Annotated in this window: 51 protein-coding genes (2 of these 51 cut by a window edge); 30 read left to right on the top strand and 21 right to left on the bottom strand. The window is 71.0% G+C overall.

Features of this window, described 5'->3' with window-relative positions; genetic code table 11:
• A protein-coding gene (locus ACFYUV_RS14765) for a hypothetical protein (RefSeq protein ID WP_387668921.1) crosses the window boundary here: on the top strand, positions 1-954 show its 3' portion. Its footprint begins 699 nt before the window's first position; the window shows 954 of its 1,653 coding nt (coding positions 700-1,653); the start codon falls outside the window, past its left edge; it ends in the stop codon at positions 952-954.
• 215 nt (positions 955-1,169) lie between these two features.
• Positions 1,170-3,746: a phosphoenolpyruvate carboxylase gene (locus ACFYUV_RS14760; protein WP_387669271.1), complete on the top strand. Its 2,577-nt coding sequence runs from the start codon at positions 1,170-1,172 to the stop codon at positions 3,744-3,746.
• A 50-nt stretch (positions 3,747-3,796) separates the two neighbouring features.
• Here the strand turns inward: ACFYUV_RS14760 and ACFYUV_RS14755 are convergent, their stop codons facing one another.
• Complete coding sequence (locus tag ACFYUV_RS14755) at positions 3,797-4,876, bottom strand: epoxide hydrolase family protein (protein WP_387668919.1); 1,080 nt, start codon at positions 4,874-4,876, stop codon at positions 3,797-3,799.
• 159 nt (positions 4,877-5,035) lie between these two features.
• Here ACFYUV_RS14755 and ACFYUV_RS14750 point away from each other — a divergent pair, with 159 nt between their 5' ends.
• Complete coding sequence (locus ACFYUV_RS14750; RefSeq protein ID WP_387668917.1) at positions 5,036-6,835, top strand: hypothetical protein; 1,800 nt, start codon at positions 5,036-5,038, stop codon at positions 6,833-6,835.
• Between the two features lie 79 nt (positions 6,836-6,914).
• Here ACFYUV_RS14750 and fdhD read toward each other — a convergent pair whose 3' ends face one another.
• Both fdhD and ACFYUV_RS14740 read right to left on the bottom strand, forming a co-directional pair.
• Entirely contained in the window at positions 6,915-7,757 is an 843-nt protein-coding gene (fdhD, locus tag ACFYUV_RS14745; RefSeq protein WP_387668915.1) for a formate dehydrogenase accessory sulfurtransferase FdhD, read from the bottom strand.
• Positions 7,754-9,958 (bottom strand): FdhF/YdeP family oxidoreductase, encoded by a 2,205-nt coding sequence (locus ACFYUV_RS14740; protein WP_364325904.1) that lies wholly within the window; start codon positions 9,956-9,958, stop codon positions 7,754-7,756. Before ACFYUV_RS14740 ends, fdhD begins: the two co-directional genes overlap by 4 nt.
• A gap of 85 nt (positions 9,959-10,043) precedes the next feature.
• Between ACFYUV_RS14740 and ACFYUV_RS14735 the strand changes: the two genes are divergently transcribed.
• The 10 genes from ACFYUV_RS14735 (at position 10,044) to ACFYUV_RS14690 (ending at position 17,862) form a co-directional block, all read left to right on the top strand.
• A complete protein-coding gene (locus ACFYUV_RS14735) occupies positions 10,044-10,865 on the top strand; it encodes a biotin--[acetyl-CoA-carboxylase] ligase (protein ID WP_387668912.1) in 822 nt (273 codons plus the stop codon).
• Between the two features lie 45 nt (positions 10,866-10,910).
• Positions 10,911-11,429: a PH domain-containing protein gene (locus ACFYUV_RS14730; protein WP_387668909.1), complete on the top strand. Its 519-nt coding sequence runs from the start codon at positions 10,911-10,913 to the stop codon at positions 11,427-11,429.
• A 21-nt stretch (positions 11,430-11,450) separates the two neighbouring features.
• Positions 11,451-12,431: an adenylate/guanylate cyclase domain-containing protein gene (locus ACFYUV_RS14725; protein ID WP_387668906.1), complete on the top strand. Its 981-nt coding sequence runs from the start codon at positions 11,451-11,453 to the stop codon at positions 12,429-12,431.
• Positions 12,432-12,446: 15 nt separating this feature from the next.
• On the top strand, positions 12,447-13,532 hold the full coding sequence (locus ACFYUV_RS14720; RefSeq protein ID WP_387668904.1) for an S-(hydroxymethyl)mycothiol dehydrogenase: 1,086 nt from the start codon (positions 12,447-12,449) through the stop codon (positions 13,530-13,532).
• Positions 13,532-14,152: an MBL fold metallo-hydrolase gene (locus tag ACFYUV_RS14715; RefSeq protein ID WP_352361821.1), complete on the top strand. Its 621-nt coding sequence runs from the start codon at positions 13,532-13,534 to the stop codon at positions 14,150-14,152. Before ACFYUV_RS14720 ends, ACFYUV_RS14715 begins: the two co-directional genes overlap by 1 nt.
• Positions 14,153-14,273: 121 nt before the next feature.
• Positions 14,274-14,450 carry a bacterioferritin-associated ferredoxin gene (locus ACFYUV_RS14710; RefSeq protein WP_125632481.1) on the top strand — a complete coding sequence of 59 codons (177 nt, stop codon included), beginning with the start codon at positions 14,274-14,276 and terminating at the stop codon, positions 14,448-14,450.
• A 25-nt stretch (positions 14,451-14,475) separates the two neighbouring features.
• Entirely contained in the window at positions 14,476-14,961 is a 486-nt protein-coding gene (gene bfr / locus ACFYUV_RS14705; protein ID WP_352361818.1) for a bacterioferritin, read from the top strand.
• A gap of 143 nt (positions 14,962-15,104) precedes the next feature.
• Positions 15,105-15,644, top strand: coding sequence for a hypothetical protein (locus ACFYUV_RS14700; RefSeq protein ID WP_357994549.1), 540 nt, complete (start codon positions 15,105-15,107; stop codon positions 15,642-15,644).
• Between the two features lie 267 nt (positions 15,645-15,911).
• A complete protein-coding gene (locus tag ACFYUV_RS14695) occupies positions 15,912-16,580 on the top strand; it encodes a response regulator transcription factor (protein WP_043620820.1) in 669 nt (222 codons plus the stop codon).
• 4 nt (positions 16,581-16,584) lie between these two features.
• The gene (locus ACFYUV_RS14690) at positions 16,585-17,862 is read left to right on the top strand and encodes an ATP-binding protein (protein WP_352361812.1); all 1,278 of its coding nucleotides are present in this window, start codon (positions 16,585-16,587) and stop codon (positions 17,860-17,862) included.
• Here the strand turns inward: ACFYUV_RS14690 and ACFYUV_RS14685 are convergent.
• Positions 17,846-18,322, bottom strand: a complete 477-nt coding sequence (locus ACFYUV_RS14685) for a GtrA family protein (protein ID WP_352321617.1) — start codon at positions 18,320-18,322, stop codon at positions 17,846-17,848. The two genes, ACFYUV_RS14690 and ACFYUV_RS14685, sit on opposite strands and share 17 nt — an antisense overlap.
• 227 nt (positions 18,323-18,549) lie before the next feature.
• Here ACFYUV_RS14685 and ACFYUV_RS14680 point away from each other — a divergent pair, with 227 nt between their 5' ends.
• The 3 genes from ACFYUV_RS14680 (at position 18,550) to purE (ending at position 21,048) form a co-directional block, all read left to right on the top strand.
• Complete coding sequence (locus ACFYUV_RS14680; protein ID WP_387668898.1) at positions 18,550-19,323, top strand: hypothetical protein; 774 nt, start codon at positions 18,550-18,552, stop codon at positions 19,321-19,323.
• A 79-nt stretch (positions 19,324-19,402) separates the two neighbouring features.
• Complete coding sequence (locus tag ACFYUV_RS14675; RefSeq protein WP_387668896.1) at positions 19,403-20,551, top strand: 5-(carboxyamino)imidazole ribonucleotide synthase; 1,149 nt, start codon at positions 19,403-19,405, stop codon at positions 20,549-20,551.
• Positions 20,552-20,571: 20 nt separating this feature from the next.
• Positions 20,572-21,048, top strand: a complete 477-nt coding sequence (purE, locus tag ACFYUV_RS14670; protein ID WP_357702729.1) for a 5-(carboxyamino)imidazole ribonucleotide mutase — start codon at positions 20,572-20,574, stop codon at positions 21,046-21,048.
• Positions 21,049-21,148: 100 nt separating this feature from the next.
• Here purE and ACFYUV_RS14665 read toward each other — a convergent pair whose 3' ends face one another.
• Entirely contained in the window at positions 21,149-22,462 is a 1,314-nt protein-coding gene (locus tag ACFYUV_RS14665; RefSeq protein WP_352361804.1) for a UDP-glucose/GDP-mannose dehydrogenase family protein, read from the bottom strand.
• Positions 22,463-22,585: 123 nt separating this feature from the next.
• On the opposite strand from ACFYUV_RS14665, the gene ACFYUV_RS14660 reads away from it, so the two are divergent.
• A complete protein-coding gene (locus ACFYUV_RS14660) occupies positions 22,586-23,749 on the top strand; it encodes an acyl-CoA dehydrogenase family protein (RefSeq protein ID WP_352361802.1) in 1,164 nt (387 codons plus the stop codon).
• Between the two features lie 331 nt (positions 23,750-24,080).
• Here ACFYUV_RS14660 and ACFYUV_RS14655 read toward each other — a convergent pair whose 3' ends face one another.
• Positions 24,081-24,959 carry a hypothetical protein gene (locus ACFYUV_RS14655; protein WP_387668892.1) on the bottom strand — a complete coding sequence of 293 codons (879 nt, stop codon included), beginning with the start codon at positions 24,957-24,959 and terminating at the stop codon, positions 24,081-24,083.
• Positions 24,960-25,487: 528 nt separating this feature from the next.
• On the bottom strand, positions 25,488-27,674 hold the full coding sequence (locus ACFYUV_RS14650) for an ATP-binding protein (RefSeq protein ID WP_387668890.1): 2,187 nt from the start codon (positions 27,672-27,674) through the stop codon (positions 25,488-25,490).
• Positions 27,675-28,354: 680 nt separating this feature from the next.
• On the opposite strand from ACFYUV_RS14650, the gene ACFYUV_RS14645 reads away from it, so the two are divergent.
• Positions 28,355-29,008: a DNA alkylation repair protein gene (locus ACFYUV_RS14645; protein WP_387669269.1), complete on the top strand. Its 654-nt coding sequence runs from the start codon at positions 28,355-28,357 to the stop codon at positions 29,006-29,008.
• Between the two features lie 80 nt (positions 29,009-29,088).
• On the top strand, positions 29,089-29,715 hold the full coding sequence (locus ACFYUV_RS14640; RefSeq protein ID WP_387668888.1) for a DUF4240 domain-containing protein: 627 nt from the start codon (positions 29,089-29,091) through the stop codon (positions 29,713-29,715).
• On the opposite strand, the gene ACFYUV_RS14635 is transcribed toward ACFYUV_RS14640, so the two are convergent.
• The 3 genes from ACFYUV_RS14635 to ACFYUV_RS14625 form a co-directional block, all read right to left on the bottom strand.
• The gene (locus tag ACFYUV_RS14635) at positions 29,700-30,200 is read right to left on the bottom strand and encodes a GNAT family N-acetyltransferase (RefSeq protein ID WP_387668885.1); all 501 of its coding nucleotides are present in this window, start codon (positions 30,198-30,200) and stop codon (positions 29,700-29,702) included. The genes ACFYUV_RS14640 and ACFYUV_RS14635 overlap by 16 nt on opposite strands.
• Before the next feature lie 63 nt (positions 30,201-30,263).
• Positions 30,264-30,722, bottom strand: a complete 459-nt coding sequence (locus tag ACFYUV_RS14630; protein ID WP_387668883.1) for a hypothetical protein — start codon at positions 30,720-30,722, stop codon at positions 30,264-30,266.
• Positions 30,723-31,084: 362 nt separating this feature from the next.
• Positions 31,085-31,321, bottom strand: a complete 237-nt coding sequence (locus ACFYUV_RS14625; RefSeq protein ID WP_358282576.1) for a hypothetical protein — start codon at positions 31,319-31,321, stop codon at positions 31,085-31,087.
• A 488-nt stretch (positions 31,322-31,809) separates the two neighbouring features.
• On the opposite strand from ACFYUV_RS14625, the gene ACFYUV_RS14620 reads away from it, so the two are divergent.
• On the top strand, positions 31,810-32,457 hold the full coding sequence (locus ACFYUV_RS14620; protein ID WP_387668880.1) for a hypothetical protein: 648 nt from the start codon (positions 31,810-31,812) through the stop codon (positions 32,455-32,457).
• A gap of 133 nt (positions 32,458-32,590) precedes the next feature.
• Here the strand turns inward: ACFYUV_RS14620 and ACFYUV_RS14615 are convergent, their stop codons facing one another.
• The 4 genes from ACFYUV_RS14615 to ACFYUV_RS14600 all read right to left on the bottom strand — a co-directional run bounded on the left by ACFYUV_RS14615 (position 32,591) and on the right by ACFYUV_RS14600 (position 36,388).
• On the bottom strand, positions 32,591-33,283 hold the full coding sequence (locus tag ACFYUV_RS14615; protein ID WP_387668878.1) for a DUF4097 family beta strand repeat-containing protein: 693 nt from the start codon (positions 33,281-33,283) through the stop codon (positions 32,591-32,593).
• 153 nt (positions 33,284-33,436) lie between these two features.
• Entirely contained in the window at positions 33,437-34,276 is an 840-nt protein-coding gene (locus ACFYUV_RS14610) for an LLM class flavin-dependent oxidoreductase (RefSeq protein WP_387668875.1), read from the bottom strand.
• A gap of 287 nt (positions 34,277-34,563) precedes the next feature.
• Positions 34,564-34,911 (bottom strand): STAS domain-containing protein, encoded by a 348-nt coding sequence (locus ACFYUV_RS14605; RefSeq protein WP_352349177.1) that lies wholly within the window; start codon positions 34,909-34,911, stop codon positions 34,564-34,566.
• 34 nt (positions 34,912-34,945) lie between these two features.
• The gene (locus ACFYUV_RS14600) at positions 34,946-36,388 is read right to left on the bottom strand and encodes an LCP family protein (protein ID WP_387668873.1); all 1,443 of its coding nucleotides are present in this window, start codon (positions 36,386-36,388) and stop codon (positions 34,946-34,948) included.
• An 82-nt stretch (positions 36,389-36,470) separates the two neighbouring features.
• Between ACFYUV_RS14600 and ACFYUV_RS14595 the strand changes: the two genes are divergently transcribed.
• The gene (locus ACFYUV_RS14595; protein ID WP_387668871.1) at positions 36,471-37,487 is read left to right on the top strand and encodes a glycosyltransferase family 2 protein; all 1,017 of its coding nucleotides are present in this window, start codon (positions 36,471-36,473) and stop codon (positions 37,485-37,487) included.
• Here the strand turns inward: ACFYUV_RS14595 and ACFYUV_RS14590 are convergent, their stop codons facing one another.
• On the bottom strand, positions 37,488-39,221 hold the full coding sequence (locus ACFYUV_RS14590) for a CDP-glycerol glycerophosphotransferase family protein (RefSeq protein ID WP_387668869.1): 1,734 nt from the start codon (positions 39,219-39,221) through the stop codon (positions 37,488-37,490). It lies immediately after the preceding gene.
• A 69-nt stretch (positions 39,222-39,290) separates the two neighbouring features.
• Positions 39,291-40,025 (bottom strand): 2-C-methyl-D-erythritol 4-phosphate cytidylyltransferase, encoded by a 735-nt coding sequence (locus ACFYUV_RS14585; protein WP_387668867.1) that lies wholly within the window; start codon positions 40,023-40,025, stop codon positions 39,291-39,293.
• Positions 40,026-40,116: 91 nt separating this feature from the next.
• Between ACFYUV_RS14585 and ACFYUV_RS14580 the strand changes: the two genes are divergently transcribed.
• The 6 genes from ACFYUV_RS14580 (at position 40,117) to ACFYUV_RS14555 (ending at position 45,909) form a co-directional block, all read left to right on the top strand.
• Positions 40,117-41,532 (top strand): CDP-alcohol phosphatidyltransferase family protein, encoded by a 1,416-nt coding sequence (locus tag ACFYUV_RS14580; protein WP_387668864.1) that lies wholly within the window; start codon positions 40,117-40,119, stop codon positions 41,530-41,532.
• Between the two features lie 70 nt (positions 41,533-41,602).
• Positions 41,603-42,211, top strand: coding sequence for a DUF5941 domain-containing protein (locus tag ACFYUV_RS14575; RefSeq protein WP_387668862.1), 609 nt, complete (start codon positions 41,603-41,605; stop codon positions 42,209-42,211).
• A 77-nt stretch (positions 42,212-42,288) separates the two neighbouring features.
• Complete coding sequence (locus ACFYUV_RS14570; protein WP_352349191.1) at positions 42,289-43,023, top strand: phosphocholine cytidylyltransferase family protein; 735 nt, start codon at positions 42,289-42,291, stop codon at positions 43,021-43,023.
• Between the two features lie 29 nt (positions 43,024-43,052).
• Positions 43,053-44,093, top strand: coding sequence for an iron-containing alcohol dehydrogenase family protein (locus ACFYUV_RS14565; RefSeq protein ID WP_358283907.1), 1,041 nt, complete (start codon positions 43,053-43,055; stop codon positions 44,091-44,093).
• Positions 44,071-44,838, top strand: coding sequence for a CDP-alcohol phosphatidyltransferase family protein (locus ACFYUV_RS14560; RefSeq protein WP_352321579.1), 768 nt, complete (start codon positions 44,071-44,073; stop codon positions 44,836-44,838). Before ACFYUV_RS14565 ends, ACFYUV_RS14560 begins: the two co-directional genes overlap by 23 nt.
• A gap of 186 nt (positions 44,839-45,024) precedes the next feature.
• Positions 45,025-45,909, top strand: coding sequence for a glycosyltransferase (locus ACFYUV_RS14555; RefSeq protein ID WP_352321577.1), 885 nt, complete (start codon positions 45,025-45,027; stop codon positions 45,907-45,909).
• Here the strand turns inward: ACFYUV_RS14555 and ACFYUV_RS14550 are convergent.
• The 5 genes from ACFYUV_RS14550 to ACFYUV_RS14530 form a co-directional block, all read right to left on the bottom strand.
• Complete coding sequence (locus ACFYUV_RS14550; protein ID WP_387668858.1) at positions 45,906-46,613, bottom strand: acetoacetate decarboxylase family protein; 708 nt, start codon at positions 46,611-46,613, stop codon at positions 45,906-45,908. The genes ACFYUV_RS14555 and ACFYUV_RS14550 overlap by 4 nt on opposite strands.
• 38 nt (positions 46,614-46,651) lie before the next feature.
• A complete protein-coding gene (locus tag ACFYUV_RS14545) occupies positions 46,652-47,614 on the bottom strand; it encodes a glycosyltransferase (RefSeq protein ID WP_387668856.1) in 963 nt (320 codons plus the stop codon).
• Positions 47,615-47,670: 56 nt separating this feature from the next.
• Entirely contained in the window at positions 47,671-48,870 is a 1,200-nt protein-coding gene (locus tag ACFYUV_RS14540) for an acyltransferase family protein (protein ID WP_387668854.1), read from the bottom strand.
• A gap of 172 nt (positions 48,871-49,042) precedes the next feature.
• On the bottom strand, positions 49,043-50,677 hold the full coding sequence (locus ACFYUV_RS14535) for an LCP family protein (RefSeq protein ID WP_387668852.1): 1,635 nt from the start codon (positions 50,675-50,677) through the stop codon (positions 49,043-49,045).
• 143 nt (positions 50,678-50,820) lie between these two features.
• On the bottom strand, positions 50,821-52,326 hold the full coding sequence (locus ACFYUV_RS14530) for a hypothetical protein (RefSeq protein ID WP_387668850.1): 1,506 nt from the start codon (positions 52,324-52,326) through the stop codon (positions 50,821-50,823).
• 65 nt (positions 52,327-52,391) lie between these two features.
• Here ACFYUV_RS14530 and ACFYUV_RS14525 point away from each other — a divergent pair, with 65 nt between their 5' ends.
• The 3 genes in view from ACFYUV_RS14525 to ACFYUV_RS14515 are tightly spaced (at most 58 nt apart) and all read left to right on the top strand, a layout consistent with a single transcriptional unit that may run on beyond the window.
• Entirely contained in the window at positions 52,392-54,419 is a 2,028-nt protein-coding gene (locus ACFYUV_RS14525; RefSeq protein ID WP_387668847.1) for a glycosyltransferase family 39 protein, read from the top strand.
• Between the two features lie 33 nt (positions 54,420-54,452).
• A complete protein-coding gene (locus ACFYUV_RS14520) occupies positions 54,453-55,280 on the top strand; it encodes a hypothetical protein (protein ID WP_387668844.1) in 828 nt (275 codons plus the stop codon).
• A gap of 58 nt (positions 55,281-55,338) precedes the next feature.
• Positions 55,339-56,108, top strand: partial view of a glycosyltransferase family 2 protein gene (locus tag ACFYUV_RS14515; protein WP_358282610.1) — the 5' portion only. 160 nt of this gene lie beyond the right edge of the window; the window shows 770 of its 930 coding nt (coding positions 1-770); the start codon lies at positions 55,339-55,341; its stop codon lies off the right edge, out of view.

Here is a 56,108-nt window from a genome sequence, read left to right as displayed (position 1 = left end):
CACCGGCTGGCCGGCGTCCTGCGCTGGACGCCCCCGGGCATGGCCGCGCACGCCATGGCCGACGGCGGCCTGGTCGGCGTGGCGGAGCTGGCCGCCGTCGCGGTGCTGGTCGTGGTGGTCGCCTGGCTGTGGATCAAGGCGCTCGGCCGGGCCCTGGTCTCGCCGGACGCCTCGACGCAGGCGGCCTCCGTCCGCCGGGAGCGCGGCCTGGCCGACCGGCTCCTGCCCGACGGGCCGCTGGCGGCCGTGGTGACCAAGGAGCTGAAGTACATCAGGCGGGAGCCGAGGTTCCGCGTGGGCTGGTTCTCGTCGGTCGTGGTGACCGTCGTCCTGGCGTTCTCGCTGAACAACAGCACCGGCGGGCAGGCGGGGGCGGTGCTGCCGGTGCTGATCACCGGAATGGGCGCGCTGATGATCTCGTTGCAGTCGGGCAACGCGTTCGGCATCGACGGGCGTTCCCTGTGGATGAACGCCGTGGCCTTCGGCTCGGAGGAGGACCTGCGCCGTGACCTGGCGGGCCGCCACCTGGCCAACATCCTGGTCGCCGCGCCGCTGCTGCTGCTCGTGGCGGTGGTGGCGGCGTTCCTCACCGGCAGCCAGGAGGCCGTCGTGCCGGCGTTCCTGACCGGGCTGGGCGCCCTCGGCGTCGGGCTCGGGGTCGGCTCGGTGACCAGCGTGACGATCCCGTACACGCTGCCCGAGCGGATGAACGCCTTCAGCGGCGCCGCGCCCGGCCAGGGCGGTCAGGCGTTCGCGTCGTCGATCGGGGCGATGCTCGGGATCGCGCTGATGTCGCTGCCGATCGTGCTGCCGCTGGCGTTCGGGCTGATGTGGGTGTCGGTGCTCGCGCCCTTCTACGGCCTGCTGATCGAGGTGCTCGGCAGACGCCTCGCAGGCAAGATCGGCTTCCCCCGCCTCCCGGAGCTGCTGGCGGCGGTGTCCAAGGCGAACTGACTGGCCTCACTCCGTGAGGCCGGCTCGGTCGCCAGATGCCGCCAGCTTCCCCCGCTCTGGTCGCTGCGCTCCCGCCGCTCCTCCAGGTGACGGCGCTCCCTCGCGGTGGTCTAGTCCAATGGGCGAGACCGCCATGCGGTCGCCGAAAGTGAGTCGATACCCTTCGAAGCATGATTGACCAGGGGCTCGAGCGTCGTAGTGCCGCCGTGACCGAGATGCCTGACGAGCTGCGCCACGACGTGCGCATGCTCGGCAAGCTGCTCGGCCAGGTGATCGCCGAACAAGGTGGCGAAGACCTGCTGGCCGACGTCGAACGGTTGCGCAAAGCCGTCATCGCGGCGCGCAGAGGCGAGATTTCCGCCGACGAGATCACCGAAATGGTCGCCGGATGGGAGATCGAGCGGGCGGTCGCGGTCGCCCGCGCGTTCACCTGCTACTTCCACCTGGCGAACCTGGCCGAGGAGCACTACCGGATCCGCACGCTGCGCGAGCGCGACGCCGAGGGGAGGGTGCAGCGGGAGTCGCTGGCGCAGGCCGTCCACGAGCTCGGCGAGGAGCGCGTGAGCGAGCTGTTGCAGGGGCTGGAGCTGCACCCGGTGCTGACCGCGCACCCCACCGAGGCGCGCAGGCGCGCGGTCGTCACCGCCATCCAGCGCATCAGCGGCCAGCTCACCGAGTACAACGCGCCCGGGCGCGGCGCGTCCGAGCGCGCCGAGAGCAGGCGCCGCCTGCTGGAGGAGATCGACCTGCTGTGGCGGACGGCCCAGCTGCGCTCCACCAAGCTCGACCCGCTCGACGAGGTGCGCACCGCCATGGCCGCCTTCGACGAGACGCTGTTCCGCATGGTGCCCCAGGTCTACCGCTCGCTCGACGCGGCGCTCGACGCGGGCACCGGCACCCGTCCGCCGCTGGCCAGGCCCTTCATCCGCTACGGAAGCTGGATCGGCGGCGACCGCGACGGCAACCCCAACGTCACCGCCAAGGTCACCCGGGACACGATCCAGATCCAGTCCGAGCACGTGCTGACCGCCCTGGAGACGGCGTGCACGCGCATCGCCCGCACGCTGACCGCCTCCGCCCAGTTCTCGCCCTGCTCGGCCGAGCTGAAGGGCGCGCTGGCCGCGGCCGTCGACGCGCACCCCGAGCTGGTCTCCGAGCTGGCCACCCGGTCGCCGCGCGAGCCGCACCGCCAGTGGCTGCTGTACGTGGCCGCCCGCATCGCCGCCACCCGCCGCCGCGACCTCGACCTCGCCTACCGGGCGCCCGCCGAGCTGCTGGCCGACCTGCGGCTGGTGCAGGAGTCGCTGGCGGGCAGCGCGCCGCGGCAGGCGTACGGGGAGCTGCAGCACCTCGTCTGGCAGGTCGAGACGTTCGGCTTCCACCTGGCCGAGCTGGAGGTGCGCCAGCACTCCCAGGTGCACGCGGCGGCCCTGGAGGAGATCAGGGCCGGCGGCGAGCTGTCGGAGCGCACCGAGGAGGTGCTGGCCACGATCCGGGTGATCGCCTGGATCCAGGAGCGGTTCGGCGTCACGGCCTGCTCCCGCTACGTGGTCTCCTTCACCCGTTCGGCCGACGACATCGCGGCCGTCTACGAGCTGGCCGGGCACGCCCTGGGCGACCGGGCGCCGGTGCTCGACGTGGTGCCGCTGTTCGAGTCCGGCCAGGACCTGGCGAACTCGCCGCGCGTGCTGAGCGGCATGCTGGAGATCCCGCAGATCCAGGACCGCCTGGCCGCGACCGGCCGGCGCATGGAGATCATGCTCGGCTACTCCGACTCGGCCAAGGAGCTGGGCCCGGCGGCCGCCACCCTCCGCCTCTACGAGGCGCAGGAGGAGCTGACCGTGTGGGCCCATGAGCACGACGTCAAGCTGCGCATGTTCCACGGCCGCGGCGGCGCGCTCGGCCGCGGCGGCGGCCCGGCCAACCGGGCGGTGCTGGCGCAGGCGCCCGGCTCGGTCGCGGGCCGCTTCAAGGTCACCGAGCAGGGCGAGGTCATCTTCGCTCGTTACGGGCACATCGCCATCGCCCGCCGCCATCTGGAGCAGGTCACCAACGCCGTGCTGCTGGCCTCCTCGCCCACGGTCGGCGCCCGTACGGCGGCCGCCGCCGAGCGGTTCCGCGGCCTGGCCCAGCAGGTGGCCACGGCCTCGGAGGAGGCCTACCGGGCGCTCACCGAGGCCCCCGGGTTCCCCGAGTGGTTCGCGCTGGTCAGCCCGCTGGAGGAGATCGGCTCGCTGCGGCTCGGCTCCCGTCCGGCCCGCCGTGGCCTTGGGGCGCCGCGCTCGCTGGACGACCTGCGGGCCATCCCGTGGGTGTTCGCCTGGGCCCAGACCCGGGTCAACCTGCCCGGCTGGTACGGCCTGGGCACCGGCCTGGCCGCCGTCGGCTCCCTCGACGAGCTGCGCGCGGCCTACGCCGAATGGCCGCTGTTCAACGCGATGCTGGACAACGCCGAGATGTCGCTGGCCAAGACCGACCGGTCGATCGCCAAGCGCTACCTGGCGCTCGGCGGCCGCGACGACTTCGCCCGCCAGGTGCTGGAGGAGTACGACCGCACCCGCGAGCTGGTGCTGCGGGTGACCGGCCACACGCGGCTGCTGGAGAACCGCAAGGTGCTCTCGCGGGCCGTGCAGCTGCGCGACCCGTACGTCGACGCGCTGTCGCACCTGCAGCTGCGGGCGCTGCGCGCGATGCGCACCGAGGACCTGTCGGAGCAGGAGCGCGAGCGGCTGTCCACGCTGCTGCTGCTGTCGGTCAACGGCGTGGCCGCCGGCCTGCAGAACACGGGCTGAACACGCGCGGACGGCCCGGCGGAGGGCCGGGCCGTCCGAAGCGCGCGGAATCAGCGCAGGCTGTCGAAGAAGGCCGTGATGTCGGAGGTGAGCGCCTCCGTGGCGGTGTGGGCCGTGTAGTGGCCGCGGGCGGGGGCGGGCAGGGTCTTCCACGAGACGATGCCGTGGTGGTCGCGCTCGGCGAAGCGGCGGATCGACGTGAAGTCGCCCTCGGCCATGGCCAGCGCGGTCGGGGTGGTCGTCGGCTCCTGCGGCTGCTCCATGCGGGCGTTCTCCCAGTAGAGCCGCAGGGCCGAGCCGGCGGTGCCGGTGAACCAGTGGATCGAGGCGTTGAGCAGCACGAAGTCGTCGTCCAGGTCCTCGTCGAAGAGCTGGGCGAGCCAGCCGACGAGCCCGGCGGGGGAGTCGGCGAGGGCGTGCGCGAGCGTCTGCGGCTGCTGCGACTGCAGGACGTTGAACGCGCCCTTCTCCTTCCAGAACCAGTCGAGCACGGCCAGCCCGGCCTGGTCCTCCTCGCTCAGGTCGGCGAACTCGGCCGGGTCGCCGGAGGGGAAGGAGAACAGCTGGGTGACGTGCACGCCGACGACGTGCTCGGCGTCGATCCGGCCCAGCTCGGGGGAGATCATCGAGCCGCCGTCGTTGCCGACGGCGCCGTAGCGCTCGTAGCCGAGGCGGGCCATCAGCTCGGCCCAGGCCCCGGCGATGCGCCGGTTGTTCCAGCCGAGCTCCTTGGTCGGGCCGGAGAAGCCGAAGCCGGGCAGCGACGGGACGACCACGTGGAAGTGGCGCGACAGCGGCTCGATCGCGTCGAGGTACTCGGCGACGGTGCCGGGCCAGCCGTGGGTGAGGATCAGCGGCAGGGCGTCGGGGTTGTCGGAGCGTACGTGGATGAAGTGGATGTTCTGCCCGTCGATCTCCGTGGTGAACTGCGGGTGGGCGTTGAGCCTGGCCTCCTGGGCGCGCCAGTCGAAGCCGGACTGCCAGTGGGCCACCAGGCGCTTGACCCGCTCGACGCCCACGCCCTGGTCGGCGCCCGGGATCTCGTCGGCGAAGCGGGTCAGCGCCAGCCGGGCCCGCAGGTCGTCGAGGTCGGCCTGGGAGATCTCGATGCGGAACGGGCGGATGCTCATGAGGGGTCCTCTCTACCGAAGAAGCGGAACGGTTTGTTCTGTTCCAACTATATCAGAACGGAACGCTTCATTCCACAACTGTCACAAGGCGGTTCCAAGTGACCTCCAAGGATCACTGAGCAGCATGGGGGCTTTGACGAGCCAGAAAGGGACCCCCTCATGAAAAGGACAGCTTTGCTGCTGGGCGCGGTGATGCTCGGCAGCCTGCTGGCCGCTCCTCCGGCCCTGGCCGCCGCCGCCCCGGCGACCTCGGTGACCCGGGTCAGGGCCGTTCCCGCCGGTCAGGCGGGCGAGTGCCCCACGACCGTGGCCTTCTCCGCCACCGTGGCCGCCAAGGGCAAGGGCACCGTGCGGTACCGCTGGGTACGCGGTGACCGCAGCAAGAGCGCCATCAGGAGCTTCCGCGTCAACGGCGCGCGCAAGGTCGTCGTGAGGGACCGCCAGACCTTCGACCGCGACACGACCGGCTGGCAGGCCGTCGAGGTGCTCGGCCGGCGCGGCCTGTCGGCCAAGGCCCGCTTCCGCGTCGCCTGCGCCGGAGCCCCGCAGCGGTACGACGTGGTCAACCCGCTGCCCGCCCAGCCGGACAAGCCGCTTGAGGCGGCCGCGAGCGTGCAGGCGAGCCCGCCCCGCCAGGACGGCCACTGCCCGGCCACCGTGACGTTCACCGCGACCATCCAGGTCTCGCGCACCCCCGCCAAGGTCGGCTACCAGTGGATCGACAGCGCCACGGGCGAGGGCGCGGTGGAGTCGCTGTACTTCGCCGCCGGCGCCCCGCGCAGCAGGCTGGTCACGCTGCCGCTGTCCGTGGGCACCTCCACCGCGGGCTGGAAGTCGGTACGGATCCTCAACGCCGGCGGGCACGACTCCGCGCGGGCGTCGTACGAGGTGACCTGCCGCGCCACGCCGGGCCCCAAGCCCACCACGACGCCCACCAGCACGCCCACCCCGACGCCGACGACCTCCCCGACGCCCACCCCGACCACGACCACGGAGCCCCCGGCGCAGCAGCCGCAGGCGGCGATCAGCGCCCTGACGCCCGGCGACTACGAGGGCTACTGCGACGAGCCCATCGCCTACCAGGCCACCGGCCGCATCACCCTCCCGGCGGGCCCGGCCGCCAGCGTCGGCTACTGGTGGACCCTCGACGGCACCGAGTGGCAGCATCAGACCGTCAGCTTCCCGGCCGGCACCCAGCCCAGGTCGCAGGACGTCACCGCCGCCTGGAGCCTCGACCAGTCGAAGACCGGCTCCCACAAGCTGGCCCTGACCACCCAGCCCGCCGCGGCCCAGGCCGCCGAGCGCACGTTCGCCCTGTCCTGCACGACCGACCCCGACCCGGCCAAGCTGGCCATCCCCTACCTGCTGACGCCCGTCTACCGGGGCGACTGCACCGGCTCCATCGGCATGCGGGCCGACGCCCGGATCACCACCGACCGCCAGGCCGAGGTCCGCTACCGCGTCGTCGTGGACGGCAAGCCCGGCCCGGTCAGGACGCAGGAGGCCAAGCCCGACAGGGCCCAGATGATCGGCGACCTGTTCTACATCTCCCCGAAGGCCAGCGGAAGCGGTGTGATCCGCATCGAAGTGCTGAACCACAACAAGCTGGTCAGGGAGAGGCCGTACACGGTGACCTGCGTGCCGGTGGACCCGTCGCCGGGCACGGTGCGGATCAGCGAGTTCCGGCCGGTCCACTACTTCGGCGACTGCGCCGAGGCCCCGTACGTGACCGCCCACGGCGCCTTCCGCGCCGCGCCGGACACCGAGATCACCTGGCGCTGGGTCATCGACGGCAAGCCCACGGAGCCGGCCACGTACAAGACCAACTCCGGCGGTCTGCTCCAGGTGCAGGCGGCCAACTGGCACCGGGACACGAAGACCTCCGGCGTGGTCCGGCTGGAGGTGCTGAACCACAACAAGCCGGCCGTCGAAGGCACCTATCCGGTGACCTGCGAATAAACCTCACAAGGCACATCCGACCCGGACACCAGCCGCCTTGATCATCCTGACCTAGACCCAGCGCGCGGTCCGCCGCTGACTAGGACGTGACGACGCGCTCCTGCCCGGCGTAGACGTTGCAGCGCTCGCCGCGCAGGAACCCCACCAGCGTCAACCCGAACTCCCTGGCCAGATCGACGGCCAGGGACGAGGGCGCCGACACCGCGCAGACCGCCGGGACGCCGGCCGCCAGCGCCTTCTGCATGATCTCGTAGCTGGCCCTGCCGCTGACCATGAGCACGTGCTCGGCCAGCGGCAACCGGTCCGCCAGCGCCGCCCAGCCGACCAGCTTGTCCACGGCGTTGTGCCGGCCGACGTCCTCGCGCAACGCCAGCAGCGTGCCCGTCGCCGAGAACAGGCCCGCCGCGTGCAGCCCGCCGGTCTTGCCGAACACGCCCTGGGCCGCGCGCAGCGCGCCTGGAAGGCCGTAGAGGACCTCGGAGGTGAGTTCGAGCGAGCCCCTGGGGATCGGCTTGCACCGGCCGTGCAGCGCGTCGAGGCCGGCCGAGCCGCAGACGCCGCACGCGCTGGAGGTGACGAAGTGCCGGTCGAGCGCGGGCAGGTCGGGCACCGGGCCGTGCAGGCGGACGGTGACGGTGTTGTAGCGGGCCTCGGGCGGCAGGTCGTCGTCCGTGCAGTACGCGATGGCCGCGATGTCGTCCGGCCCGGCCAGGCCCTCGCCGCTCAGGAACCCGGCGGCCAGCTCGAAGTCGTGCCCCGGGGTGCGCATGGTGATGGCGACCGTCTTGCGGGTGCCGTCGCCGCCGGTGAGGCGGATCTCCAGCGGCTCCTCCGTGGCCAGGTCGTCGCGCCGGTCGCGGGAGCCGGAGCCGGCCAGCTCCCGGATGCGGACGCGGGTGGTGGGCCCGGGACGCGCCTTCACAGCGGCCGCACGGTGACGAGCGCGTTGTAGTCGGGGATGCGCGCCTGTGGCGAGCGCCGGGCCTCGTCGAGCAGGACGTTCCCCTCCGGCCAGTGGATCTGCAGGTTGCCCGGCATCAGCGGGGCGCGCAGCACCTTGCCCTGGTAGGAGCGCTCGCCCGCGCGCAGCTCGACCGGCGCGCCGTCGGCCAGCCCGAGCCGGTCGGCGTCGTACGGGCTCATCAGCACGGCCTCGCGCGCCGCGCCGTTGAAGCCGTCGAGCCGCTCGTGGACCATGCTGTTGAACTGCTTGCCGCGCCTGGTCGCGACCTTGAACGTGCCGTCGGGGCGCTCAAGGGCGGGCGGCTCGACCACGGAGAAGACGGCCAGCCCGTCGGGCGTCTGGAAACGGCCGTCGGCGAAGAGGTGGCGGCCGCCGTACTGGACGTTGTCCCCGAACTTCCGCAACCCGGAGATGCCCTGGTAGAACGGCACGACCTGCTCGATCTCCGCACGGATCTGCGGAGTGCCGGTGAACCGCACATGGTCGGCTATCTCCGGACGGGTACGGGCGGCCAGCTCGGCGAAGATCTTCCACTCCGGCCACGCCTCGCCCACGCGCGGCCCCTCGACCTCGGGCGAGAAGATGATCCGCCGCTCGGTGGAGGTCTCGGTCACGCCGCCGACCATCTCGTAACGCGTCTGGGCGGGCAGCAGCAGCACGTCGCCCTCGCCCGGCACGAGCATCTGCGAGGACAGCACGATGTCGATGTGCACCCGCAGTCCCAGCCTGGACAGCGCCTCCCGGCAGTAGGCCGGGTCGGGCAGCACCTCCAGGAAGTTGCCGCCGGAGGAGACGAGCGCGTCGAGCTCGCCCCGGTGGGCCGCGTCGATCATGTCGGTCGCGGTCAGCCCGGCCGTGTCGGGCACCTGGAAGCCCCACAGGTCGGTGAACTTGGCGGCGTTGGCGGACGTGATCGGCAGGCCACCGGGGAAGCCGGTCGCGTACGCGCCCATCTCGGCCCCGCCCTGCACCCCGCTGTGCCCTCGGATCGGCATCAGCCCGCACTTGTCGCGCCCGAGGAAGCCGCGCGCGAGCGCCAGGTTGACGATCGCCCGGACGTTGTCCTCCCCGTAGGTGTGCTGGGTGATGCCCATCGACCAGACCAGCACCGCCGAGCGCGCCCGGCCGAGCAGCTCGGCCAGCCGGAACATCTGCTCCTTGGTCGCCCCCGAGAGCGCTTCGAGCTCGGCCCACGACTGGGCCTCGACGGCCTTGCGCGCCTCCTCGAACCCGGACGTGCGCCCGGTCACGAACGCCTTGTCCACCCAGTCGTTCTCGATGAGGTGCTTGAGGACGCCGTTGAGGAAGCCGATGTCGCCGCCGACGTTCACGCCGAAGAACTCGTCGGTGATCTTCGTGCCGAACAGCGCGGACTCGGCGTTGGAGGGCACCCAGTACTTGTCCATGCCCGGCTCGCGGTAGGCGTTGACCATGGCGATCCGGGTGCCGGCCTTCTTGGCGTGGTAGAGGTACTTCATCGCGACCGGCTGGTTGTTCGACGGGTTCGAGCCGATGAAGACGATCAGGTCCGAGCCGATCCAGTCGGTGTAGGAGCAGGTCGTGGCCGCCGCGCCGATGGTCTGCTTGAGGGCGACCGTCGAGGGCGAGTGGCAGATGCGGGCGGCGTTGTCGACGTTGTTCGTGCCGAGCGCCCGCACCGCCTTCTGCGCCGCGTAGTAGTTCTCGTTGGGCACCCCGCGGCTGGTCAGGTACGTGCCGAAGCGCGCGCCGCGCAGCCGTTCTGCCGCCACCCGCAGCGCCTCGTCCCACGTGACGCGGGTGAAGCCGGGCTCGCCGGCCCGCCGCAACATCGGGTACGGCAGCCGCCCAAGCTCCCGCAGCTCCGCGCTCTTGCGCCCGGCCAGCCCCGAGACGTCGCGCAGCAGCGACACGTCGAGCGCGGGCATGGTGTTGAGCGGCAGCAGGCGCAACCTGATGTTGCACAGGTGGATCTCGTCCATCGTCCAGTCGCGCATGCCGTGCGTGCCGAGCGCGCAGCCGTCGCAGGTGCCCTGGTTGAGTATGCGCCAGGCGTAACGCCTGTTGCCCTTGACCGACCTGAACGCCTTCCACAGCTCCAGGTAGTTGTTCGGCTTGCGCAACCCGAGGCCGAAGGGCCGCCACGATGCCCAGTTGCGAGGGTCAGGACGTCTGCTCATCCCCCCATCTTTACCCCTCATGCGGACTTCGAGACCAGCCGGTGCGGTGCGACGACCTCGGCGCGGGTTCGGCCAAGATAGGGGGATGGCCTCCTCGCGCTACTCCGACCTCGACCGTCCGCCGCTCTCGGAGGCCGCGCTCAACCGCGCGCTCGTGCGTCCGGGCGGCCTGTGGACGGGCGTCACCGTCGTCGAGACCACCGGCTCGACCAACGCCGACCTCGCCCTGGCCGCCCAGGCCGGGGCCGAGCAGGGCCGGGTGCTGGTGGCCGAGTCGCAGGTCGCCGGCCGGGGCCGGCTCGACCGCGCCTGGTCGGCGCCGCCGCGGTCGGGGCTGACGTTCTCCGTCCTGCTCAGGCCCACGACGCCGGTTCCGACCCAGGGGTGGCTGCCGCTGCTGTACGGCGTGGCCGCCGCCTCGGCCGTGCGCCGGCTGGCCGAGGTCGACGTGCGCCTGAAGTGGCCCAACGACCTGCTGGTGGGCGAGCGCAAGCTGGCCGGGGTGCTGGCCGAGCGGGTCGACGGCGCCGTCGTCATCGGCATGGGGCTCAACGTCTCGCTGCGCGCGGAGGAGGCCCCGGTCGAGACGGCCACGTCGCTGGCCATCGAGGAGGCGGCCTGCGTCGACCGCGACCCGCTGCTGCGGGCCGTGCTGCGCGAGGTCGAGAGCCACTACCGCGAGTGGCAGGCGGCCGGCGGCGACGCCGAGGCCGCCGGGCTGCGCGCCGCCTACCTCGCCGTCAGCGCCACGGTCGGCCGCGACGTCCGGGTGGAGCTGCCGGGCGAGCAGGTGCTGACCGGGCGGGCCACCGGCATCGACGGGTTCGGCCACCTTCAGGTGGAGTCCGGCGGCGAGCGCTACACGCTGGGCGCCGGAGACGTCGTGCACGTGCGGGCCGCCCGATGAGCAAGGGCGTAGCCGCTCGGCCGGGTTGGTGGCAGCATGTGCGGCATGACCCTTCCCGACCACCATCTGACGCAGGGTGAGCAGCGCGTCCGATCCTTCCATCCCCACTGGAAGCGCCTTGTCGGCCCGTTCTTCGCGCTGATCCTCATCGCCGCGGCAGCGGGTGCGGCCCTCTACTTCTTCCCCACCGCGTGGGGGGAGAGCGTCACCTCCTACGGCAGGATCGCCGTCGTCGTCATCGCCGTGATCCTGCTGACGATCTTCTCGTTCGTGCCCTACCTGCAGTGGAAGAACACCGGGTACGTCCTGACGACCCACCGGTTCACGATCAGCATGGGCGTGCTCAACAAGTCCACCGACGAGATCCCGATGGCCAAGGTCAACACCGTCAGCTCCGACCAGACGTTCCTGGAGCGCATGCTCGGCTGCGGCACGCTGACCGTCGAGTCCGCGGGCGAGCGCGGCCAGATCGTCCTGCGCGACATCCCGCGCATCCAGGACGTGCGCATGGACCTGTTCAAGCTGGTCGAGGACGCGTCCGACGGAGAGATCGACGGCCACTGAGGGTGGCGTAGCCTGCTGATCGTGAACGCCACCCAACCGCCCGGCAGGCCGACCGCCGAGCAGATCGAGCGCACGCTCGTCGGCATGCCGGCCCGCCACACCCGCGCGCAGGTCGCGGCCGGGGCCGGGGTGTCGCAGGAGCTCGCCCAGCGCATCTGGCGGGCGCTCGGCTTCGCCCAGTTCCCCGACGACGCCGTGGCGTTCAGCGACGCCGACGTGGCCGCGCTGCGCCGGGTGCGCAGCCTGATCGACGGCGGCCTGCTCGACGAGCAGACCGTCATCCGTATGGCCCGCGCGCTCGGCCAGACCACCGCCCGGCTGGCGCAGTGGCAGGCCGAGATCGTGATCGGCACGATGGTCCCGGACTCGCGCACCGACGCCGACCTGCACGGCGTCCTCGACACGGCCAAGGCCCTCCTGCCCGACTTCGAGCACCTGCTGGTGCATGTGTGGCGGGCCCAGCTCGCCGCCGCCGGCACCCGCCTGCTGGCCGTCGCCGACGACCAGGACGAGCGGGGGCCGGCCCGCGTGTCGATCGCCGTCGGCTTCGCCGACCTGGTCTCCTTCACCCGGCGTTCGCGCGAGCTGGACGAGCGGGCGCTGGCCTCGCTGGTCGAGGGCTTCGAGTCGCGCGCCGCCGACGTGGTGGCCGCGCACGGCGCGCGGCTGGTCAAGACGCTCGGCGACGAGGTGCTGTTCACCGCGCCCGCCCCGGCCCAGGCCGCGGCGATCGCCCTCGACCTCGCCGACAGCCTGGAGCTGCGCATCGGCATGGCGTACGGGCCGGTCGTGCCCATGATGGGCGACGTGTTCGGCACCACCGTCAACCTGGCCGCCCGGCTCACGGCCATCGCCCGGCCGGGCACGATCCTGGTCGACTCCGAGCTGGCCGAGGGCCTGGCCGGAGCGCCGGACGGGATCGAGGTGCACAAGATCAGGAGGCGGCCGGCAAGAGGGCTCGGCGTGGTCCAGCCCTATGTCTTGCGGAGATCATCCTCCTGACACAAGATGGCTGCCATGCCGTACGAAGTGCAGGGCGTGATCGCCCGCGGTAAGGGCCAGGAAGTTTCGCTGGAGACGGTGGTCGTCCCCGACCCCGGGCCGGGCGAGGCGGTGGTGAACGTGCAGGCCTGCGGGGTCTGCCACACCGACCTGCACTATCGCGAGGGCGGGATCAACGATGACTTCCCCTTCCTGCTCGGCCACGAGGCCGCGGGCACGGTCGAGGCCGTCGGCGACGGGGTCGCCGGGCTGGCGCCCGGCGACTTCGTGATCCTCAACTGGCGCGCGGTGTGCGGCCAGTGCCGCGCCTGCCTGCGCGGCCGGCCGTGGTACTGCTTCGCCACCCACAACGCCACCCAGAAGATGACGCTCAAGGACGGCACCGAGCTGTCGCCCGCGCTCGGCATCGGCGCGTTCCTGGAGAAGACGCTGGTGGCGGCCGGCCAGTGCACCAAGGTGTCGGCCGAGGCGCCGGCCCAGGTCGCGGGCCTGCTGGGCTGCGGCGTGATGGCCGGCATCGGCGCGGCGATCAACACCGGCGGCGTGACGCGCGGCGACAGCGTGGCCGTGATCGGTTGCGGCGGAGTCGGCGACGCGGCGGTCCTCGGGGCGTCGCTGGCGGGGGCGTCCCGGATCATCGCCGTCGACGTGGACGACCGCAAGCTGGAGTGGGCCCGCGGGTTCGGCGCCACGCACACGGTCAACTCGCGGGAGAACGACCCGGTCGAGGCGATCCGCGACCTGACCGGCGGGTTCGGCGCGGACGTGGTGATCGATGCGGTCGGCCGGCCGGAGACGTACGAGCAGGCGTTCTACGCCCGCGACCTGGCCGGCACGGTGGTCCTGGTGGGCGTGCCGACGCCGGAGATGCGGCTGGAGCTGCCGCTGCTCGACGTGTTCGGCCGCGGCGGCGCGCTGAAGTCGTCCTGGTACGGCGACTGCCTGCCCTCGCGGGACTTCCCGATGCTGATCGACCTGTTCCTGCAGAACCGGCTGCCGCTCGACCGGTTCGTCACCGAGACGATCGGGCTCGACCAGGTCGAGGAGGCGTTCGCCAAGATGCACCGCGGCGAGGTGCTGCGCTCGGTGGTGGTGCTCTGATGATCGACCGCGTCATCACCTCCGGCACGTTCTCGCTCGACGGCGGCACCTGGGAGGTCGACAACAACGTCTGGCTGGTCGGCGACGCGCGCGAGGTCGTGATCATCGACGCCGCGCACGACGCGGACGCCATCGCCGCGCGGGCCGGCGGCCGCCGGGTCAAGGCCATCGTGTGCACCCACGCCCACAACGACCACGTCAACGCCGCCGCCCGGCTGGCCGAGCTGACCGGCGCGCCGATCCTGCTGCACCCGGCCGACCAGGTGCTCTGGGAGCAGGTGTACGGGCCGGAGGTGGCCTACACGCCGCTGGCCGACGGCGAGAAGATCACGGTGGGCGGGGTGGCCCTGGAGGTGCTGCACACGCCGGGCCACTCGCCGGGCGCGGTCTGCCTGCACGTGCCGGACGCGGGCGTGCTGTTCAGCGGCGACACGCTGTTCAAGGGCGGGCCGGGGGCGACCGGGCGGTCGTACTCGTCGTTCGACACGATCATCGAGTCGATCGCCGGGCGGCTGCTGTCCCTGCCGCCCGAGACGGTCGTGCACACCGGCCACGGGGACTCCACGTCCATCGGGGCGGAGGCGCCGCACCTGGAGGAGTGGCGGGCGAGGGGCCACTGACCTGCGGGGTCAGGTGAATGTGACGCCTCTAACATAGGCAAGCCTTACCGAAGTGAGCTATCTTAGGTGTGCCTAACCTAAAGGCGTCCCCTTCCTGCTCGCTTGAGAGGCCTGTCCCCGGATGTATGTATGCATTTGTCGTGCTGTGACCGAGAACGAGGTCCACGACTGCATCGCCTCCGGGGCGAAGAGCGCGAAACAGATTCGCGACACCACTGGGGCCGGTGGGGACTGTGCCCGTTGTGTACGGAAGATCTGTGCGATCCTGAAGCAGTCTGAAGAACTGACGACCGCATAGCCGCACCGTGACGAGGGGCCCGTTCATGCAGGGCGACAAGCAGATCATCGAACTCCTCAACGAACAGCTGACCGCCGAGCTCACGGCGATCAACCAGTACTTCCTGCACGCGAAGATGCAGGAGAACTGGGGATACACCAAGCTGGCCAAGCACACGCGCGACGAGTCCTTCGAGGAGATGCGCCACGCCGAACGGCTGACCGACCGCATCCTGTTCCTCGAAGGGCTGCCCAACTACCAGCGCCTCGGCACGCTGCACATCGGCCAGACCGTCGAGGAGCAGCTCAAGGCCGACCTGGAGGTCGAGCTGGCAGTGGTCGAACGGCTGCGCCCGGCGATCCAGCTGATGCGGGAGAAGGGCGACATCACCTCCGCCCGCATCTTCGAGGACATCCTCGAGGACGAGGAGGAGCACATCGACTACCTGGAGACCGAGCTGGGCCTGATGCGCAGCCTGGGCGAGCAGCTCTACCTCGCCCGCTACGCCGAGCCCCAGTCCGTCGACGACTAGAGCCCCCCGTTCTCTCCGGCCCCGCCGCCCGCCCGGGCAGCGGGGCCGTCGTCATTCCCGCCGCCCAGCTCACGGGCCGCCCACGGCGGCCTGACGGATACTGGGGGAGGCGAGCCCAGGACACCTGTGAGGGAGTGGTCTCCATGCTCTATCTCTTCGGCTTCGAGCGCATCGGCGTGGCCGTCGGCGACCTGTACTTCGTCGACCCCGACCCGGGAGAGCACCAGGAGGGCGCCGAGCACGGCGTGCGCCTGGAGATCCGCAGGCTCGCGCCGGGCGAGCTCAAGGGGTCGATCTACTCGGCCCGTCCGATCGTCGTCGATCAGCTCATCTGGCGGGTCGACCTGCTGGAGTCGGTCGACGGCACGCCGGGCAGCTTCGACCGCACGCACCACCACCCGGGCTCCAGCGGCTGGGAGCCCGACCGGCGGGTGTTCGACGAGGAGCTGTCGGCCGAGCCGCTGAAGTGGCTGGGGGAGCGGCTGGCCGACCTCGACGGCGTGCTGCGGCAGTCGGGCGTCGATCCCGCCGAGGTCGGCGCGGACGACGCGGCGAGCCTGCGGGAGACCGCCCCCGAGATCGTCGACACCGTCCGCCGCCTGCTCGACCGGGTGCGCGCCGGCGAGCTCGGCACCGCCCCGGCCGGCGGCCCGGCGGCCTCCGTCCGGTCGAGCTGGCTCTGAACGGCACGTACCAGGCATTCCGGCGCCCGGATCGGGGTATCACGCTCCGGGCGCCGCGCCGGGCGCGACGCGTCCCGCGGATGCGGGCGTACGTGGTGTGATGGGAAAGCCTGGAGCGCTTTGTGTTTTCCCCTCGATAATCGCGGTAATTTAATCACGACTAACCCTTATTTAGCTTCGTTTGCCCAGGTCAATGGATAGGTCAACGACAAGTCAAACCGCGCGCTGTGCCCGGGAAACGATCGCCTAAGGTCCTACGATCGCTTCATGACCTGCGTACTTCTCGCCGAGGATGACACCTCGATCTCCGAGCCACTCGCGCGTGCGCTACGCCGCGAGGGCTATCAGGTAGAGGTGAGCCCCGACGGCCCGCAGGCCCTGGAGAGGGCCCTGTCGGGCGGCATCGACCTCATCGTTCTCGACCTCGGGCTGCCAGAGATGGACGGTCTGGAGGTCGCCCGCCGGATCCGTGCCGAGGGGCACGGCACCCCGGTTCTGATACTCACGGCCCGCGTCGACGAGGTGGACACCGTCGTCGGCCTCGACGCCGGCGCCGACGACTACGTGACCAAGCCGTTCCGGCTGGCCGAGTTGCTCGCCCGGGTGCGCGCGCTGCTGCGGCGCGGCACCTCCGAGACCCCGGTCGTGCAGGGGGTCCGCATCGACGCCGACTCCCGCCGCGCCTGGATGGGGGAGAAGGAGCTGCACCTGACGACCAAGGAGTTCGACCTGCTGCGGGTCCTGGTCCGCGACGCCGGCAAGGTCGTCACCCGGGAGCAGATCATGCGCGAGGTGTGGGACACCAACTGGTGGGGTTCGACCAAGACCCTCGACATGCACATCTCCTGGCTGCGCCGCAAACTCGGCGACGATGCCGCCAAGCCCCGATACATCACGACGGTCCGGGGAGTCGGCTTCCGGTTCGAACGCGAGTAGGCGCATGCGCCGTCGACTGCTCTCCTCCACACTGGTCGTCGCGGTCATCGCGGTCCTGTTGCTGGGGGTCCCCCTGGGCGTCGTGGTCAGCCGTCTGATCGTCGACGAGGCGGCTCAGGAGCTCGGGGCGGAAGCCAAACGTCTCGTGGGCGAGGTCGAGTACGCCCGGGTCCAGGAGACCCCGCTCGACCCGCAACAACTGGAGCAGAAGTACCCGGGCAGGTACATCCAGATCTGGGAACGCGGAACCCCTCTGCGGGTGACCGTCGTCGGCACCGCGCCGGCGTCGGGTCACCTGATGACCGAGGACGCCCAGACCAACACCGGGGTCTACGTCCGGATAAGTCGTGACCGGGATCAGGTCGAGCGCGACGTCCGGGCCAGGCTGCTGCTGATCGTGGCGCTGGCCGTCGCGGCGCTCGCGGTGGCCGTCAGCCTGGCCGTCGTCCAGTCACGCAGGCTGACGCTGCCCCTGCAGGACCTGGCGAAGATCGCCGAGCGGCTGGGGTCGGGCGACGCGCGGCCCAGCAAGCACCGCTACGGCATCCCCGAGCTGGACCGCGTGGCCCAGGTGCTCGACCGCAGCGCCACCCGCATCTCCGACCTGCTCACCCGCGAACGCGAGTTCGCCACCGACGCCTCCCATCAGCTCCGCACGCCCCTGACCGGCCTGACCATGCGCCTGGAGGAGATCGTCGCCGCCTCGAACGAGCCGGAGGTCGTCCGCGAGGAGGGCGAGGCGGCCATCGTGCAGGCCGAGCGCCTGACCGCGGTGATCGACGAGCTGCTCGCGGCGGCCCGCCGCCAGCGCCACGCCCAGGCCGAGCCCGTCGCCATCGACGAGGTGCTCATCCAGCAGATCACCGAGTGGGAGCCGGTCTTCCGCGAGGCGGGCCGCACGCTGCACCTCGACGGCACCCGCGGCCTGAAGGCGATGGCCACCACCGGCGGCTTCGGCCAGGTGATCGCCTCGCTGCTGGAGAACTCCCTGCGCCACGGCGGCGGCACGGTCACCGTCACCAGCACCTGCGGCGACAACTACATCGTGATCGAGGTCGCCGACGAGGGCCCCGGCATCGCCGACGAGATCGCACCCAAGATCTTCGAACGGAACGTCAGCGGCGGCGGTGGCACCGGCCTCGGGCTCACCCTCGCCCGCGCGCTGGCCGCCGCGGACGGCGGACGGCTGGAACTGGTGCGCCGCCGGCCGGCGACGTTCGCCATCTTCCTGCGCCCGGCCGAGGAGGACAGCAGGAACCGCGTGGTCAGCGGTCCTGCCTGATCTCCGGCAGCTCCACCGGGATCGGCTCGGTGGCCTCCAGGAACACCCACTTCTTGTACGACCAGTAGCGGAACAGCGTGCCGAGGCCGACGCCGGCGAAGTTGGCGATGTTCAGGCTCAGGCCGTCGTGCAGGTGGAGGGTGTACTTGGTGAAGCCGATCACCAGCAGGCCGAACAGCAGGGCGACGCCGTTGAGCAGGAAGAACAGGAAGTATTCGCGGCCGAGGCCGCTCTGCTCGCGGTGGCGGAAGGTCCAGAAGCGGTTGCCCAGGTAGGCGAAGGTCGCCGAGAGCGTGGTGGCGAGCACCTTGGAGGTGAGGGGGCCCCACTCGAAGCCGAGCAGGAAGAGGTTGTAGACACCCGTGTCGAGCAGAAAGGCGACGGCCCCGATGCTCCCGAATTTGGCCAGTTCGTGAACCAGGGACTCGAACCGCTGGTAGAGGCGCTTGGCAAACTCCACGTCCGCGCTCGGTCCTTTCCCTCGTCGAGACTGACCACCTCAGCGTACCGGCGATGTCGTACGGCCGGTGTCAGAGGGCCGAACATACCCCGCAAAGACCACTTCTAGAAATATCGCCTTATGGGCGGCATTTCTGAAAGATCGGCATTACGCTGCCGTTCAGATCGCGGGCCCGCCCGCGACGTCGGACCTGCCGCTCCAGACGGCCGCCCTCCCGGGAGCCACCTGTGCCGCTTCGACTGCTCGCGTTGGTCCTGGCCCTGCTCGCCGCGGGCTGTGGCGCGACCGGCGGCGCCCCGGTGCTCCAGGAGGACCGCACGCCTGCCCCGGCAGCCGCGCCACGGGTCGACCCGGCGACCGCCGAGCAGGCGTTCTCGCTGCTCCGGCAGCTCGACGGGGCCCGGCAGCGGCGGGACTGCGCCGCCGTACGGGAGCTGACCACGTGGGCGGAGCGGACGCTGGACGGCCGTGCCTGCGAGGCGACCCGGAACGGCCGTCCAGCCCGTCCAGCCGACCCCGTCTACGTGCTGCCCGACGCGGGCGACTGGTTCGCCGCGCTGGCCCGCGAGCCGTCGCCCGCGTACTACCTGTTCTTCCTGGAGGACGGCCGCTGGCGGCTGGGCGCGGGGCCGGTCCCGGTGCCCGGCGAGCCGGCGCGGGAGGCCGCCGAGGCGCCGTCGTCGCTGGTCAGACAGGCACGGCTGGTGCCGCAGCGGCATCTGACGTACCTCACCGACCCGGCCGGGGTGGCGGGCGTGCGCTTCCCGGCGGGGGATCCGCTGCGCGGGCTGCTCAAGGACGTCACCGCGAACCGCGCCGACGTCGAGCTGTTCGGCACGCGCACCCTCGCGATCCCGGTGGCCGCCGGTTCCGTCCTGGTGTTCGACGCCCTGCGGCTCACGTACCAGGAAGGGCGCACGGATCTGGTGGTGATGGCCAGCCTGGTCGGCACGGGCAACCGGATCAGGACGCTCGGGCTGCGCCGGGGACGCGCCGGTTGACGACGGCGGGGTGCCGCGGCGGGAGGGCGTGAGTTGACAACGGCGAGGTAGTCGTTCCGTCCCGGTAAGCTCACCTCACGTGAGTTCCTACAGTCCCATCGGGCCGGTCGTCGGCATCGTCGGCGCCGGTCAGCTCGCCCGGATGACGCAGTCGCCGGCCATCGCGCTCGGGGTCGAGCTGCGGGTGCTGGCCGCCGCCCCCGGGGAGAGCGCCGCACGAGTGATCGTCGACACCCAGGTCGGAGACTACCGCGACCTGGCCGACCTGCGGGCGTTCGCCCAGGGCTGCGACGCGATCACGTTCGACCACGAGCACGTGCCGACCGAGCACATCAGGGCCCTGATCGCCGACGGCCACGCCGTGCACCCGGGCGCCGACGCGCTCGTGCACGCCCAGGACAAGGCCGTCATGCGCGAACGGCTGACCGCCGTCGGCGTGCCCTGCCCCGCCTGGGCCCGGGTCGCCTCGGCGGCGGACGTCGCGGCGTTCGCCGACGAGCACGGCTGGCCGGTCGTGCTGAAGTCGGTGCGCGGCGGCTACGACGGGCGCGGCGTGTGGGTCTGCCGCACCCCCGACGACGTGGCCGAGGCGTTCGCCACCGGCGTCGAGCTGATGGCCGAGGCGTTCGTGCCGTTCGAGCGCGAGCTCGCGGTGCTGGTGGCCCGCTCGCCCCACGGGCAGGGCGTCAGCTACCCGGTCGTGGAGACCGTGCAGCAGGACGGCATCTGCGTCGAGGTGATCGCCCCCGCCCCCGGCATGGACCCCGAGGAGGCCGCCGTCGCCCAGCGCATCGGCCTGAAGATCGCCCACGAGCTGGGCGTGACCGGGCTGCTGGCGGTGGAGCTGTTCCAGACCGCCGACGGCCTCGTGGTGAACGAACTGGCCATGCGCCCCCACAACAGCGGCCACTGGACGATCGAGGGTTCCACCACGTCCCAGTTCGAGCAGCACCTGCGGGCCGTGCTCGACCTGCCGCTCGGTTCGCCCGCGATGACCGCCCCGGTCGTCGTCATGGCCAACCTGCTGGGCGGCGACGACCCCGACCTGTTCAAGCGCTACGAGCACGTGCTGGCCCACGACCCCGGCATCAAGCTGCACTTCTACGGCAAGGAAGTGCGTCCGGGCCGCAAGATCGGCCACGTCACGGCCCTGGGCGCCGACCTCGACAAGGTGCGCGCCCGCGCCCGCCACGCCGCCGTCTACCTCATGACCGGGGAGTACACGTGACAGAGCGAATCGGCATCGTCATGGGGTCGGACTCCGACTGGCCCGTGATGAAGGCCGCGGCCGAGGCCGTGGCGGAGTTCGGGGTGCCGTTCGAGGCCGACGTCGTCTCGGCCCACCGCATGCCGGTCGAGATGATCGAGTACGGCCGGCAGGCGGCCTCGCGCGGCATCCGGGTGATCATCGCGGGGGCCGGCGGGGCGGCGCACCTGCCCGGCATGCTGGCCTCGGTGACGCCGCTGCCGGTGATCGGGGTGCCGGTGCCGCTGAAGTACCTCGACGGGATGGACTCCCTGCTGTCGATCGTCCAGATGCCGGCCGGGGTGCCGGTGGCCACGGTGGCGGTCGGGGGCGCGCGCAACGCGGGGCTGCTGGCCGTCCGCATCCTCGGGGCGTCCGACGCCGGGCTGCGTGAGCGCATGGAGGAGTTCCAGGGGCGTCTCAAGGAGCAGGCGTACGCCAAGGGTGAGAAGCTGCGCGCCGAGGCCGCGGAGCTCTGAGCAGGCAACTCAGGGCCGTCCAGGGGCAGACCGGACTTTCCGGGCGCCCGGTTCCCCGTGGTGAGGGGTCCCGGGCGTTCGGAGAGGTGCCTCGGCGGGGTTACGGGCGGCCGAGCGCCCGGTAGTGCCAGCCGGCCGAGCGCCACACCTCGGAGTTGAGCGCGTTGCGGCCGTCGACGATGCGCCGGGTCGCGACCACCGCGCCCAGCTCCTCCGGATCGAGCTCCAGGAACTCTTTCCACTCCGTCAGCAGCAGCACCACGTGCGCCCCGCGGACCGCCTCGACGGCCGACTCGCCGTAGTTCAGCTCCGGGTGAGCCTTACGAGCGTTGTCGAGCGCGATCGGGTCGTAGACGGTGACCTGTCCGCCCTGGTGGCCGATCGTCACGGCGACGTCCAGGGCGGGGGAGTCGCGAATGTCGTCCGAGTTCGGCTTGAAGGCCGCGCCCAGCACGCCGACCGTGCACCCGTGGAACGAGCCGCCCGCCAGCTCCCTGGCCAGGTCGACCATGCGGGCGCGGCGGCGCATGTTGATCGCGTCGACCTCGCGCAGGAACGTCAGCGCCTGGTCGGCCCCCAGCTCGCCGGCCCGTGCCATGAAGGCCCTGATGTCCTTGGGCAGGCAGCCGCCGCCGAAGCCGAGCCCGGCGTTGAGGAAGCGCCCGCCGATGCGGTCGTCGTACGAGAGCGCCTCGGACAGCTGCTTGACGTCGGCGTGCGCGGCCTCGCAGACCTCGGCCATGGCGTTGATGAAGGAGATCTTGGTGGCGAGGAAGGCGTTGGCCGCCGTCTTGACCAGCTCCGACGTCGCGAAGTCGGTCACCACGAACGGGACGTCCCCGAGCGGCGCGTACACGTCGCGCAGCACCTTCTCGGCCCGCTCCGAGCGCACGCCGAGCACGATGCGGTCGGGGTGGAGGGTGTCCTCCACCGCGAAGCCCTCGCGCAGGAACTCCGGGTTCCACGCCAGCTCGACGCCGACGCCGGCCGGCGACAGGCGGGCGAGCTTGTCGGCCATGCGCTCGGCGGTGCCGACCGGCACGGTGGACTTGCCGACGACCAGGCACTCGCGGTCGAGAAGCGGCGCGAGCGACTCGATGGCGCTGTCCATGTACGACACGTCCGCGGCGTACTCGCCCTTCTTCTGCGGTGTGCCGACGCAGACGAAGTGCACGTCGCCGAAGGCGGCGACCTCCTCGTAGGAGCTGGTGAAGCGAAGGCGTCCGGAGTCGAGCCCACGGCGGAGCACGGGTTCCAGCCCGGGCTCGTGGATGGGGAGCTCACCGTTGTTCAGCCGGCGGATCTTGTCCGCGTCAATGTCGAGGCCAAGGACTTCGAATCCGAGATCCGCCATGCAGGACGCATGCGTGATGCCCAGGTATCCGGTCCCGATCACCGTGAGGCGATATGGCACGAGCGAGCTCCTTTCGATCGCCAGGCATGCTACCGGCCTTCGCTACCTCCTTCGTGCCACCTGCGTCTGTTCGCAAACCGTACTAGCTGGTAACAAAGTGCTCGGACGTCCTAGTATCTAGGCATGAGCTTCCCTCTCTATGCGCCCGCCGAAGAGCACGACATGCTCAGGGAGACGGTCCGCGCCCTGGCCGACGAGAAGATCGCGCCGCAGGCCGCGGCCGCCGACGAGTCCGAAGAGTTCCCCTGGGACGTCTACAAGGCGCTCGTCGCCGCCGACCTGCACGCCGTGCACGTTCCCGAGGAGTACGGGGGCGCCGGGGCGGACGCGCTGGCCGCGGTGATCGTCATCGAGGAGGTCGCGCGGGCCTGCGCGTCGTCCTCGCTCATCCCCGCCGTGAACAAGCTGGGCACCGTGCCGCTGCTGCTCTCGGCGTCCGAGGAGCTCAAGCAGCGTTACCTGGCGCCGGTCGCGAGGGGCGAGGCCATGTTCTCGTACGCGCTGTCCGAGCCGGAGGCGGGCTCCGACGCCGCCGCCATGAAGACCCGCGCGGTTCTCGACGGCGACCACTACGTGCTCAACGGCACCAAGATGTGGATCACCAACGCCGGCGTCTCCGAGTACTACACGCTGATGGCCGTGACGGACCCGTCCGCCGGCGCCCGGGGCATCTCCGCCTTCGTGGTGGAGAAGTCCGACGAAGGCGTCTCCTTCGGGCCGAAGGAGAAGAAACTCGGCATCAAGGCCTCGCCGACCCGCCAGGTGATCCTGGAGAACGTCCGCATCCCGGCGTCCCGCATGATCGGCGAGCCCGGCACCGGCTTCAAGACGGCCCTCGCCACCCTCGACCACACCCGCGTCACCATCGCCGCCCAGGCGCTGGGCATCGCCCAGGGCGCCCTCGACTACGCGATCGGCTACGTCAAGGAACGCAAGCAGTTCGGCCGCCCGATCGGCGACTTCCAGGGGCTGCAGTTCATGATCGCCGACATGGCGATGAAGCTGGAGGCGGCCAGGCAGCTGACGTACCGCGCGGCCGCAAAGAGCGAGCTGGCGATGCACGGCCGGCCGCAGAAGGACCTGACGTTCCTGTCGAGCGCCGCCAAGTGCGCCGCCTCGGACGCCGCCATGGAGATCACCACGGACGCGGTCCAGCTCTTGGGTGGGTACGGGTACACGAAGGACTTCCCGGTGGAACGCATGATGCGCGACGCCAAGATCACCCAGATCTACGAGGGCACCAACCAGATCCAGCGCATGGTGATGGCCCGCCAGCTCCTCAAGTAGCCCCTGACGTGCGAGAACCCCGCCTGCCGGTCGGCTGAGGCGGGGTTCGCCGTCCTGTGGTCGTGAGCCTGACGCTCACTGTTCCGGGAGAGCTTCGCGCGGACGGAACGGGCACGGTCGTGGGAGTCGGGCATTCTCGTGGCGTGCCCGCAGAGGGGGCGGCGTGCCGAGGTGTTCCGCGGGCTGCTCGACCGAGGTGCCTTCATGCAGCATGACGTACGCGTGTAGGGGATGACGATCGGTTCCTCCGCCAACGCTAAGGGGCGGAACCTCATGAGCCGATCAGCTGCACTCGGCGGGCGCCCCAGCGGCCTGAGCGATATCGGCGCTTTCAGTTGGACGGCTGCGGGGTCGGGTCGTAGATGCTGAGGCCCGAAAGTCCTGCGTCGTCGACGCGCCATTCGCCGCGCTCTTCGACCAGGTCGACTCTCATCTCCCCTCCCTGTTCGAACTCGTACTCGACGATGACCCTGCCCGTGGGCGCGTCGTCCACGATGCGTATCCGCTCTTCGCCCGCGAAGGCGGTCCGTACCATCGTGGTCAGGAGTGCCGGGCTCCCTTCCTCCTTGTCCCACTTCAGGTTCGCCTGGAGGAGCGCGTAGGCGAAGTTGATGCCGCAGGTATTCGGGTCGTCCTCTCTCTTCAGCTTTCGCGACGCCTCCGCCGTGAGCATGTCGCAGGCCTTGTTCAGATCGCCGGCGGTGATGGCGCCGGCGAACTCCGAAGCTCGATTCTCGGCCTGCGAGGACGAGCCGCCGAATCCGCCGCTGGAATACAGGTAGATTCCACCGCCGGCCAGCAGGATTATTGTGATGCCCACGATCCAGAAGCTGCCGATCTTGGTGGTGCTCTTCTTCGTCGTCTCCGTGATGTCGCGTCCGGCGAACTTGTTACCTTTTCCCTTGACGCTTCCGACGGTGACGCCGTGGTGGATCGATGGCGCCGACTCCCGGGCCACAGCGTTGAGCGCCCGGCGCAGTGCGCGCTCGAAATCGGGATCCTGCTCCACCTCGATTGCCAGCTCTTCCGCGGTGCGGTTGCGGAGCTCGGGGTTTTCCGGGTTTTTCAGCAGTTCCTGGAACGCCTCGCTCTGAGAGAGCTTGGTGCGGACGAGCCCGGCAACCGCCTGGGCGGCGACAGTGCCGGCCGCGCTACGCGCCACCTCCGTCACCGCAGTCATGGCGTATTCCACAATATTCGTGATATCCATATGCGTCCCTTTGTTTACTTCGAAAAACCTGCTCGCCTGGTGACAGGTGGTTTCGCGGGCTCATATCGCGTCCGGCTCGATCACGCGTCTGCAGCGTCGTGTCACCTGGCGTGGTTCACCCCGGCCTGGGCCGGCGCCCCCGGGATGGCATGCGGATCAGAGGGGACGCCCGGCGAGGCCTGTGCGGCCCGCCGTGTCACCGCAGCGGCCAGGCACTCATTCCCGCGCCGCCGGAATCGCGCGATTCGTCCCCCTCCACTTGACGGATTCGGCGCCTCCTCGCGCGGTGCCTGAGTGCGTCGCCCGGCCCGACCGCCATGGCGCCCCCCTTGTTCACGACGTGGCCGGACGGGGTCGATGGTTGAAGGACCGCCGTGCCGGGCGACGTCGGCCCTGATGTGCGGCTCCCTCCGCCACGCGTTCTCCCGCGAGATTCCTCAATTCTGGAAGCTCGCGGCGGCCTGGGACCGGCTTTGCGACGAGGCAGCGGATTCCCTGCGGAATTGCGGAATCGAACGGACGGTCCGCCTACGCCCGGTCGTCGCTCAGCGTGGCCAGCACGTTCGTGAGGCCCAGGCACTCGCCGTTGCGGTACTCCTTCTGGAAGGACGCGTCACCGAGCATCCGTTGGATCCGGCTGATGTTGCGGTCCCGGTCGTGCATCAGGTGCGACATACCCCGCATCTGCGGAGCCCCGGCCGGTTTCCATGCGCTGTGCGCGGCCCCGAGCAGCAGCGCCGCCACGCGGGGCTCCCCGCGCTGGGCCAGGACGCCGGCGAGTGTCTCGCTCACCGTGGCGGCTCCGAGCCGGTCACCGAGCCGCTGCTTGAAGTTCAGGCTGCGCCACAGCAGGGCGGTGGCCTCCTCGAGCCGGCCGGCCTCCGCGCACTCGATGGCGAGCGTCCAGCGCAGGTAGGAGCGGTGCCAGGTCTCCCCGCACGCCTCGGAAAGCTCCAGCGCCTGCCGGAAGAAGCCACGGGCGTCCTCCCGGGCGCCGCGAAGCGACGAGGCTATCCCGAGCTGCGCCAACGCCTGCTGACCAATCAGCTGGCCGGGCCGGTGCCCCTCGATCCGCAGAGCTGCCGACGAGTGCTTCTCGATCTGCTCGATGTCGCCAAGAATCAGGGCGAACAACCCCCGCAGCTGGTGGAGGGCCGCGCGAATGCCGGCCCATCCGTCGCCTTCGCGGACGACGACCGGCTCGATGCGACCGAGCACGCGGTCGGCAGCGCCGTGGTCGCCGTGCAACAGCAGGACGAACGCGGTGCACCACTGCACCCGGCACCAGGCGAGGGCCAGGTCGGCACGGGGCGGCTGGGGGTAACGCCTGGCCAGCCGGCGCATCCAGTGGGCGCCTTCGCCGACTTTCCCGCCGGCCACCCAGTACAGCCACAGGGCGTAGGCGCCCTCCAGGAGGGTGTCGAGCGGCTCGTCCTCGGCCGGTACGTGAGTGAGGGCCTGCCGGAGGTTGGCGTTCTCTTCCGTGAGCCGTACGAGCCACTCTGCCTGTCGTGGTGTGGCGTACTCCTCCTCCGCGAGTCGTGCCAGCCCGAGATAGTGGTCCTGATGGCGGCGCTGGGCCTCGTGCTCCCGTCCGGAGGAGGCCGACCGCTCCTGTCCGTAGAGCCGGACCGTCTCCAGCAGGTGCAGCCGGGTCCGTCCCTGGGTCTCGACCCGCCGGAGCAGGGATTTGTCGACGAGCCCGGCGATAGCCTCGAACGCGGTGTGCGAGCCGGGACTTCCGTCGGCGCAGAGGGCTTCGGCATCAGCCAGGGACACGCCGCCCGCGGTTGCGGACAGTTGTTCCCACGCCGTTCGTTCGGCTGACGAGCACAGCTCGTAGCTCCAGTCGAAGACCGCCGATAGCGTCCTATGCCGCGGATGCGCCGTACGTTCGGCGCCCGCCGAGCCGAGCAGGAGGAAACGCTGGTCGAGCCGTTCGAGCAGGTCCTTGGCAGAAAGAGTGCGCAGGCGGCGTGCGGCGAGTTCCAGCGCCAGCGGCAGCCCGTCCAGCAGCCGGCACACGTCGACCACAGCGGCGCGGTTCTCCGCGGTCAGACGGAAGCCTGGCAGGACGGCCCGGGCACGCCCCAGGAAAAGGTCAACGGCTGCTGAGCCCGCGCCGGTTTCCGCCGGCAGCGGGAGTGGACCGATCGCCAGCACACATTCCCCGGTTACATCCAGCGGTTGCCGGCTGGTGGCAAGGACGCGTAAGTCGGGTACGGCGCGCAACAGCGATCGGGTCACGGCGGCGGTCGCATCGAGCAGGTGCTCGCAGTTGTCCAGCACCAGTAGGACCCGTCGACCGCCGAGCGCCGCCGCCATGGCCTCCAACGGCTCCTGCCCGGCGTTGGGCTGGACGCCGACGACGGAGGCGATGGCACTGCTGACCATCGTCTGCTCAGTGAGCTCGGCCAGTTCCACGAGCCACACTCCGTCAGGGAACCAGCCTGCCGCCTCGTCCGCCAGGCGCAACGCCACGCTGGTCTTGCCAACGCCGCCGACTCCAGTCAGGGTCACCAGGCGAGACGTCAGCAGCAGCCTGGCGCCCTGAGCGAGTTCCCGCCCTCTGCCCACCAACCCTGTCAGCGCCGATGGCAGGTTGCCGGGTGTGTCCCGGGGGCGAGCAGCCAGGCCGGGCGCCTCGTGCGGCGCCCTGGGCTCAGCCAAGGCCGACGCTTCGCGCCACCGGACCGCCCAGAGGTCGAGGAGCACTGGCAGGCTCCAGTCCCTCGCACTCTCCTGCGCCCGGTGGGGGTGGTCCCGCGCGAAGGCTGCGCATGCCTGAATGAACGCCTCGACGGCGTCCCATGACGGCCGGACGCGTCCGGAGGCGGCGTTCCTCAACGACGTCTCGGAGTACGGCGAGCCCAACCGCCTGGTCTCCCGGGCCAGTATCGCGTAGCTGGGCACACCGGCCTGGTCTCGTAGATCACGCAATGCCTGGGCGAAGCACCCGAGAACGCTGTCGGGATCGGTAACCGGCGCCGACCGACGCCCGGGACGAGCCATCTGACTCATGCCGCCTCCGCCATGACGGTCATTGCGAGCAGTCAAGTCTAACCAGTGGGCGGTGAAGATCATTCAGAATGGCTGAACCCCGGCTGGGGCCGCCGGCTCCGCCGCCGCTGCTGACCCGATCCGGATGCCTGTCGAGCAGCTCGAGGACTGTGGGTCAGGCGCCGTCACATGCGGCGCCGGCCAGTTTCGTCGCGTCCTGTGATCAGCCGGTCGTTACAGGTCCAGCGCAGAGTGATGCCATTCCAGGTCGAAGCCTGGTCCTGTTCCATGCAGCCTCTGTCCGTCCGGTCACGGAGACACACCAAGGTACGTCACAACGCGTTTAGGCTGGAGCTGCTTCTGAGGAGGTGGCCGGGGTGACGTTGACCGAGGTGATGGCCGAGCTGGCCGCGCTGGAGGATCCAAAGGCGCGCGAGGTGAACGAGAGACACGGCGACGATCACGGCGTGAACCTCGGCAAGCTGCGCGCCCTGGCCAAGCGGCTGAAGACGCAGCAGGAACTCGCGCGCGGGCTCTGGGAGACGGGCGACACCGCGGCGAGGTTGCTGGCGACGCTGGTCTGCCGTCCGAAGGCGTACGAGCGGGACGAGCTGGACACGATGGTGCGCCAGGCGCGTACGCCCAAGGTGCGCGACTGGCTCGTGAACTACGTGGTGAAGAAGAGTCGGTACGCCGAAGAGCTGCGGGTGGCCTGGTCGGCCGATCCCGATCCCCTGGTCGCGAGCGCCGGGTGGGCGTTGACCGTCGAGCGCGTGGCGAAGAAGCCTGAGGGGCTCGACCTGGTGGGGCTGCTCGACGTCATCGAGGCGGAGATGAAGGACGCCCCTGACCGGCTGCAGTGGGAGATGAACAACTGCCTGGCTCACATCGGGATCGAGCACGCCGAGCACCGCGCCCGTGCGATCGGCATCGGTGAGCGCCTGGAGGTGCTCAAGGACTATCCGACGTCCCCGGGGTGCACGTCGCCGTTCGCGCCGGTGTGGATCGCGGAGATGGTACGCCGGGAGCAGGGCGGGGCGGCTCACTAGAGGGTGGGCCTGGTGCCTGCCCGGTTTCGAGGCTCAGGTGGTCTTACGCTGGTTCGCCTGTAATGTCAGCATGGCCAGCCATGGACGTCGACGGCTTCTGGGAACTGATCGAGCGGTCCGGCCGTGCGGCCGAGACGAAGGACGCGCGGCTCGCGTGGCTGCTGGAGGAGCTTTCCGGCCGTTCTCCGGAAGAGCTGATCGACTATCAGTGCCTGTGGACGGGCGTTCAGGCGCGCGGTTGCACCATGGATCTGTACGCCGCCCATTGGTTCGTGTTCGGCAGCGGTTCGCTGGACGGTTTCGAATACTTCGTGAGCTGGCTCATCAGCCTCGGGCGAGAATCGTTCGAGAGCGTCGCCGATTGCCCCGACCTGCTCATCGAACTGCCTCAGGTGTTGCGTTATCTGGATCTCAAGAGGGATTATTCCGGCTCGAAGAGGGCTCGCTCGCGGGGTATGCAGCGTCGTCATGAGGAGGCATGGCCGGAATTCGAGCTGTTGGCCTACGTCGCACATGAAGCGTACGAGGGGATCACCGGCTCAGATTCGGCAGCGTTGTACGAGGCCGTTCATGGGCGCGGCGTTTTCGGTGGCTTCCCTTTGATTCCGGCGCTCGGCGGCGTCCCGGACGGCGAGCAATGGGATTTCGATGACCCCACTGAATTGGTGCGGAGGCTGCCGCGCATAGCTCGTCATCGAGGATTGTGAAGGGCGGGGAGGAGTTTCGTCATCACCCGGGAGCCGTGCGGGTCCAGGGTGGGGAGTTCTTCGGAGTTCCGGAAATCGTGACGCGTGTAAAGCGCGATGGCCGGGGCGTTTCCGGGTTTGACGGAAAGCCGCAGCGTGTTGGCCCCTCGCCACGTGGCCCATCTTTCGATCTCGCGGATCAGGTGGTCCCCGACTCCCCGGCCGCGGGCGGACGGGCTCACCCACATGGACACCAGCTCGACGCTGTCCGCCGTCTCGATCGGGATTCCGCCGGCCATCCCGGCTGGGCGTCCGTCGAGGAAGGCGACGACGTTGTGCGAGCCGCGCATCCTCAGGCGGGCCCGCCAGCGTTCCTCGCGGTCGCCGTCGCCCTGCCAGTCGGCCAGCGTGGAACCGAAGGCGGGGCCGGCGTCGGCGAGCGCGGCCAGTCGTAGTTCGCACCAGAGCGGCCAGTCGTCGGGCTCCAGGATGCGTAGTTCGACCATGTTTCGACCTTGCCCGCCGACGGTGGGGGCGGGCAACGGGATTTCCCGCCGGCGGGCGCCGGGTTACGGCGTGCGATCGGTGCCGGCGCTTTCGCGGCTCCAGATCTGCCTGGCACGGGGAAGGTCCCTGATGGTGCCGCCTTCCGGGATCATGCCCCAGAGGAAGGGGACCAGGTAGGCGGGCGGGCCGCCCAGGAGTTCGGTCAGTTCGTCCTCGGTGATGGCGAGGGTGAAACGGGGGCCCGGTCGGGCGGGGGTCCAGCCCTGTTCGAGGGCGCGGCGGACGCATGCGGCGACGAGCGGCGGGCGGATCGCGATCGTCCGGGCTCCCCGCCAGTTGTCCGGCCGGGCGCAGGGGAGTGACACGAGCAGGACGCGGCCGGGATCCTCGTCGCGTTCGACGACGAAGGTGAGCGGGGCCGCGGAACTGCCGTCGCCGAAGGCGGGTCTGTGGCTGACCCGCCAGCGGAAGGCGGTGCCGTCGACCGTGATGAGCCGCGAGCCCTTCCTGGGCATCGCCATGGGCGCCTCCGGGTGCTGCCTTCGCGACAAATGGGTGCAGGACGGTCGCCAGCGTAACCCGCCGCCGCCCGCGACCAGGACCGGAACGGGCAGGACCGGAACGGGCAGGACCGGAACGGGGGGCGGGGGAGTGCGGGCCTGGGAGGCGCGGTCCGGGAAATGTGCGGTCAGGGGAGTGTGGGACCGGTGCGGGGTCTCCGACCGGTCCTCGGTGCGTTCGCCGTCCGTGCGGGTGCGGGTGCGGGGGTGTGCGTTGCGGGACGTGCCGGAGCGCGGGGGTGTGCGGTTGTGCGACGTGCCGGGGCGTGAGGGGGTGCGATTGCCGGACGTGCCGAGGGGGGTGCGGGACGGGTGGGGCGGGGTCAGCCGCTGGTGTCCTGTGACGGAGTCTCGGGTTTCTGGGAGTTCAGCCAGGTGTGCACGGCCGAGGTGCCGGTGATCCAGAGCGCCGCGAAGCCGCCGGAGGCCGTCGCGCCCGCCATGATGGCGCCCGCGACCGTGCTGCCGTTCCCGGTGGCGAGCAGGCCGGCGACGACACCGACGAGCAGCGCGAGCAGGGCGCCGCTGACCGCCGACCAGATGAGGGTTGTCTTGCTCATTCGTGTCCCCTTGCCGTACGGGCTTGTTCTTTGACGTAGGAGTACCAGCGGGACTCGGGGGCGCGTCCGCGCAATTGATCGTTCCGGCCGTGATCGCGCTTGCCTCGGACGTATTCGGACGGCATCGGATGGATTCGGCCGAGAAGGGCTGATGGGGCGGATGTGTGTGATGCGCCTGGCACCCCGACAAGACCGACTTATGGCACTATGGCTGCTTATCTCAACGCAACGAGAGGATGGCGCCTGCCCGTCTTCTCGAAATGCCACTTCCACTCTTAAACCGGACAACGGTGTCCGAACCGGGGCGGCTCATGAAGGATGTCGGTCAAGGTGAAGATCACCTTGCTGTGCTCGTGACACGTCTGAACAGATTGCGTGAAATCGAATGCGGAAACCCGTCGCTGAAACGGATTGAGAAAGTCGCGCTCGCCCTTTTGGCCGAAGAGCCCGAACGAAACAGATGGCGCCGGCCGTTGCCGAAGTCGACCGTGTCCGACCTGCTGAACGGCAGGTCGCAGAAAGTGCCGGATTTCCTGCTGATGCGGACCATCGTCGAGGTGTGTCAGGTGATCGCGGTGAAGTCCGGCATGCCCATCGAGTCCGTGGCGGAGCTGACCGCCGAGTTCAGCGCCCTGTGGCAGGCCGCCAAGGCCGAGGCGGGGGAGGCCGCGCGACGCCGGAACGGGTCGCCGGCCGCCGCCCGGACCGGCGGGGACGTCCTGGAGCCCGCGCCGGGCGAGCAGTCGTCCTGGCAGCCCTCGCCCACGGAGCTGCGGGTGCCGCTGCATTGGGGACGTCTGGGCATGTTCCGGCTGCGGTCGGCGGAGAGGGGTGACGCCAGGGCCGCCCACGAGCTGGCGGTCCTGCTGGCCTGCGAGGCGTGCGGCACGGATGGGAAGGAGGCCGAGCACTGGCGGCGGCTGGCCACCTACTGGAACCACCGGGCGCTCGGCGCGGTGCCGGAGGCGGCGGGCTTCCAGCTCCGCGGACGCCGGCTGGTGGTGATGGCCAGGGCGCTGGCCCAGAAGTACGCCGAGGCGGGCAAGCCCAGCTCGACGTACTTCTGGAAGGCCGTGCGGCAGGCTGAGACGTCCGTGCGGACGGTGGAGGCGCGGCAGGAGGCGGAGGTCGGCTGACGCTCCCAAAGCCCCTACAGGCCGGAGGTCGGCTGACGCCCCCAAAGCCCCTACAGGCCGGAGGTCGGCTGACGCCTCCCGACACCAGCGCGCGCCCACAGGCTGGAGGAGACGCCAGCGCGGCCGGAGGGGGTCAGCGGGTCAGGACGCGTACGTTCCCGTACGTGCTGCGGGCGAGGATGGTCCTGGAGCTGGACTTCGTGCTCTTGATGTCGGAGTGCTCGGAGCCGTCCTGGCTCTCGACCTTCACCTGGTAGGAGTCCTTCGGCACCCGGACGGTCACGCCGCCCTCGCGCGACTTCACATCCAGGTCCGCGGGCGGCGCGGCGAAGGCCAGGGAGATCGAGCCGTCCAGGGTGCGTCCGCGCACGCTGGACGATCGCAGCCCGTCGCCCTCGATCGTGCCGGAGTCGGTCATCAGACGCAGCTTGCCCGAAGTGTCCTTGACCTCGATGCGGTCGCCGCTGGAGACGTCGACGTCCTGGGTGAGGCCGTTCAGGATGACGCCGTCGGGGGAGTCGATCGTCAGCCGCACCCCGGCCGGGACCCTCACGTGGTAGCGCGCGCCGCAGTCGCCGACGATGAGCGTGCAGTCGGCGCTGAGCCGCAGCACGCCGTCGCGCAGCGACCAGGAGGGGCTGGTGGACGCCTTGCCACGCGTCCAGCGCCGCACCTCGACGGCCGGGCTGGTGGCGGGCAGCACCCGCACCCCGCCCAGCGACGACGAGATCTTCAGTTCGGCCCCCGTGAACGGGAACGTCCGGACGGCGGGCACCTCATCGCTGTCGAAGCGCACGCTGCACCCGGTGACCGCCAGAATTGCCACGATTACCAGCAAAAGCCTCATGCAAACGATCGTGGCGAAGCGGCGGCGGAGGCCCATCGGCCGTTCGACCGATGCCCCTCCGCCATTCGGCCATAGGAACCACGGCCCCGACGCCAAGGCATCGAGGGAACCACGGCCCCGACGCCGGTGGGGCTACAGCGCCGACAGCAGGGCGTGCACGTGCGGCAGGGGATCGCGCCCCAGCGGCCGGACGACCACCGTCCCCGCACCCGCCGCCCACATGCTCCTGACCTGCTCCGCCGCCTGCTCAGGCGTCCCGGCCGCCATGACGACGTCGTGCGGCGACACGCCCAGGTAGGCCGCCTGGTCCCGGACCACCGGATGGGCGAGCCGGTCCGCCTCCTCGCCGATGTGCAGGAAGGTGAAGACGCCCAGCTCGTGGTCGTCGCCCCCGGCGATCCGCTCGACGATGCCGGGCAGCTGCGCCGGGCCGACGCCCTCCGGCACGATCGTGCCCTGCGCGACGCGTCCCGACAGCGCCAGCGAGCGCGGCCCCTTCACGCCCGCCAGGACGGGCGGCGGCACGGCCGGCGGATGCACCAGCGACACGCCGTCGAGGTGCACCGCCTTGCCGTGCAGGGTGACCGTCTCGCCGCGCAGCAGGGCGCGTACGGCCGTGATCGTCTCCTCCAGCAGGGCGAGCGGTGACGGCACGGCCGCGCCGACCTGGCGCATCCATTCCTGCACGCCGTGCCCGATGCCCGCGGCCAGCCGGCCGGGATGCATCCGGGCCAGGTTGCCGATCTCCATCGCCAGCAGCATCGGGTTGCGCAGCGGCGCGGGGGTGATGCCGATGCCGACGCGCAGCCGGGACGTCACGGCCAGCGCGGTGGCCGCCGCCGAGACGCCGCCGGTCCAGCCCAGGTCCTCCACCACCCACAGGTCGTCGACGGTGGTCTCGTCGAGCGCCCGGGCGAACGGGATCAGCTCCTCGGGCGGCAGATCCCGGTCGAACATCACACCAAGTCTCACGAAGCCCTCCAGTAGTAGCGGAACAGCCGGCCGACCTCCGAGTATCCGGCACGCAGGAAGGCGTTCGCGGTAGGCGTGTCGCCCACGTCGGTCCCGGCGGCGATGCGCCGCACGCCGGCCTCGGCCGGCGCGCGGCGGCGAGCTGGGAGAGGGGAGGCTCGGGGAACTCATCGAACAACGTGCGGGCCTCCGGACGTGAGAGGGATCTTCCCGCGGGGCTACGAGCGGGCGGCTCCGGGGAGACGTGCCCTCGATGACATCACGTCCATGATCCCGGCCGGACGCGGTCAGGCGGCCGGGTCGAGGGCGGCACGGGCCTCGCCGAGCGAGGCGCTGGTCTCGAAGTGCCGGTCGAGATTGGTGATCGTGAGCAGGTGACGGATCATGCCGGGCCCGAGGACGAGGATCATGCGTCCTCTCATGTCCTGGACGTGACTGAGCGTCGCCACCAGGACGCCGAGGCCCACCGAGTCGCAGAAGGGCACCTCGGTCAGGTCCATCACCAGGTTGAGCGGATCAGCCGCCGCCAGCGCCTGATCGAGCTCGGCGCGAAGCCGAGGAGCGCCCGCCACGTCGAGATCACCGACGACGTGCAGGACGGTACAGGGGTCCTCCCGCCAAGACTTGACCACCATGCCAATCACGTGCCCTGGCTTTACCTGATTATGCCTATTTCTTGCATATGTTCTCCATGGCGGTCTTGGTGGTCGGCGTGGAGCTCGGCTTGCTCGCCGGGGTGTCGGGCTGCTTGAGCTTCTTGATCTTCGGCTGGTCGCTGCCGGCGATCACCTCGACGCCCTCGACGTCGGCCTGCTTCAGCTCCGCGCCCGGGATGACGGACGCCACCAGGCGCGCGGCCGCCTCCTGGCCCGCGGCGTAACGCACGAGAGTCTGCTTGTGGTCCTTCTTGCCGGTGTTGCCCGGCTCGCCCGGCACCTTGAACCCGGAGGCCACCAGCGCCGACTTGGTGCGCGCCCCCAGCCCCGTGATGAGCGTGCCGTTCATGACCTTGACGGTGACGCTCTCCGGCGGGACCACGGTCTTGGCCGGCGACGGCGTGGCCGTCTTGGTGGGCACGGGCTTGGCGAGGTCCTGGTCGGCGTCGATGCGGCGGAACATGTCGCGGGCCGCCGGACGGTCCCACAACACCGCCGACTCGCCGGTCGGGGCCTTGAAGTCGACGTTCGCGAGCGGCACGTCGGCGAAGCGGACGTCCTCCAGCGACACGTCGCGCAGCTGGGTGGCCAGCCCGATCAGCCCGTCGTCGGGGTCGACCTTCACCGTGCTCAGGGTGGAGTTGACGAACGCGGCGAGCTTGGCCGGGTTGGCCAGCGTGTCGGCGCTCAGCGCCCGGTTGAGCAGCGCGGAGATGACCTGCTGCTGCCGGTCGATGCGGTCGAGGTCGGAGCGGGCGGTGGCGCGGGTGCGGGCGTAGCCGAGCGCCTGGGCGCCCTGGAGCTGGTGGGTGCCGGCGAGCAGGTTGAGGCCCGTCTTGGGGTCGTTGATCGGGATGGGCGTGCAGACGGTGACGCCGCCGAGCGAGTCGACCACGTCGATGAACCCGAGGATGTTCACCTCGATGTAGCGGTTGATCTCCAGCCCGGTGGCGGCCTTGACGGTCTGCATGGTGAGCTTCGGCCCGCCGAACTGGTAGGCCGAGTTGATCTTGTGGTCGCCCTTGCCGGGGATCGTCGTCCAGGTGTCGCGCGGCAGGCTCACCACGGTGACGCGCTGGTGGTCCTCCGACAGGTGGATGACCATCATCGTGTCGGTGCGCTGGCCGGACTCGCGGCCCAGCTTGAGCTGGTTCTGCTGCTGCCGGGTCAGGTCGTCGCGCTTGTCGACGCCGACCAGCAGGATGTTCTCGGCCCCCTGGGACTTGGGGGCGGTCACGCCCGCGTCGACCGTGCCGATCTGGCGCGGGGTCGCCCACACCACGCCGGTGGTGACCAGGATGCCCGTGGACAGCAGGCCGGCGACGATCACGTTGCGGCGGCGGGCCTTGGCGCTCCGCACGGGCCTGCGTGGACGGGTGGCAGGAGTGAGCCTGACGCCGCCGTAGGCGTCGCCGCCCACCAGCACGCCGCCGTCCTCCTCGCCCGCTTCGCGCATGCCCTCCTCCTCGGATCCGCCGGGGACACCGGGGCTTTCGATTGCCCTTCTCCCCTGGTCGTACAGTAGCGTGAGCCCCGCCATGAAGGAGTTCCCCGACTCGCCGCACGCGCCCGCGGAGACGCGCGGCTGGCCCCCCATCTCCGTCGTCATGCCGGTCCTCAACGAGGAGCGGCACCTTCGCGAGGCCGTCGACCAGGTCCTCGCCCAGAGCTACCCCGGTGAGATCGAGGTCGTCCTCGCCGTGGGTCCGTCCCAAGACCGCACCCAGGAGGTCGCCGACGCCATCGCGGCGGCCGACCGCCGGGTGACCGTGGTGCCCAACCCGACCGGTCGCACGCCCAACGCGCTCAACGCCGCCATCGCCGCCGCACGCAACGGCATCATCGCCAGGGTCGACGGGCACGCCATGCTGCCCTCCGACTACCTGCGCGTCGCCGTCGAGACGCTGGCCGAGACCGGCGCCGACAACGTGGGCGGCGTCATGGCGGCCGAGGGCGTCACACCGTTCGAGCAGGCCGTGGCCTGCGCCATGACCTCCAAGATCGGCGTCGGCGCCGCGGCCTTCCACGTGGGCGGCACCGCGGGCCCGGCCGACACCGTCTACCTCGGCGTGTTCCGCCGCTCGGCGCTCGACCGGGTCGGCGGCTACGACGAGCACTTCCAGCGGGCTCAAGACTGGGAGATGAACCACCGCATCCGCCAGACCGGCGGGCTGGTCTGGTTCCAGCCGCGCATGCGGGTCACCTACCGTCCGCGGCCCAACGTCAAGGCGCTGGCCAAGCAGTACTTCCACTACGGCCGCTGGCGGCGCGTGGTCGCGCGCACCCACGAGGGCACGATCAACCTGCGTTACCTGGCGCCGCCCGCCGCGGTGCTGGCCATGGCGCTGGGGCTGGTGCTCTCGCCGTTCTTCCCGCTGACGCTCGTCGTCCCCGGGGGCTACGTGCTGGCCATCGTGGCCGGCTCGGCGGTCACCGGCAGCGGGCTGCCGGGCGCGGTCAAGCTGCGGCTGCCCCTCGTGTACGCCGCCATGCACGTCTCGTGGGGATGGGGCTTCCTCACCAGCCCGCGGAGGTTGTCCAGGCCGCCACGCTGATCACGAGCCCGAGAAGACCCGCTCGACGGCCGCGTCGAAGCGGGTCAGCGCGTCCGGGTACTCCGGCCCGAGCAGGTAGCTCCTGAGCTTGATCCTGGCTCGGGCCAGGGTGTCCTCACCGTCCAGGAAACCGGCGAGGGCCGCGAGGTCCTCGCCGAGGAGCACCCCCGCCTCGGTGCTCGGGTAGCGCTCGTGGAAGGCGCGCTCGGGCAGCCCCGCGACGTTCGTCACGGCGTACGGCTTCTCGCTGGCCAGGAAGTCGGCCACGACGCTGGAGATGTCGCTGATCAGCAGGTCGCACTCGTTGAAGCAGTCGTACAGGTGCGGGCTGTCGCCGGTGACGATCAGGTGCCTGATCTCCGGCGCCCCGCCGGGACTCGACGGATGCCTGGCCTTCGACCTGGCCAGCTCGGCCGCCTCGATCATCGACACGATCCTGCGGTGCGCCCGCGCGGCGCTCTTGTCGCGGTGGCCGGTCAGCGGGTGCGGCTTGTAGATGATCCGCAGCTGCGGGTCGTGGTCCAGCAGGGCGCGCACGATGCGCGGGCCCATGGTGATCAGCGACGTGTGGAACAGGTCGTCGTTCCAGCCCTCCCAGGTGGGGGCGTACAGGACGGTCCGGTACGGCAGCCCCGGGCCCTCGGTCGAGATGCCTTCGAGCTGCGGCCGGCCGACCTCGTGGATGCTCTCGTCCCGGACGCCCACGCGGGCGCGCCGGTAGCGGTCGCGACCGGCCGGCCCGGCCACCCACACCTCGTCGTACACCCGGGAGAACGGGTTGAACGAGGCCTCCTTGTCGCTGTCGCCGTGGTTGAGGAACACGCTGCGCAGCGTCGGGATGCGCAGCATGTGGACGTTGCGGCCGACGTTGGAGACGTACAGGCAGAGCTTGGCGCTGAACAGGGCGCGGAAGCTCATCAGGTCGGCCGAGGACGGGATGCAGACCATCGGCAGCGTGGTCGACTCCAGGTGCCTGGCCATGCCGCGCTCGCGCAGCACGACGATCGCCCGCCGGTTGATGCGTTCGAGGGTGGGCAGCCACATCCTGGCCTGGTAGGCGGCGGCCGTCGCGCCGGAGAAGTACAGGATGACCTCCGGGTCGTAGGCCCTGACCTGCTCGCCCACGACCTCCAGCACCCTCGCCCGGTCGCCGAGCGGCCGGGTGCGGCGCACGTACGGCAGGAGCGCCAGCACGCCCGCCACGCCGAGCAGCAGCGCCACGCCCGCGCCGGCCGCCCCGGCCGCCGCGCCGAAGGTCGCGCCGAGCACCGGCAGGGCATCGAGCCCGAGGAAGCGCAGGCCGCGGTGGGCGCCCAGGAACGGGGGCGGCATCTTGGGGATGCGCAGCGCGGACACGTCGAGGTTGCGGGTGGTCACCGGCATGCTGCTGAGCGTCTGCCGCAGGCGGATGACCAGCCCCGAGTGCGCGGCCCGCGCGCCGTGCAGCGCGAACAGCCCGGCGGCCAGCGCCACGAACCACGGCGAGTCGGCCCCCGACACCCGCGCCACCAGCAGCAGCGCGGCCGTCTCCCTGGCGGCGAACCGCAGCGTGGTCCCCAGGTGCATCCGGCTGAGCAGCTCGGTCACCCCGCCGGCCAGGCGTGCCGCGGCGAACTCGACGACGTAGGAGACTACGGCGACCAGCCCGAACAGCAGCGGCGCCGGCCACAGCGCCGAGGCCAGCAGGACGGGGTAGCAGCCGAGCAGCGCGCCGATCGCCAGCAGTCTTCTCATGCGACCGCACGGTAACAACCCGCAGGTCAAGGGCCTTCCACGCGAACGTCTACGACATGCCCGGACACGTCAGGAGATGGACCCCCTGATCGCGAAGAGCTGCTCGGCGATCCGCAGGTCGTCCGGATGGGTGACCTTGATGTTGCGCTCGCTGCCGGGGACCAGGTGGATGGGCACCTCGGGCAGGTAGCGCAGCACCACGCCGCAGTCGTCGGTGGCCGGGCGCTCGGCGAAGCCCGGGTCGGCCATGGCCCGCTCGTACGCCTCGCGGATCACCGAGAGCCGGAAGCACTGCGGCGTCTGGCTGCGGCGCAGCCGCGAGCGGTCGAGGACCTCGCCGATCACCTCGCCGTCCGGGCCGGGCACGGCAACCAGGACCGTGTCGGAGCTCGGGATCGCCACGTTGACGGCCCGGTGGGTGCGCAGCGCCGCCACGCACTCGGTGATGATCCGCGGCTCCAGAAGGGGCCGTACGGCGTCGTGCAGCAGCACGTCGCACTCCTGCGTGCCCAGCGCCCGCAACGCCCGCCACGTGCTCTCCGTACGGCTGCGGCCGCCCTCCACGATCCGGGTGACCTTGCGGTGGCCGCCGTTCGCCACGATCTCCTTCACCCGGTCGGTGAAGCCGGGCGTCATCAGCACCACGATCTCGTCGATCTCCGGCGCCTGCTCGAACACCGCGATGGAGTGCTCCAGGATCGTCCGCCCGGCTACTTCGATGAGCTGTTTGGGTATCTCATGTCCGACCCGCTGCCCCACGCCTCCCGCGAGGAGCACTCCGACCGACCGCCGTGCTGCATCCATGTCGGCAGCGTAACGGTCCTGTTCCGTGATATCGCGCGCCCCTGTCGCTACGCTGTGTCCACGCACTCCCTACCGGGAGGAGACCTGCGCTTTGCCCGACTCACTCACCCGCGAGGGCACGACCACCTCGGTGGTGCTGCTCGCCACGACCCCGGCGTGCCGGCTCTCCTGCGCCGACGGCACGCTCCTCGACCGGCTGAGCGACCAGTTCGCCGCGCTTCCCGTCCGTGACGTCCAGGTGGTGACCCCCGGTGGCGGGCTCGGGGCCGACCTGCGCGGGGTGGCCAAGATCGCCCGGGTCTCCTCGGGCACGGTCGTGGTGCTCCCCGCCGACCTCGTCGCCCACACCGAGGCGCTCGCGCTGCTGCTCGAACATCCCGCGCGCGACACCGGGGCGCTGGTCTCCCACGACGAGGCCGCCGCCCCGATGCGGCCGCCCGTACGCGTCGAGTCCGGCAGGGTGGTCGCCGCCGGCAGCTCGTTCCACACCGTCCCGGAGGCCAACGCCACCTTCAGGGGCGTGCTCCAGACCGGCGAGGCCGACCTGGCGTCCCTGGCCGACATCGCCGAGGAGCTGGCCGAGCTGGCCGACCTGGGCAAGCTCGGCCCGGTCACCCCCGTCGAGGCGGTCGACCTGCTGCTGGTGGGCCTGGTCAGGGCCGGCGTACGGGTGCGCGCCGCCTCGATCGGCCCGCTGCACGCCGACCGCGTGACCGGCCAGCACGCCGCCGACAGCGCCCTGACCAGGCTCGCCGAGGTCGACGAGGCCAGGGTCCGGCTCGACACCTCGGTCAAGGAGGACGACGGCTTCTTCGCCACGTTCTTCGTCTCGACCTGGTCGCGCCACCTGATCAGGCCGGCCGTCCGCCTCAAGCTGACCCCCAACGCCGTCACCGGCGTCTCGATCGGCCTGGCCGCGCTGGCCGCCGTCTGGTTCTCGGCCGGCACCCAGTCCGGGCGGGCGGCCGGGGGCGCGCTGTTCGTGATGTCGTTCGCGCTCGACTGCCTCGACGGGCAGCTCGCCCGCTACACCCGCACGTTCTCCCCGCTCGGGGCCTGGGCCGACGGCATGGCCGACCGGCTGAAGGAATACCTGGTCTACGTCGGGCTCGCCTTCGGCCACGGCGGGACCACGATCTGGTACCTGGCCGCCGCCGCGATGATCACGCAGGTCGTCCGCCACACCATCGACTACTCCTACGCCGGGGCGCTGGCCGACGCGGGCCGCGTCGGCGCCCTGTGGGCCAGGCCCGCCCGGTCGCTGCTGGAGCCGGCCGACGCGCGGCACGCCCACGGGATGCTCGGGCTCGCCCAGCGGCTGGAGCGCGACTCGCTCGCCCGCTGGCTGAGGAAGATCGTCGTGCTGCCCATCGGCGAGCGGACGGTGCTGATCGCCGTCACCGCCGCCGTGTGGGACGCCAGGGTGACGTTCGTGTCCCTGCTGTGCTGGGGCGGGGTCGCCGCCCTCTACCAGCTCGCCGGGCGCCTGGCGAGGTCGGCCCGGTGAGGGTCGCCGGGGCGGGCGAGGCGGCGGCGGTTCGCCGGATCGGGAGGCAGGCAGCGTGATCTCCGTGCACATGACCCCCGTGCCAGAGAGCAGGGTCGTCGCCTACCGCGACGACGGGCCGCTCTCGCGCGCGATGGGCCTGCTCGTGGCCGGGCAGCTCCCGCCGCTGCCGCCGGTGATCGCCGGCACGTTCGTCACCGGCGTGCTGCTGCTGATCGGCGTGGCCGGGTCCGACGGGCTCGCGGTGTTCGCGCCCGCCGTGACGCTGCTGCTGGCCGGGCCCGGCAGCACCCACCCGCACGACGGCCGCTTCGACTGGCTGGTGCCGCCGATCCTGCGGCTCATCGAGTACAGCTTCGTCGCCGCCTGCGGCTTCGCCCACGGGCTGCCGCCGGTGCTGACCTTCCTGCTGCTCGGCGCGCTCGCCTTCCACCACTACGACCTGGTCTACCGGCTGCGCCAGCGCGTCTACCCGCCGGCCTGGCTCTCCACGCTCGGCCTCGGCTGGGACGGCCGGATGATGGCGGTCTCGCTGGCCGCCCTGGCCGGCTGGATGACCGCGGGCTACGTGCTGCTGACCCTCTACCTGTGGGCGCTGTTCGGCTGGGAGAGTGTCACGTGCTGGCTGGCCGCGCCCCGATCGGGCGTCGAGGCGGGCGAGATGGGAACGCAAGACTAACGCCGGATTACCCGCGAAGGGGCCAAAGGCAACTAACCTTTGGGCACACGTAGTCATGCTCGACCGAGGAGTGCACGTTGCTGGGAATGGTTCTGGCCGCCGGGGCCGGACGACGCCTGCGGCCGTACACCGACACGCTGCCCAAGGCGCTCGTGCCGGTTGACGGCGAAACCACGATCATGGACATCTCGCTGCGCAACCTCGCCGAGGTGGACCTGCGGGAGGTCGTGGTCGTCGTCGGTTACGCGGCGCAGGCCGTGCACGACCGCAAGGAGGAGCTGGAGAGGCGCCACGGCGTCAAGCTCACCCTCGTGCACAACGACAAGGCCGAGGAGTGGAACAACGCCTACTCCCTGTGGTGCGCCCGCGACTACTTCGCCCAGGGCGTGCTGCTGGTCAACGGCGACACCGTCCACCCCGTCTCGGTCGAGAAGACGCTGCTGGCCGCCCCCGGGACGAGCGACGTCCTGCTCGCGGTCGACAACGTCAAGAAGCTGGCCGACGAGGAGATGAAGGTGACCCTCTCCCCGGAGGGCTCGCTGCGCCGCATCACCAAGCTGATGGACCCGGCCGAGGCGTACGGCGAGTACATCGGCGCCACGCTCATCAGGCCCGGCGCGGCCGAGCGGCTGGCCGACGCGCTCAAGACGACGTTCGAGCGCGACCCCCAGCTCTACTACGAGGACGGTTACCAGGAGATGGTCGAGCGCGGCGAGGCGATCCACGTCGCGCCCATCGGCGAGGTCGACTGGGTCGAGGTGGACAACCACGACGACCTGGCCAAGGCTCGCACCATAGCCGTTCGCTACTAGAGGGAGCGCGCATGCCGCTTCTAGCGAGGATGCTGCCGGCGCCCCTGACCATGGAGGTCAGGCGCGGCGCCGTCGCCGAGCTCGGCGCCCTGCTGGCCGACAGCCGCGTGGCCACCTCCGGCCGGGTGGCCGTGGCCGTCGGGCCCGGCCAGGGCGACCACATCGAGCGCCTGATCGCCCCCACCCTCGGCGAGGCCGAGGTGTTCAGGGTGAGCGACGGGTCGGTCGAGGCGGCCGTCTCACTCGGCGCCGACCTGCGCAAGGGCGCCTACGAGGTCGTCGTCGGGGTCGGCGGCGGCAAGACGATCGACGCGACGAAGTACGCCGCCTCCCTCGCGGGCATCCCCATGGTGGCCGTGGCCACCAACCTCTCCCACGACGGCATCTGCTCGCCCACCGCCTCCCTCGTCTACGAGGGGGGCAAGGGCACCTTCGGCGTGCCGATGCCGCTGGCCATCCTGGTCGACCTCGACTTCGTGCACAACGCGCCGAAGTCGCTGGTCAGGGCCGGCATCGGCGACGTCGTCAGCAACCTGTCGGCGATCGAGGACTGGCAGCTCGGCAACGTCGAGCGCGGCGAGCCCATCGACGGCCTGGCCTGCTCGATGTCCCGCACCGCCGCCGAGGCGCTGGTCGGCCGGAGCGACGGCATCGAGTCCGACGCGTTCCTGACCGTCCTGGCCGAGTCGCTCATCCTGTCGGGCATGTCGATGGTCGTCGCCGGGTCGTCGCGGCCCGCGAGCGGTGGAGATCATGAGATCCTTCATGCCGTGGATCAGCTCTTCCCCGGCACCTCCAACCACGGCGAGCTCGCCGGCATAGGTGCCGCCTTCTGCTTCTTCCTGCGGGAGGACGCCGCCAGGGTGGCCCAGGTGGTCGACTGCCTGCGCCGGCACGAGCTCCCGGTCGTGCCCGCCGACATCGGGCTGACCGGCGAGCAGTTCGCCGACGTGGTCGCGCTGGCGCCGTCGACCCGTCCCGGCCGTTACACGATCCTGGAGCACCTGCGCATGCAGGACTCCGAGATCCGCGATCGGGTGGGGGACTATGTCCGGGCCTTCGGTAGCTGAGCTGCGGCGGGTCGCCCAGCCCGAGGGCCATCTCGACCGCAGGAACGGCGAGCACTGGGCAGGCGTGCTCTACATGCGCCGGCTGTCCATCTACGTCACGTGGCTGACGAGCAAGACGTCGGTCACGCCCAACCAGCTCACCTGGGTGATGACGGTCGCCGGGGTCGCGGCGGGCTTCGTGCTGGCCCTGCCGGGGCTGTGGGCGGCCGTGCTGGCCGCCCTGCTCGTCCAGGTCTACCTGCTGCTCGACTGCTCCGACGGCGAGCTGGCCCGCTGGACGGGCAAGACGTCGCTGGCCGGGGTCTACCTCGACCGCGTCGGGGCCTACTTCACCGAGGCCGCCGTGCTGGCCGGGCTCGGCTGGCGGGCCTCGGCCGTGCTGCCCGACTGGTACACCGTGCTCGGCTTCGCCGCCGCGCTCGGCGCCATCCTCATCAAGGCCGAGACCGACCTGGTGGAGGTGGCGCGGGCCAAGGGCGGGCTGGGCGCGTCCTCCGAGGCGTCGGCGGTGCAGTTCCGTTCGGGGCTGCTCGGTCTGGGCAGGAGGATCCTGGCGGCGACCAAGTTCCATCGGATCATGCAGCCGATCGAGCTGTCGCTGCTCGCGGTGGCGGCCGCGGTGATCGACCTGGCGACCGGCACGCTCGGGGCCTCCCGCGTGCTCATCGTGGCCTGCGCGATCGCCGCCGCGCTGCAGACCGTGCTCCATCTGATCAGCATTATGGCGTCGAGGCGGCTTGGGTGATCTCATGTCGGAACCGGAGGAGCTTCCCGTCCGTCGTATTGATCGGACGTCCGCCGTTCGGTGGGGGTTCACCATCGGTTCCGATACGCTTAGCTCCACCATTGTCAACAAGATGCAGACCAGCAGACTCGGTGATCATGAAAGAATGCTCCGCTCGTGTCCTCAACGCGTCAGGACGATGACCCGTTGAAGATCTCGTGCGTCATCCTCACCATGGGCAACCGGGTCGCGGAGCTGAACCGGGCCGTCGAGTCCGCGCTCAACCAGGTCGACGGCGACGTCGAAGTGGTGATCGTGGGCAACGGCGCCGACGTGCCCCAGGTGTCGGCCACGCCACCCGAGGGCTCGGCCGCGGTCGTGAAGACGATCCGGCTCGACCACAACACCGGCATTCCCGCCGGCCGTAACCGCGGCGTCGAGGAGTGCTCCGGCGACGTCGTGCTGTTCCTCGACGACGACGGCTGGTACGCCAACCAGAAGGTCGTCGCCCACGTGCGCGACCGGTTCGCCACCGAGCCCGACCTCGCGGTGATCTCCTTCCGGGTGATGGACCCCGAGGGCGGCGTCGGCCAGCGGCGGCACGTGCCCCGGCTGCGCGCGGGCGACCCGCAGCGCTCCTCGCCGGTCACCACGTTCCTCGGCGGCGCCTCGGCCGTGCGGCGTTCGGCCTTCCTCCAGGTCGGCGGCCTGCCGGAGCGGTTCTTCTACGCGCACGAGGAGACGGACCTGGCCTGGCGCCTGCTGGGCGAGGGCTACCGGATCGAGTACGACGCCGAGACCGTCATGTACCACCCGCAGGTCCCGCCGACCAGGCACGCGCAGTTCTACCAGCTCAACGCCCGTAACCGGGTCTGGCTGGCGCGGCGCAACCTGCCGTGGCCGCTGGCGTTCCTCTACCTGACCAACTGGGTGGTGCTCACCCTGATCCGCGAGCGCCGCTCGGGGGTCGCGATCAAGGCGTGGTTCTCCGGCTTCTTCGAAGGGCTGCGCACGCCCGCGGGCGAGCGTCGTCCCATGGCCTGGCGCACCGCCTGGCGCATGGTCAAGCTCGGCCGCCCGCCGATCGTCTAGACCGCCTCCGCCTCGCCGAAGGTCATCGAGGCATGGGAGACGGTCGAGGCGAACAGCGCCCGCTTGGGCAGCCCCAGCTCGCTGAGCTCCTTGGCGATGGGGTGGTTGCCCAGGCGGATCAGCGCGCCGCCCGGCCGCACGCGCGTGCCCCCGGCCCGTACGGACCAGGGGACGCGCCGCGTGACGCCCTCCAGATGGGTGAAGGCGTCGAGCGGCGCCATGGCGGCCGGCGCCGGCACGCCGGGCCTGATCAGCAGGTCGAGCACGAGCCTGCCGTCCTTGCGCAGCACACACCGCTTGTACGGCGACCCGAGCCGCAGCTCGATGTCGGCCAGCTCCTTGGGGAAGCCCCAGATCGTCCGCCCCGCCTCCAGCGTGAACCGCTGGTCGACGGGCAGCCAGTGGACGAAGACGCCCGCGCCGCGCAGGTCGCCGAGCCCGACCGAGCCCGCCGCCCCCGGCCGCCGGATCAGGAAGGCCATCCCGAACTCGTGGTAGGTGTCGAGGTCACCGTCGCGGTAGTCGACGAACACCAGCACGCACACGGCCTTGCCGGGGAACACCTCGGCCACGTCGAGGCCGGAATAGGCGATCACCGCCCGCGCCGCGTCGGCCCGCACCGCGTAGAAGGCGCTGCAGACCTCCGCGTCCTCCACTCGCACAGGCATGCCCACCGTCCGGCCCTGGATCAGATGCGATGCCATGGGTCCAGTACATCAACCCGGGAGCCCGCTGGCCATTCCTACACCGCCAGCGCGTGTTCCGGCAGGGCCGCCCACGACTCGGCCAGCTTGACGAAGTCCGCCGCCCGGTCGGGCCAGTGGTGGCGCAGCCGGGCCTCGGCGTGCCCGACCGCTCCCAGGTCGGCCCGGCGCACGGGGTCCTCCTTGAGGTCCAGGACGGCGTCCAGCAGCGCGTCCACGTCCCGGGGCACCACCAGGCCGCAGCCGACGGCCCGCACCAGCGGGGCGGCCTGCGGGGTGGCGATCACCGGCAGGCCCCGGCCCATGTAGTCGAGGATCTTCGTGGGCGGCCCGGTCACGGTGTCGGCGGCCAGTGACAGCCCGGCCAGCGCGCCCTCGGACATGCGCAGGGCGTGCCGGTTGGGCACGTACCCGAACCAGTCGAGCAGGCCGACGCGCTGGGCGTCGCGCAGCAGCGGGCGCACGTCGCGGTCGGCGGCGCCGATGAGGTCCATCCGGATGCCGTGCGGCGCCAGGCGCTCGGCCAGGGCGATCAGCTCGGCCACGCCGCGCTCGGCCGACAGGCGGCCGATGTGCACGACCCTGGTGTCGCCGGGAGGGGGCGGGCTGGGCGACACCAGGGTCGCTTCGGGCACCTCCGCGGAGGTGATCACGTGGTGCCGTCTTTCCGCGCGGGCCCGCCGTCTGGGCGAGACGTCCTCGCGGACGTCCCAGACGACCGGAGGGCGCCGGTGGGGCAGCGCGCGCAGCAGCCGGTGATCGTGCACGATCAGCAGGTCGGCGTCCCGCACGCCGCGCCTGAGCGCCGCGCGGGCCTTCCCGTACGGGGCCTGCCGGGCGACGTCGACGGCGGTGAGCCCGACGGCTGGGGTGACGTTGTAATAGGTGAACGGCGCGACGTAGGTCACCTCGTGGCCCGCGTCGAGCAGCGCCCTGATCTGCCGGTGCATGATCCGGGCGTCCTCGGGATGATGGACGGTGGTGGCGACACATGCGCGCATGTGTCGATGCTCCGCGCCTACCAGGTCAAAGGCGTTAACTCAGGTGAAAGGGCCGCTTAACTTCCAGAGGGGCGGCGATAGAGCCAGGTCAGGCGAGGTTCGAGCACCCACTTGAAGACGGTGCGCGTCTCCGGCAGGCACAACACGATCGCCAGTGCGAACGAGCTGCACGCGATGGCCAGCACGCCGAGCGGCCCGTGCAGCCACGGCAGCGCCAGCCAGCCCTGGTCCTTGGCGATCAGGACGGGGATGCCGTGGAGCAGATAGCAGTAGAGCGTGCGGGTGCCGAGGTCGGAGTACCAGGTCTCGCCGCGGGGCACCAGCGCCAGCACCGCGAAGGACATCGCCAGGGCGCAGACCAGCAGCCCGACCTTGAGCAGCAGGCCCATCCACCAGGACAGGTCCATGTCCTGGAAGCTGTGCTTGAAGTAGAACGGGTCGAGCGGCGCCTTGGGCGCGATGACGATGGCCACGGCCGCCGCGCAGAGCAGCGTGACCCCCGAGACGATCTTGATCCACAGCTTGTTGAGCATCTCGAAGTGCTCGGGCTGCATCACCAGGCCGATGACGAAGAACGGCAGCAGGCCGAAGAAGCGGTCCATGCTGAAGTCGCCCGCGATCTGCGAGAACCCGGCGAACATGTAGATCACGATGGCCACCGGGACCGGGTGCTTCATCCGCTTCCACACCGGTGTGGACAACCGCCAGAACAGCAGCGCCAGCAGGTACCAGTTGAGCCACGCCGGATCGATGATCGTGAGGCTCCACTTCTGGCCGAGCCCGTAGCGGACGGCGGCGTAGCCGATCTCCACGATCACGTACGGCACGACGAACGTGTCGACGAGCTTGTTCGTCTTCGCGTTGGAGTTCCAGAAGTTCCTGGACAGGTAGCCACTGATCAGCACGAACAGCGGCATGTGGAACATGTAGATGTAGATGTAGAGCGCTCTGGAGGAATGGGTCGAGAGCGTGGGCACCAGCGAGTGGCCCAGCGGCACGAGCGCGATCAGGATGAACTTGACGTTGTCGAGGTAGGGGTCGCGCCTGCGCTTGGGCGGCTCGGGCTCCTCGGCGGGCTCCTGCCGCTCCTCGGGGCGCTCGCCCGTCGCGATGCCGTGGGGGTCGGTCTGGTTGCCCCAGACGGACTCCTGAGGCAGGGGCCAGCGAGCTCCAGTGTTCGCCGGCCCGCCTTCCTCGACGGGGCCGTCAGGGCTCCGCGGGGTCGTGACCGGTGGAGAGAACTTTGTGTCAGACACTGGGGAGCTCAGCTTCGCTAGGGGCCGGGGTGCACGACGCAACTCTGACATTTCATACTTACAACCGCCTTAACAGCGGCCGTGTCGCGCTGCGTCGCCGACCCGCAAACATTATCCCGATCTAGTGGTCCCTGTCTCACCAGAAGTCCGGTTCCACAGGGAACTTGGAGCCTCAGGTGCACACGTTCTTCTGGTCGGCGGCCGTGATGGTGCTGTTGTTCACGCTGTCAGGAAGCTTGGTGACCTTCACCGACTTGAAGTCGGAGCCGACCACGAGCTGGATCACCGGGGCGCCCTTGCCGCCCGCGCCGGCGGCCGTGCCGGTCGTGCCGGAGGTGTAGGGCTGCGGGTTGGTCGCGGTGACCTTGCCCGCCGAGGGAGCCGGCTTGGGCAGCACCGCGCCGGACAGCACGGCCGCGTAGTCGGCGCCGGTGGCGGCGCCCTTGGCGTAGTGGATCTCGCTGGAGGGCAGGCTCGCGCCGTCGGCGGCCTGGTAGTTGCCCACCCCGACGACGTTGAAGCCCTGCTTGGCCAGCTCGTCGGCCACCAGGCGGGCCTTGCCCGGCGTGGTGGTGCCGTTGAGCACCTGGACCTTCACCTGCTCGGGCTTCGGCGTGACCTTGGGCTTGGTGCTCGCGCTGGCACTCGCGCTCGGGGTCGGGTCGGGGAGTTCGGTGTCGCTGATGATGGAGGCCCACAGCGCGGAGGCGTCGGGCTCCTTCCAGATCACCCGGTTGGGGTCCTGCGGGTCGGGCAGCCACGGGATCGTGGTGAGCTGCACGCCGCCCGCGGTCAGCTCCTTGGCGCTGGTGGCGATGTCGATGAGCTGCTGGGTGTCGTTGGCCAGCTCGGGGTCCATGGTGACCGAGCCCGCCGCCGCCTTGATGAAGCCGGTCAGCTTGCCGATGTCGGTGAGCAGCTCGCTGCTCGTGGCCTTGGCGATGACCTTGCTCAGGAAGATCTGCTGGCGCTTGATGCGCTGGATGTCGCTGCCGTCGCCGTAGTGGCGCAGACGTACGTAACCGAGTGCCTTCTCGCCGTTGAGCAGGCTCTTGCCCGGAGGCAGGACGAGATGGGAGGCCCTGTCGTTGACGCCGGACTTGAGGCAGATCTCGATGCCGCCGAGGGCGTCGACGATGTTCTTGAAGCCGCTGAAGTCCACCTCGACGAAGTGGTTGATGCGGATCTGGGTGAGCGTCTCGATCGTGGAGATCGTGCACGCGATGCCGCCGGAGTTGTACGCCGAGTTGATCATGTCCCGGCGGGGCGGCATCTCGGCCTTGGTGGTCTCGTTCTTGCACTTCGGGATCTGCACCATCGAGTCGCGCGGAAAGCTGATCAGGCGCGCCTTGTCCCGGTTGGGGGAGATGTGCATGACGATGATCGTGTCGGTGCGCTTGCCGCCGGCGTCGGCCGTCCTGGCGAGCTGCTGGCCGTATTTGGCGTTGCCCTTGCCCGCGCGGGTGTCGGAGCCGACGAGCAGCACGTTGAGCGCGCCCGTGTCGCGCGGACGCGGGTTGATGATGTCCTCTTTGACGCTCTTCTGGGTGATGTTGCCGAAGGCGTCGCGGTAGACGGTGTAACCGGTCAGCGCGCCGGCCACCATGACCGTGGTGGCGGCGATGCTGACCCAGGCCAGCACCCGCATCTTGCCCTGACCGCCGCCGCCGTCGCCGCGGTGGCCGCGTGGGGGCCGGTCGTCGGGCGGGGGAGGCGGGGAGCCCGCGGCCCTTCGCGCCATCCGGCTGCCCGGAGCGCTGGGGGCGACCCTGGCGTCCTGGACGGACGCGCTCCTGTAGTCACTCATACGCCCCCTAGCCTCGTTCCTTGCGCCAACGCGCCGGCTTGGTCGCTCCGCGCCACGAGATTAGGTCACGTACGGCGTGCCCGGTGCCATGACCGCCGGAAACGACCGTGACCCGGGCGTGATGTTTCCGCGGCACAGCATACTCAGAGCCGGACATTTCGTGGAATATCATTGCCAAAGTCTTTCCCGCTTTCTGACCGTCCCCGCAGGTCAGGCCGGACGCTCAGGGCCGCCGCGAGGCAGGCCAGAGGCACGGCCGGGAGCACGTACCGGTAGTCGAACTCGGCCACGGCGGGCGGTGTGACGAGCAACACAACGGCCGCCGCCCAGGGCGCCGCCCACGCCGGCGGACCGGCGTGCCGCAGGCCCCGCGCCCCGCGCACGGCGGCCGCGACGGGCGGCGCGAGCAGGAGCGCCAGCAGCACCGGGCCGGGCAGGCGCACCACGCTCTGGTAGCCCCGCAGCCATCCGGCGTAGGGCTCGACGATCTCCGTACCGATCGCACCCTGCTCGTAGAGCTTGGCATAGTCGGCGCCGACCTGCGCGGGATAGCGGCCAGGTGGGCCGGGTGGGGTCACCGGGAACTCGTAGTAGGCGTAGACCTCCGCGTCGGGGTAGACCGGCCGTCCCCACGCGAACGTGCGGGCCAGCTCGGCCAGCACCGAGCCCGCGTAGTCGAGCGGCTGGCTGGTGACGGCGAGGGTCGCGAACCTGGAGGCCAGGTCGTCGTTCGCCTTCGAGAACGTGATCCCCGGCAGCTTCACCAGCGGGGAGTCCTTGCTCCAGATGTACTCCTGCGACGGCGGGCGCAGCTCCGGCGGACGGGGGTCGCACAACACCCGCAGGTCGGCCGGCGGGTTCATCCTGGCGCAGTCGGCGAAGGACATCGTGCGGGCGTAGAGGAAGACGCCGTTCGCGCCCACCAGGCCGACGCGGTGGTGGGCGGCGTAGAACCAGCCGCCGTAGGCGATGACCGGGACCAGCGCGGCGGCCAGCAGCACCCCGGCCAGGCCCACGCGCCTGCGCAGCACGAACCACGCGGCCAGGACGACGATGAGCGGCAGGCCGACGGTCCTGGTCAGGGTGGCGGCGGCCAGCAGCAGGCCGACGGCGGCGACGGTGGCGCGCTTCTCGGTCAGGCTCAGCGCCACGGCGGCCACGACCAGGAACAGGAACAGCGTGTCGGAGACCAGCAGGTGCTCCAGCTCGACCTGGTACGCGTCGAGCAGCACGGGCACGGCCGCCAGCGTGCGCGCCCAGCGCGGGGCCCGGCGCGCGGCCACGTAGACGAGAACGCCGGTGGCCAGGCCGAGCAGGTGTTGCGCCGCGGTGACCGCCCAGAAACCGTGGAAGGGCTCCAGGAGCTTCATGAACATCGAGTAGCCCGCCGGGCGCACCAGGTCGGGGCGCGGCCGGAAGACGGTGACGATGTAGGTGTAGGAGTCGGGGAACCACAGGGCCGGGCGGTAGCCGAGCATGGCGAGCGCGCGCAGGGCCGCGCCGGCCGCCAGGACCCCGGCGAACCAGCCGTGCCGCCGCCACCATCCGGCCTCCCGGACGCGCGCGAACCACTTGGGTTCTTGGACGCGAGCGGGGGTCCCCGCGCGCGGCTCCGGTCTCAGCCGCTGGTCATCCCGCTCCTCCTGCACCTCGCGTACGCTACCCGCGTTTCCGCGGACGCCGTGACCGCGGCGTTGGATACGCTCGCTCACCGATGGAACGTGATCGATCGGGCCGCGTGCTGGCCGCGTTGTCGGTGTCGCCCGCGCTCGCCCTGGCGGGCTGGCTGCTCGCGGGCCTGCCGCTGCTGCTGGCCGGCCGGTTCGCGCCGCTGCCCGCGGTGCTGCTCGGAGTGCCCGCGGCGGCGCTGCTGTGCTGGGCGGGCACGCGCGGCGTCCTGCGCGGGAGGCGGGGCGCGGGTCAGGGCGTCCAGGCCACGCCCTGGCAGGTGGCGGGGGTCGTGGCGGTGGCCGCCGGGTCGGGCGTGTTCAACGTCGTCATGCATTCCGAGCAGCTGCTGGTCCGGCGCGACCCGGCGACCTACGCCCAGTACGCCGCCTGGATCGCCGGGCACGGCTCGCTGCCGATCCCGAACCAGGCGGCGGCTTTCGGCGGCCACCACCCCTCCCTGTACTTCCACAGCGTCGGCACGTATGCGGTGGACGGCGGGGTGGTGCCGCAGTTCATGCCGGGGCCGCCGCTGGTGTTCGCGATCGGCGACTGGCTGGGGGCGCCGTTCGCGGTGCCGGCCGTGCTGGGGGCGCTGGCCGTGCTGACGGTGGCCGGGGTGGCGGCGCGGCTGGCGGGCGGACGGTGGGCGGTGCTCGCGGCGGCGGCGTTCGCGGTGAGCCTGCCGATCCTCTACACCTCGCGCACGACGTTCAGCGAGATCCCGTCGCTGATCCTGCTGTTCGGCGGGCTGGCGCTGGCCCAGGACGCGATCGAGGCCGAGCGGCCCGGCTGGCGGCAGGGGCTGCCGGCCGGGCTGGTCCTGGGGCTGGCCGTGCTGGTCAGGGTCGACGGGTTGCGCGACGTGCTGCCGGTGCTGGCGTACGCGGGGCTGCTGGTCGCGATGCGGCGCTCCGGCAGGCCGCAGGGCGCGGTGGGGGTGCCGCTGCTGGTGGGGCTGGTGGCGGGGGCGGGGCTCGGGCTGCTGGCGGCGTACGTGCTGGCCCGTCCGTATCTGGAGTATCTGTCCGGGTCCGTGCGGCCGCTGCTGCTCATCTGCGCGGTCGTGCTCGTGCTCACGCCGGTCGGCGTGGCCGTCGCGCCCAAGCTGGCCGGGTTCCGGCCGCCGCGGTGGTTGCCGACGGCGGGGGCCGCGCTGGTCGTGCTGGTGATGGCCGGTCTGTACGCCCGTCCCTGGTTCCAGACCGTGACCAGGAAGGCCACGAACGCCGAGGACGCCCGCACGGCCGAGTTCATCGCCCAGATCCAGCAGGCCAACGGCCTGCCCGTCCAGCCGGACCGGCTCTACTTCGAGCTCTCGCTCCACTGGGTGACCTGGTACATCGGCATCCCGGCCGTCGTGCTGGCCACGGTCGCGGCGGCCGTGCTGCTGCGCAGGCTGCTGCGCGACGGCAGGCCGTTCGTCTGGCTGCTGCCGCTGGCGATGATCGGCTGGACGACGGTCACCACGCTGCTGCGGCCCGAGATCACCCCCGACCAGCCGTGGGCCTCCCGGCGGCTGGTCCCGGTCGTGATCCCGGGGCTGATCGTGCTGGCGGTGTGGGGGCTGGGCTGGCTGCGCGAGCGGTCGTGGCCGCGGGAGCGGGTACGGCGGTGGGCGACGGTCGCGGGGGTGCTGCTGGTGCTCGCGCCGCCGGTGGTGACCTCGATCGGCACCGCGTTCACGCCGGTCGAGCGGGGGGAGGCGGCGGCGGTCCGGTCGATGTGCGCGGCGCTCCCGGCCGAGGCGTCGGTGCTGTTCGTCGAGCGGGTGACCGGCGACCGCTTCACCCAGCTCGTCCGCGGGATGTGCGGACGTCCGGCGGCGCAGGTGAAGCGGCCGCCCGGAGGCTCCGACCTGGCGGCGGAGCCGGAGGTCCGGGCGGCCGTCGAGAGGGTCAGGGCGGCCGGCCGGGTGCCGGTCGTGCTGGCCGCCGACCCCGCCCAGGTGGCCCCCTACGGGACGCCGCGGCAGATCATGGGCCTGGTCACGCGCCAGGACGAGCGCTCGCTCGTGGACCCGCCCAACGGGACGTGGACTTTGCGGGTGAACGTATGGATGGCGGTGGGTTGACCCCGCTCTGGACGTATCGCGATAGTTCTGGACATGTCTGACACCGACGAGCTGTCGTTCGGCGACGACCGGGAGCCGTGGTTACGGCCCTGGATCAGGGCCCACCAGCGGACGGCGGCGATGATCGTGGCGGCCGTCCTGCTGGTCGCGGCGCTCGGCGGGGGCGGCTGGTACCTGCACCTGCGCTCGCTCCTGCCCTCGCCGCCGCCCGTCGGCGCGCTGCCCGTCGTGGACGGCTTCACCGTCACGCTGTGCTCCGAGGGCACCCAGGGCTGCCCGCAGGGCACCGCCGAGCGGGTGCTGGCGCTGGTCCGGCGGATTCCCGAGGCGGTCGCCCCCACGCTGGTGCCCGCCGACGAGGTCGAGCGGCGCTGGGCCCAGACGGCGATCATCACCGAGGGCCTGACCAGGCCCCCCGATGCGAACTGGATCCCGATGATCGAGGGCGGGGTGCGCGGACCGGCCGACTACGACGCCGTCCGGCGGGGGCTGGCCGAGGAGAAGGGCGTCCTGCTCCTGCCCCGGGTTCCCGACTTCTGGCGGGGCAAGGCGGACCTGACCGTCGTGATGTGCGGTCAGTGGCAGGAGGACGCCGCCTGCCGGACGGTGGCGACCGAGGCGCAGCGCGACGCCGTCGTGGCCCGGCTGCGCGAGCTGGACGGCGTGGCCGAGGTGTTCCTCCAGGACAAGCCGTTCGGGCTGCGGCTGGCCCGGCTCTATCGGAGCGACGCCCGGCCTCCCACGCTCGCCGAGATCCCCGAGGTGCTGTACGTGCGCTTCGACGACCCTGCCAGGGCCAAGGCGGTGGGTCAGGAGATGCTCAGGATGCCCGGCGTAGGATGGTCACAGCTGATCAAGTGAGCGTAAAGCCCGTCGATGTGGACTCGGCTTCCAGCGGGGCAGAGTACCCTCGACCCCCGTGAGCACGCTTGAGACCCCCAAGAGTGGACCTGCCGTGGAAGAAGCGCCGTACGTCACGATCGTCCTGCCCTGCTACAACGAGCAGGACCACGTCATCGACGAGGTCGAGCGCATCACGCGGGCGATGGACTCCAGCGGCTACACCTACGAGCTGGTCGCCGTCGACGACTGCTCGACCGACCAGACCCTGGCCCGGCTCGAAGAGGCCGCGCCCGAATACCCCCACCTGCGCATCCGCGCCTTCCACCGCAACGGCGGCTCGGGCACCGTGCGCCGCATCGGCACGCAGGAGGCCAGGGGCGAGATCGTCGTCTGGACCGACGCCGACATGACCTACCCCAACGAGCGCATCCCCGAGCTGGTCCAGATCCTGGAGAAGGACCAGACGGTCGACCAGGTCGTCGGCGCGCGCACCACCGAGGAGGGGTCGCACAAGATCCTGCGGGTGCCGGCCAAGTGGGTGATCCGCAAGGTGGCCGAGAAGCTCGCCGGGCAGAAGATCCCCGACCTCAACTCGGGGCTGCGCGCCTTCCGCAAGTCGGTGGCCCGCCCCTACCTGCGGCTGCTGCCGCCCGGGTTCTCCTGCGTCACGACGATCACGCTGTCGTTCCTGTCCAACCAGCACGACGTCTACTACCTGCCCATCGAGTACGCCAAGCGGGCCGGCAAGTCGAAGTTCAGCTTCGTCTCCGACGCCTACCGCTACATCCTGCAGGTGCTGCGGATGATCATGTACTTCAACCCGCTCAAGGTGCTCATGCCGCCCGC

It is taken from the genome of Nonomuraea sp. NPDC003560 (assembly GCF_042878785.1).
Classification (GTDB): Bacteria; Actinomycetota; Actinomycetes; order Streptosporangiales; family Streptosporangiaceae; genus Nonomuraea.
This window is presented reverse-complemented; position numbering and strand designations above follow the sequence as displayed.

What these genes read in the sequence shown, in the direction of transcription:
- ACFYUV_RS14760 (WP_387669271.1), top strand. Translation starts at nt 1,170, where the DNA reads ATGCCTGACGAGCTGCGCCACGACGTGCGCATGCTCGGCAAGCTGCTC.
- ACFYUV_RS14755 (WP_387668919.1), bottom strand. Translation starts at nt 4,876, where the DNA reads ATGAGCATCCGCCCGTTCCGCATCGAGATCTCCCAGGCCGACCTCGAC.
- ACFYUV_RS14750 (WP_387668917.1), top strand. Translation starts at nt 5,036, where the DNA reads ATGAAAAGGACAGCTTTGCTGCTGGGCGCGGTGATGCTCGGCAGCCTG.
- ACFYUV_RS14740 (WP_364325904.1), bottom strand. Translation starts at nt 9,958, where the DNA reads ATGAGCAGACGTCCTGACCCTCGCAACTGGGCATCGTGGCGGCCCTTC.
- ACFYUV_RS14735 (WP_387668912.1), top strand. Translation starts at nt 10,044, where the DNA reads ATGGCCTCCTCGCGCTACTCCGACCTCGACCGTCCGCCGCTCTCGGAG.
- ACFYUV_RS14730 (WP_387668909.1), top strand. Translation starts at nt 10,911, where the DNA reads ATGACCCTTCCCGACCACCATCTGACGCAGGGTGAGCAGCGCGTCCGA.
- ACFYUV_RS14720 (WP_387668904.1), top strand. Translation starts at nt 12,447, where the DNA reads ATGCCGTACGAAGTGCAGGGCGTGATCGCCCGCGGTAAGGGCCAGGAA.
- ACFYUV_RS14715 (WP_352361821.1), top strand. Translation starts at nt 13,532, where the DNA reads ATGATCGACCGCGTCATCACCTCCGGCACGTTCTCGCTCGACGGCGGC.
- ACFYUV_RS14710 (WP_125632481.1), top strand. Translation starts at nt 14,274, where the DNA reads ATGTATGTATGCATTTGTCGTGCTGTGACCGAGAACGAGGTCCACGAC.
- bfr (WP_352361818.1), top strand. Translation starts at nt 14,476, where the DNA reads ATGCAGGGCGACAAGCAGATCATCGAACTCCTCAACGAACAGCTGACC.
- ACFYUV_RS14700 (WP_357994549.1), top strand. Translation starts at nt 15,105, where the DNA reads ATGCTCTATCTCTTCGGCTTCGAGCGCATCGGCGTGGCCGTCGGCGAC.
- ACFYUV_RS14695 (WP_043620820.1), top strand. Translation starts at nt 15,912, where the DNA reads ATGACCTGCGTACTTCTCGCCGAGGATGACACCTCGATCTCCGAGCCA.
- ACFYUV_RS14690 (WP_352361812.1), top strand. Translation starts at nt 16,585, where the DNA reads ATGCGCCGTCGACTGCTCTCCTCCACACTGGTCGTCGCGGTCATCGCG.
- purE (WP_357702729.1), top strand. Translation starts at nt 20,572, where the DNA reads ATGGGGTCGGACTCCGACTGGCCCGTGATGAAGGCCGCGGCCGAGGCC.
- ACFYUV_RS14660 (WP_352361802.1), top strand. Translation starts at nt 22,586, where the DNA reads ATGAGCTTCCCTCTCTATGCGCCCGCCGAAGAGCACGACATGCTCAGG.
- ACFYUV_RS14655 (WP_387668892.1), bottom strand. Translation starts at nt 24,959, where the DNA reads ATGGATATCACGAATATTGTGGAATACGCCATGACTGCGGTGACGGAG.
- ACFYUV_RS14645 (WP_387669269.1), top strand. Translation starts at nt 28,355, where the DNA reads ATGGCCGAGCTGGCCGCGCTGGAGGATCCAAAGGCGCGCGAGGTGAAC.
- ACFYUV_RS14640 (WP_387668888.1), top strand. Translation starts at nt 29,089, where the DNA reads ATGGACGTCGACGGCTTCTGGGAACTGATCGAGCGGTCCGGCCGTGCG.
- ACFYUV_RS14635 (WP_387668885.1), bottom strand. Translation starts at nt 30,200, where the DNA reads ATGGTCGAACTACGCATCCTGGAGCCCGACGACTGGCCGCTCTGGTGC.
- ACFYUV_RS14630 (WP_387668883.1), bottom strand. Translation starts at nt 30,722, where the DNA reads ATGGCGATGCCCAGGAAGGGCTCGCGGCTCATCACGGTCGACGGCACC.
- ACFYUV_RS14625 (WP_358282576.1), bottom strand. Translation starts at nt 31,321, where the DNA reads ATGAGCAAGACAACCCTCATCTGGTCGGCGGTCAGCGGCGCCCTGCTC.
- ACFYUV_RS14605 (WP_352349177.1), bottom strand. Translation starts at nt 34,911, where the DNA reads ATGGTGGTCAAGTCTTGGCGGGAGGACCCCTGTACCGTCCTGCACGTC.
- ACFYUV_RS14600 (WP_387668873.1), bottom strand. Translation starts at nt 36,388, where the DNA reads ATGCGCGAAGCGGGCGAGGAGGACGGCGGCGTGCTGGTGGGCGGCGAC.
- ACFYUV_RS14595 (WP_387668871.1), top strand. Translation starts at nt 36,471, where the DNA reads ATGAAGGAGTTCCCCGACTCGCCGCACGCGCCCGCGGAGACGCGCGGC.
- ACFYUV_RS14590 (WP_387668869.1), bottom strand. Translation starts at nt 39,221, where the DNA reads ATGAGAAGACTGCTGGCGATCGGCGCGCTGCTCGGCTGCTACCCCGTC.
- ACFYUV_RS14585 (WP_387668867.1), bottom strand. Translation starts at nt 40,025, where the DNA reads ATGGATGCAGCACGGCGGTCGGTCGGAGTGCTCCTCGCGGGAGGCGTG.
- ACFYUV_RS14575 (WP_387668862.1), top strand. Translation starts at nt 41,603, where the DNA reads ATGACCCCCGTGCCAGAGAGCAGGGTCGTCGCCTACCGCGACGACGGG.
- ACFYUV_RS14565 (WP_358283907.1), top strand. Translation starts at nt 43,053, where the DNA reads ATGCTGCCGGCGCCCCTGACCATGGAGGTCAGGCGCGGCGCCGTCGCC.
- ACFYUV_RS14560 (WP_352321579.1), top strand. Translation starts at nt 44,071, where the DNA reads ATGTCCGGGCCTTCGGTAGCTGAGCTGCGGCGGGTCGCCCAGCCCGAG.
- ACFYUV_RS14550 (WP_387668858.1), bottom strand. Translation starts at nt 46,613, where the DNA reads ATGGCATCGCATCTGATCCAGGGCCGGACGGTGGGCATGCCTGTGCGA.
- ACFYUV_RS14545 (WP_387668856.1), bottom strand. Translation starts at nt 47,614, where the DNA reads ATGCGCGCATGTGTCGCCACCACCGTCCATCATCCCGAGGACGCCCGG.
- ACFYUV_RS14535 (WP_387668852.1), bottom strand. Translation starts at nt 50,677, where the DNA reads ATGAGTGACTACAGGAGCGCGTCCGTCCAGGACGCCAGGGTCGCCCCC.
- ACFYUV_RS14525 (WP_387668847.1), top strand. Translation starts at nt 52,392, where the DNA reads ATGGAACGTGATCGATCGGGCCGCGTGCTGGCCGCGTTGTCGGTGTCG.
- ACFYUV_RS14520 (WP_387668844.1), top strand. Translation starts at nt 54,453, where the DNA reads ATGTCTGACACCGACGAGCTGTCGTTCGGCGACGACCGGGAGCCGTGG.